The sequence below is a fragment of the Chloroflexus sp. MS-G genome (assembly GCF_000735195.1).
Classification (GTDB): Bacteria; Chloroflexota; Chloroflexia; order Chloroflexales; family Chloroflexaceae; genus Chloroflexus.
Genome location: NZ_JPIM01000001.1, coordinates 57,672 through 101,091, shown reverse-complemented (window position 1 = coordinate 101,091; position 43,420 = coordinate 57,672). Strand labels below are relative to the sequence as shown.

At 53.0% G+C, this 43,420-nt stretch carries 34 protein-coding genes and 1 pseudogene; 21 read left to right on the top strand and 14 right to left on the bottom strand.

Translation table 11 applies throughout. The features are described from left to right. The 8 genes and pseudogenes from JE47_RS0100435 to JE47_RS0100395 all read left to right on the top strand — a co-directional run. Positions 1-1,388 (top strand): annotated as a pseudogene (locus JE47_RS0100435) (hypothetical protein); the annotation flags it as partial. Further along, a complete protein-coding gene (locus JE47_RS0100430; protein WP_031457869.1) occupies positions 1,373-2,023 on the top strand; it encodes a hypothetical protein in 651 nt (216 codons plus the stop codon). The pseudogene JE47_RS0100435 and the gene JE47_RS0100430, both read left to right, overlap by 16 nt. Before the next feature lie 130 nt (positions 2,024-2,153). Then, positions 2,154-4,187: a glutamate mutase L gene (locus JE47_RS0100425; protein ID WP_031457868.1), complete on the top strand. Its 2,034-nt coding sequence runs from the start codon at positions 2,154-2,156 to the stop codon at positions 4,185-4,187. An 853-nt stretch (positions 4,188-5,040) separates the two neighbouring features. Continuing rightward, positions 5,041-5,739: a histidine phosphatase family protein gene (locus tag JE47_RS0100415; protein ID WP_031457866.1), complete on the top strand. Its 699-nt coding sequence runs from the start codon at positions 5,041-5,043 to the stop codon at positions 5,737-5,739. Between the two features lie 6 nt (positions 5,740-5,745). Continuing rightward, a complete protein-coding gene (gene argJ / locus JE47_RS0100410; RefSeq protein WP_031457865.1) occupies positions 5,746-6,963 on the top strand; it encodes a bifunctional glutamate N-acetyltransferase/amino-acid acetyltransferase ArgJ in 1,218 nt (405 codons plus the stop codon). A gap of 15 nt (positions 6,964-6,978) precedes the next feature. Then, entirely contained in the window at positions 6,979-7,722 is a 744-nt protein-coding gene (locus JE47_RS0100405; protein WP_031457864.1) for a hypothetical protein, read from the top strand. 21 nt (positions 7,723-7,743) lie between these two features. Next, positions 7,744-9,129, top strand: coding sequence for an argininosuccinate lyase (argH, locus tag JE47_RS0100400; RefSeq protein WP_031457863.1), 1,386 nt, complete (start codon positions 7,744-7,746; stop codon positions 9,127-9,129). A gap of 40 nt (positions 9,130-9,169) precedes the next feature. Then, on the top strand, positions 9,170-9,691 hold the full coding sequence (locus JE47_RS0100395; protein ID WP_031457862.1) for an N-acetyltransferase: 522 nt from the start codon (positions 9,170-9,172) through the stop codon (positions 9,689-9,691). 571 nt (positions 9,692-10,262) lie between these two features. Here the strand turns inward: JE47_RS0100395 and JE47_RS20895 are convergent. After that, the gene (locus tag JE47_RS20895; protein ID WP_051871035.1) at positions 10,263-11,888 is read right to left on the bottom strand and encodes a trypsin-like serine protease; all 1,626 of its coding nucleotides are present in this window, start codon (positions 11,886-11,888) and stop codon (positions 10,263-10,265) included. 313 nt (positions 11,889-12,201) lie between these two features. Between JE47_RS20895 and JE47_RS0100380 the strand changes: the two genes are divergently transcribed. The 3 genes from JE47_RS0100380 to JE47_RS0100370 all read left to right on the top strand — a co-directional run bounded on the left by JE47_RS0100380 (position 12,202) and on the right by JE47_RS0100370 (position 14,943). After that, a complete protein-coding gene (locus tag JE47_RS0100380) occupies positions 12,202-12,417 on the top strand; it encodes a Franean1_4349 family RiPP (protein WP_031457859.1) in 216 nt (71 codons plus the stop codon). A 914-nt stretch (positions 12,418-13,331) separates the two neighbouring features. Further along, positions 13,332-14,054, top strand: a complete 723-nt coding sequence (locus tag JE47_RS22050) for a PP2C family protein-serine/threonine phosphatase (protein WP_236631088.1) — start codon at positions 13,332-13,334, stop codon at positions 14,052-14,054. Beyond that, positions 14,032-14,943 carry a hypothetical protein gene (locus JE47_RS0100370; protein WP_031457857.1) on the top strand — a complete coding sequence of 304 codons (912 nt, stop codon included), beginning with the start codon at positions 14,032-14,034 and terminating at the stop codon, positions 14,941-14,943. The genes JE47_RS22050 and JE47_RS0100370 overlap by 23 nt, the downstream gene beginning before the upstream one ends. On the opposite strand, the gene JE47_RS0100365 is transcribed toward JE47_RS0100370, so the two are convergent. Together JE47_RS0100365 and JE47_RS0100360 are read right to left on the bottom strand one after the other, a co-directional pair. Continuing rightward, positions 14,926-15,888, bottom strand: a complete 963-nt coding sequence (locus tag JE47_RS0100365) for a CobW family GTP-binding protein (RefSeq protein ID WP_031457856.1) — start codon at positions 15,886-15,888, stop codon at positions 14,926-14,928. The two genes, JE47_RS0100370 and JE47_RS0100365, sit on opposite strands and share 18 nt — an antisense overlap. Further along, positions 15,872-16,999 (bottom strand): lipocalin-like domain-containing protein, encoded by a 1,128-nt coding sequence (locus JE47_RS0100360; protein ID WP_031457855.1) that lies wholly within the window; start codon positions 16,997-16,999, stop codon positions 15,872-15,874. The genes JE47_RS0100365 and JE47_RS0100360 overlap by 17 nt, the downstream gene beginning before the upstream one ends. Positions 17,000-17,609: 610 nt before the next feature. On the opposite strand from JE47_RS0100360, the gene JE47_RS0100350 reads away from it, so the two are divergent. Continuing rightward, a complete protein-coding gene (locus JE47_RS0100350) occupies positions 17,610-18,071 on the top strand; it encodes a hypothetical protein (protein ID WP_236631087.1) in 462 nt (153 codons plus the stop codon). Here the strand turns inward: JE47_RS0100350 and pyrC are convergent. Further along, complete coding sequence (gene pyrC, locus JE47_RS0100345; RefSeq protein WP_031457852.1) at positions 18,068-19,063, bottom strand: dihydroorotase; 996 nt, start codon at positions 19,061-19,063, stop codon at positions 18,068-18,070. The two genes, JE47_RS0100350 and pyrC, sit on opposite strands and share 4 nt — an antisense overlap. Then, entirely contained in the window at positions 19,060-19,992 is a 933-nt protein-coding gene (locus JE47_RS0100340) for a tellurite resistance TerB family protein (protein WP_031457851.1), read from the bottom strand. The genes pyrC and JE47_RS0100340 overlap by 4 nt, the downstream gene beginning before the upstream one ends. A 308-nt stretch (positions 19,993-20,300) precedes the next feature. On the opposite strand from JE47_RS0100340, the gene JE47_RS21180 reads away from it, so the two are divergent. After that, a complete protein-coding gene (locus tag JE47_RS21180) occupies positions 20,301-20,531 on the top strand; it encodes a hypothetical protein (RefSeq protein ID WP_081909971.1) in 231 nt (76 codons plus the stop codon). Here JE47_RS21180 and JE47_RS0100335 read toward each other — a convergent pair. Together JE47_RS0100335 and JE47_RS0100330 are read right to left on the bottom strand one after the other, a co-directional pair. Continuing rightward, the gene (locus JE47_RS0100335; protein ID WP_031457850.1) at positions 20,496-23,234 is read right to left on the bottom strand and encodes a TPM domain-containing protein; all 2,739 of its coding nucleotides are present in this window, start codon (positions 23,232-23,234) and stop codon (positions 20,496-20,498) included. The two genes, JE47_RS21180 and JE47_RS0100335, sit on opposite strands and share 36 nt — an antisense overlap. A 142-nt stretch (positions 23,235-23,376) precedes the next feature. After that, complete coding sequence (locus tag JE47_RS0100330; protein ID WP_236631086.1) at positions 23,377-24,357, bottom strand: hypothetical protein; 981 nt, start codon at positions 24,355-24,357, stop codon at positions 23,377-23,379. Positions 24,358-24,507: 150 nt separating this feature from the next. Here JE47_RS0100330 and JE47_RS0100325 point away from each other — a divergent pair, with 150 nt between their 5' ends. Continuing rightward, a complete protein-coding gene (locus JE47_RS0100325) occupies positions 24,508-24,699 on the top strand; it encodes a hypothetical protein (RefSeq protein WP_028457053.1) in 192 nt (63 codons plus the stop codon). Between the two features lie 132 nt (positions 24,700-24,831). Here JE47_RS0100325 and JE47_RS0100320 read toward each other — a convergent pair whose 3' ends face one another. Then, the gene (locus JE47_RS0100320; RefSeq protein ID WP_031457848.1) at positions 24,832-25,911 is read right to left on the bottom strand and encodes an STAS domain-containing protein; all 1,080 of its coding nucleotides are present in this window, start codon (positions 25,909-25,911) and stop codon (positions 24,832-24,834) included. Positions 25,912-25,996: 85 nt separating this feature from the next. Then, positions 25,997-26,740, bottom strand: a complete 744-nt coding sequence (locus JE47_RS0100315) for an SDR family NAD(P)-dependent oxidoreductase (RefSeq protein WP_031457847.1) — start codon at positions 26,738-26,740, stop codon at positions 25,997-25,999. A 262-nt stretch (positions 26,741-27,002) separates the two neighbouring features. Here JE47_RS0100315 and JE47_RS0100310 point away from each other — a divergent pair, with 262 nt between their 5' ends. The 7 genes from JE47_RS0100310 (at position 27,003) to JE47_RS20240 (ending at position 36,113) form a co-directional block, all read left to right on the top strand. Beyond that, on the top strand, positions 27,003-28,058 hold the full coding sequence (locus JE47_RS0100310) for a ParB/RepB/Spo0J family partition protein (protein ID WP_031457846.1): 1,056 nt from the start codon (positions 27,003-27,005) through the stop codon (positions 28,056-28,058). 643 nt (positions 28,059-28,701) lie between these two features. Then, positions 28,702-29,733, top strand: coding sequence for a LacI family DNA-binding transcriptional regulator (locus tag JE47_RS0100305; protein ID WP_035418743.1), 1,032 nt, complete (start codon positions 28,702-28,704; stop codon positions 29,731-29,733). A 118-nt stretch (positions 29,734-29,851) separates the two neighbouring features. Continuing rightward, the gene (locus JE47_RS0100300; RefSeq protein WP_031457844.1) at positions 29,852-31,177 is read left to right on the top strand and encodes an ABC transporter substrate-binding protein; all 1,326 of its coding nucleotides are present in this window, start codon (positions 29,852-29,854) and stop codon (positions 31,175-31,177) included. Between the two features lie 99 nt (positions 31,178-31,276). Beyond that, complete coding sequence (locus JE47_RS0100295) at positions 31,277-32,413, top strand: carbohydrate ABC transporter permease (protein ID WP_031457843.1); 1,137 nt, start codon at positions 31,277-31,279, stop codon at positions 32,411-32,413. Next, a complete protein-coding gene (locus tag JE47_RS0100290) occupies positions 32,410-33,330 on the top strand; it encodes a carbohydrate ABC transporter permease (protein WP_031457842.1) in 921 nt (306 codons plus the stop codon). The genes JE47_RS0100295 and JE47_RS0100290 overlap by 4 nt, the downstream gene beginning before the upstream one ends. A gap of 27 nt (positions 33,331-33,357) precedes the next feature. Continuing rightward, the gene (locus tag JE47_RS0100285; RefSeq protein WP_031457841.1) at positions 33,358-34,767 is read left to right on the top strand and encodes a glycoside hydrolase family 32 protein; all 1,410 of its coding nucleotides are present in this window, start codon (positions 33,358-33,360) and stop codon (positions 34,765-34,767) included. Between the two features lie 698 nt (positions 34,768-35,465). Further along, positions 35,466-36,113: a Uma2 family endonuclease gene (locus tag JE47_RS20240; RefSeq protein WP_051871034.1), complete on the top strand. Its 648-nt coding sequence runs from the start codon at positions 35,466-35,468 to the stop codon at positions 36,111-36,113. Between the two features lie 132 nt (positions 36,114-36,245). Here JE47_RS20240 and JE47_RS0100275 read toward each other — a convergent pair whose 3' ends face one another. The 5 genes from JE47_RS0100275 to rny form a co-directional block, all read right to left on the bottom strand. Beyond that, positions 36,246-38,087 carry an SLC13 family permease gene (locus JE47_RS0100275; RefSeq protein WP_031457840.1) on the bottom strand — a complete coding sequence of 614 codons (1,842 nt, stop codon included), beginning with the start codon at positions 38,085-38,087 and terminating at the stop codon, positions 36,246-36,248. Positions 38,088-38,216: 129 nt separating this feature from the next. Continuing rightward, positions 38,217-38,915, bottom strand: coding sequence for a 3'-5' exonuclease (locus JE47_RS0100270; protein WP_031457839.1), 699 nt, complete (start codon positions 38,913-38,915; stop codon positions 38,217-38,219). Positions 38,916-38,923: 8 nt separating this feature from the next. Then, positions 38,924-40,765, bottom strand: coding sequence for a DUF294 nucleotidyltransferase-like domain-containing protein (locus tag JE47_RS0100265; protein WP_031457838.1), 1,842 nt, complete (start codon positions 40,763-40,765; stop codon positions 38,924-38,926). Between the two features lie 336 nt (positions 40,766-41,101). Next, positions 41,102-41,434, bottom strand: coding sequence for a stage V sporulation protein S (locus tag JE47_RS21900; RefSeq protein ID WP_028457061.1), 333 nt, complete (start codon positions 41,432-41,434; stop codon positions 41,102-41,104). A 198-nt stretch (positions 41,435-41,632) separates the two neighbouring features. Then, a complete protein-coding gene (rny, locus tag JE47_RS0100255) occupies positions 41,633-43,165 on the bottom strand; it encodes a ribonuclease Y (RefSeq protein WP_031457837.1) in 1,533 nt (510 codons plus the stop codon). Positions 43,166-43,420: the final 255 nt, after the last annotated feature.

Below are 43,420 nucleotides of genomic sequence, written 5' to 3'. Positions count from 1 at the left end.
TCACTGACGTGCCTGCTTGGTTGCGAGCGGCTGAACCGCAAACCAGTGATGTGCCTGCCTGGTTGCAGGAACCGTCATCAAGTACGGTTGATACACCTGACTGGTTAGTAACCGATGCAGCGACAGAAGCGGTACCGTGGTTGGAAGCAGCGTCAGCTCAGTCTGGTTCCGTTACCGAGCCACCACCAACGACAAGCTCAACCAGTGATGAATTCTTGAGTGGAGCTGACTTACCACCCTGGTTGCGAGCTTCATCTGAACGAGTGGCTGAGCCGGCAGTTACACCTTCATTAAGCTGGTTACAACGTTTAGGAAGTCGTGAGGCCGATGAGGGTGAAGCGGTTTTGGCCGGGGCTGAAGTGACTGTTGTGAAACCGCCATTGCCAGCCCCTGCTCGGCGTACTTCTGATCAGATAGCGGCAGTTACATTACTCGAACACCTGCTTCAATCACCATTACCGGTAACGATGCCCACCGAGCAACCGGCTGTCGCCCGTCGTCGTTTACCGGTTCTTGAACAATGGCTTGCCCTAGTTTTATTGCTTGCCATCCTCATTGGTCTGTTGTTGCCAGGTCTGACCGGAACACTGACGAATCAGGTGCAACCATCTCCAGCAGCAGTTGCGCTCCATGATCAGCTCGCCAGCCTGGGGAGCGAAGATGTGGTCTTGATCGCATACGAGTGGAGTGCACAACGTGTTGCCGAATTGCGACCACTCGAATCCGCATTGCTTGCCGAATTGACTGACGAGCGAACGAAGCTCATTATCGTTAGTACCGACCTGCAAGGAACTCTGCTCTCGTTTGATCTGATTGGGCCATTGCGGGCCGCCGGTTACAACAACGAGAACGGTGTGACTTTCGGCGGACGTGATTATGTGCTGCTCGGTTATCGGCCAGGTGGTGAACTGGCTTTGCGCAGCCTGGCCCTCGATCTACGCGCTGAATTGCGCCGTGATTACACTGGTCAGGATGCAACCGCAGGCTTACTGGCGACCCGACCTGATGGCACACCTCGAATTGAGACGTTAAACGATCTGGCAATGATCGTGGTTCTCGCCGATCAGGTACAGGATGTACAGGCCTGGATGGAACAAATTCACAGTGCAGCCCCAACCGTGCCGATTGCATTCTTGCTCCCTCAAGAGGTCTATCCACAGGTCCTACCGTACCTGCGTTTACCTTATGTCTACGCGGTAGCCGGTCAGCGCGGTGCTATCGATTTACTGGCCGCAGGAAATGCTGACGAAAAAGCAACGTATGCCTATTCCTATCAGACATGGGCAACACTGGTGTTTATTGGTGTGCTGGTGCTGGGAATGCTGATCGTTGGGATTGGTCGTTTGTTCCATCTGGTAAGAGGTAAAGACCGATGGATATTGCAATAACCTTCATTCCAGTTGTTCTGACGCTGCTGGTGTTTAGCCGTGTGATCGGTGATACACCGGCTTTTCGGCTGGTGCAATATCTGTTTGTTGGCGTTGCACTCGGTTACGCTTTCGTTGTTGTTTATCACCAGGTGCTGCGACCGGCTGTTGTTGATCTGGTTGCGGCCAGTGGTCAACCAGCGCTGGTTACCTGGCAGTTGATACCATTTGTGTTGGCAGCTCTGTTGCTTACTCGTGTCAGCGGCCAACAGACCAGTTCCTGGCTGGCAAACATTCCGTTAGCGCTGGTCTTTGGTGTTGGCGCAGCACTGGTTGTCGGTGGTGCGATAGCCGGTACGATACTACCACAAGTACTTGATTTTACTCGCGCAGATTTCTCGTCGCCAGTAACCATTCTCGGCAGTATTGTGCTGGTCACTGGCTCAATTGTCACATTGCTCTCGTTTTCACTGACACGCTCGTCTGATCCGCAGCGACAACGCCAGATCGATCTGGCAGCTCGCGTAGGACGGTGGGTGTTGTTACTGGCATTTGGCTTCTTCCTGGCCGGTAGTGTGAGTTCCTATCTGACTGCGCTCAATGAACGACTGCTCTTCATCATTGACTGGGTACGCGCTGTTTCAGGAAGCAGTTGAACATTCCCTACGCACCATTCTCGCCATAAGGTGAGCAAACGTCTGTCGAAAACAGTCCAGTGCAGGGATGGCAAAGCATACTTACACAACCTCTTGTTGCAAATCAACCGCAGAGGACAAGGTGCATAGCATGGCAGACAATGTGCGGGCCATACTGGCAATCGAAATCGGTAGTCTGACGACCAGAGTTTCACTCATTGACCAGGTCGATGGCGAAAGTCGGCTGATCGGTCAAACCGAGACTCTGACCAGCCGTGAATTACCGTATCAGAATGTGTTCTTTGCGGTGCAGGAAGCAACTGCACAACTCGCCGAACTTACCGGTCGGCAGTTACTGCACGAAGGGCACTTGCTGATGCCACGAACCATTACTGGTGACGGTATTGATAAAGTGGTAGTGGTTACCTCAGCACTCGAACCGTTGCGCGTGGTTGTAGCAGCAATTGCAACTGATGTCTCGGCACGAAGTGCGTTGCACGCTATTCGTGGGGTGCCGAATGTCGTGTTAGAGGTGATCACTCTGGATGATGTCTCACATCACCCAACCAGTAGTGTCCAGTCATGGATTGAGCGTCAACTTGAAAAACTACTTCCACTCTTACCAGACGTGATCATCTTGACCGGTGGTATTGAGGGTAGCGCCATTGAGTCGATGAAGCGGCTGGCGCATCTGGTTAATCTCAAGCTCTCTTTCACCGAAGCCATCAAACAACCGTTGCCCACAGTTATTTATGCCGGTAATACAGCCGCAGCATCAACCGTTCACACGATCCTGAGCCGACACAGTTGTGAGTTGATCAGCGTAGCAAATGTACGACCAACGCTCGATCAAGAGAACGTCACCCCATTACGACAGGCATTACTGGCTCGCTATGCACGACAGCTTACCGATTTGCCTGGCGTACAGCAGTTGGCAGATTCTGAAAAGAGAACGCTACACACGATTATTGAAGCGCAATATGTGATGACGCGCTTCCTGGCCGAGCGACGACAACAGCCGGTCTTGTTTACAGATGTTGGTGCGACAACCACCACGCTGATCGCTGCCGCACCAGATCACGTAAGTGCTGCAATCCACGGGGTTTGTGGCACCGCATTCGGGGTCAGCAATTTGTTATGCGAAGTTGGCCCTGCCGCAATTGCCCGTTGGCTACCATTTGCGATTGAAGAGCAAGAACTGATCGAACGAGTATTGCAGCGAACGTTACGCCCACAAACAATGCCCGTAACCCGCGAGGATTGTTATCTTGATCTGGCGATTGTGCGCGAAGCATTAGCTTTGGGAATGGCTACGTTGCGCGAGGGACAGCCAGCTCTGACCTACAGCTATCTTGTTGTTAGTGGAGGTGCGCTGGTTCACGCCCCTCATCCTGGCATGACCCTGCTGGCGATCCTCGATGGTTTGCAGCCAGCGTATGAACTACCAGGCCTCCTGTTACCGATCCATCTCGACAGTCTGGGGCTGCTGGCGGTATGTGGTGGCATAGCAGCGCACAGCGCCGACGCGGCTGTATCGGTTTTTGATCACGATTTGCTGACGAATACGCCATTAGCAACCTGCATTGTGTTACAGGGTGGCAATCGGTTCGGCGATCCGATCGCTGAGATTGAACTGATCACTGTTGGTGGTGGTAGTGAACAAATCCAGGTCCGCAATGGCGATCTGCTCCGCCTGCCGTTACCGATTGGTCGTTATGCACAGGTAAAGGTGCGACCACGAGCCGGTGTGCGTGTCGGTAAGGGTGCCCCTGGCGAGGCGGTCGAGAGCGATCCGGCTGAAGTGCACGGCAGCCTGCTCGGCCTGGTCGTCGATGCACGAGGACGACCGCTTGCCTTACCAGAAGATGGTACGGAACGCCGACGGCTTCTCTGGTCATGGTTGCGGGCAGTCGGTGCTGAGCACAGCGATAGTCCGTACCCTGAACCTGTAACCACGTTACCGGAGATGCCGATACCGGAATCAGTGATAGCACCTGTACCAGTTGTCGCCAGGCAACGACGAAGCTGGTTTGGACGCCGGAAACAAGGGCAAACACCGTCGGAGATGACCTTATCACCGGCAGAGACATCACCGGCAAAAACACCCGCTGACGATCTCGATGAGCTGCGCCAGAAGGTCACAAAATCTGCGCGTCGGAGTTGGTTTGGTCGGCGCAAATCGTAATAGCGTTGTATATCAAGGCTTTTCTACGTTTCCGGCAGTGGTGTAGCAAAGAGAACAGAGGTAGCGGGATGAGTGGTTTTCACCCTCCCGCGAGTGAGGGTCTGAGGGAAGAGCAGAAACTCGTGGTTCTGATCAGGCACTCAGCAGGGGCGTCGGCTAAAGTGGCGAGAAACGACGCGCCTCATCAACAATTTGGGCTGTTGATGAGGCGCGATCTATGGCATTTCCAAGATGGTTCAGGGAACATTGGCGGGCAACTGGCGCCCTCACCATCCCCCCTGGTCCCTCTTCCACACGGAACGAGTAAGGAGGGGCAGAGTGTGGCTGGCGTGAAAGTATGTTGGCTCCCCTCACACAATGGTCGCACGAGTACGGGACGTGCCCAACGAGCAATCTGGGTTTTGATCAGGCTCTGAGAGCATGATGGTCGGCTAATGCGCCAACCGATGAGTTCCCACCATAGACCACACAGCATGGGACGGCGGCCAGCGCCTTGCGAGAAACTGGGTAGATCGGGAATCCCCGTCCGCACATGCATGAGTCCAGGGTTGAGAACATTGAAAAGCCCTTCTATCTGACACTGCACAGCACACACTATTGTGACCTGTGGTATACTACTTTCGTCAATTTTCGTCAGGCGAGAAGGCGGTGTTACGATGTCTGTGATTATCCAACTCTGCAATATGTACAGCGATTTAGCTCCTCGTCATAGTCATCGTCGCCGTCGTCGTAGTCAGCCAGTCACACGATCTGGCTAGCGGCGCCTGCATTCTTGTAAGGATTGTTCTCAGGCCAGCTTGCCAGCGCAGGCTGGCCTCTTTTATGTAGTGACCTGTAAGTAGCGAAGGAACATATGACCCACTTGTATTTGATCCGCCATGGCGAGTCGGTCGCCAATGTGAAACCAATCGTAGCCGGAATGAAAGGTGACGTCGGTCTTACCGAGCGCGGTATCGAGCAGGCTAAACGTCTGCGTGATCGTCTGGCCACCAGTGGAGAGATCAAAGCTGACGTACTGATTTCATCAACATTACCCCGTGCCCGCCAAACTGCCGAGATCATTCAACCGGCCCTGGGAATTCCGATCATCTTCGACGATGAAGTGCAGGAATTGAAAGTCGGTGAAGCCGATGGCATGACAAATCAGGAAGCCTGGGCCAGGTTTGGTGTTCCCGATTTTGACCGTTACCCGCTCCGACCACTTGCTCCCGGTGGCGAAAGTTGGGGCGACTTTACGCTGCGCGTCAGTCGTGCACTTACCCGCATTACCAGTGAATACGAAGGGAAGACGATTGTCATCGTTTGTCACGGCGGTGTCATTGATTGTTCGTTCATCCACTTTTTCCGGATGCCGAGCCTGGTGGTACCACCGATTGATTTTCATACCCGTAACACCAGTATTACCTGGTGGGAACGGGTAAATCGGCGTCATCAACAACTCTGGCGGCTCAACACGTACAACGATATTGCTCATCTACAAGGAATTGGTGCAGTTGAGTCGGTTCGCTGGGAAGACACCCATCCCGCTGCACCAATACCAACCGAGGAGTAGGAACGCATGATAACATTTCTTGCTGACGGACACGCTACCAGCCCACGAGGCTGGCGCGCCGCAGTAGCGGCATGCGGGATTAAATATGCCGATCGCGATGACCTGGCTCTGCTGGTTAGTAATTATCCGGCAACAGCAGCCGCGGTGTTTACCACTAACGCAGTGAAAGCCGCACCGGTACGCTACGATATGGCACTTATGGCACAAGGGACTGATCTGCGGGCAGTTGTGATTAACGCCGGTAACGCCAATGCCTGTACCGGCGCCGATGGCGATGCTGCGGCTGTTGCGATGGCGCAGGCTGTCGAGCAGGCGTTAGACTTGCCGCCGCGCAGTACATTTGTTATGTCAACTGGAACAATCGGTGTTCCTATGCCGATAGAGAAGATTGTGCGCGGGATTGCAGTGGCGGCCCGGCGACTGAGTCCTGAGTACGGACCGGCTGCGGCACGTGCCATCATGACCACCGATACCCGCCCCAAACATTGCGCTGTAACTGTAACGCTCTCTGGTGGTCAGGTTATTACGATCGGTGGCATGGCTAAAGGTGCCGGGATGATCCATCCCAATATGGCAACCATGCTGGCCGTTGTCACCACTGATGCGACCGTACCAGGGCCAGTCCTCGATCAGGCGATGCGGCAGGCGCTCGAAGTGAGTTTCAACAGCATTAGTATTGACGGCGATACCAGTACAAACGATACGTTGCTCGTTATGGCTAACGGGGCCAGTGCTGCGCCGCCCATTACCGATCTTGACACTCCTGACGGTGCTGCTTTTTGTGCCGGTCTGACAGCGGTTTGTCAACATCTTGCCCATGCCATTGTCCGTGACGGTGAAGGAGCAACCCGTTTTGTTACGATTACAGTGCGTGGGGCAGTCAACGATACCGAAGCTAAACTGGCAGCAATGACCATTGCCCGTTCACCATTGGTGAAAACGGCGTTGTTTGGCGCCGATCCCAATTGGGGGCGAGTGTTGTGCGCAATTGGTTATTCGGGGGCTACTGTTGATCCTGATCGAGTCGTGCTCTCGTTTGGTGGTATGCGGGTGTTGGAAAATGGGTTACCGTTACCGTTCGACGAGCAGGCTGCCCATCAGTTGCTCGATGTCGCCGAGATCACGATTGATGCCGATCTCGGCCTTGGCGAGGGCAAGGCAACAGTGTGGACGTGTGATTTGAGCTACGACTACGTGCGGATCAACGCCGCATACCGTACTTGATGCCGGGAAAAGATCATGGATCTCGCCGACTGCCAATCGATTGCGCGTGAACTGTGTCAGCGCCTTGCCACAGCAGCGGACGTTGCCATTGTGGTGGCAGGGATGATAACGCCCGCAGCACCGCTTACCGATTTTGATCCGATTGAGTTGTTGCTCATCACGGAGCAAGCACGGCAACGTCCACTGCACAGTTTCATGATGCGAGGTGTGCCGGTAACGATCCATCCTATCGCCGTCCCTGATCTGGAAGCGGTCTTGCAGGCACCCGATCTACGCTGGCCGCAATGGTTGAGCTGGCTGGCGCAGGTACAACCTGTGATCGGTACGGCTGAACAGGTACAGGACTGGTTATCACGAGCCAGGGCGTTACCAGAACGTGTCTTTTACCAGAGCATCATTCCGTATCTGCCGCAATTGGTATTCCAGCGTTACAGTGAATTACGGGCAGCTACCGTGCGGCGTCAGGCTTCGGTGGCAAGATTGCTGGTGTCTGAATTATTGATGGAAATGATCAGCGCACTCTGTTTGATCAACCGTTGTTGGACCACACAACAGCGATATGCTGGTCTGAACGAGAGTTTTTCTTTCCCGTTACAACCGCGTGATTGGCCGCAACTGGCTCCTGCACTGATCGCAGCGCAAGAGCTTGATGAGATCGGACGGCTGGCCGGCACGCTGATCGGGAATTACTGGCAACTCCTGGTACGTTGTAGCCTACAGATCGAAAACTACCAAACGATTGCCAGTGCACCATTGTGATACGAAAGAGGAGGATTGTCGATGGAACACCGGCTCTGGGGAGGACGGTTTAGTGAACCTACGGCGGCAGAGATGCGCCGCTTCAACGACTCATTCCATTTTGATGTGCGTCTGGCCGAGGTTGATATTGCCGGTAGTATTGCCTGGGCCGGTGCGCTGGCACAAGCTGGCCTGATCAACGAGACCGAACATGCCGATCTTATCCGTGGTTTGGAACAAGTGCGAGCTGAATTCGCAAACGGTACGTTCGTGGCCGTAGAAAGCGATGAAGACATTCACACCGCTGTCGAACGTCGGCTGCGTGAACTGATCGGCGATGCGGCGCTCAAGCTTCATACCGGACGTTCGCGTAACGATCAGGTCGCTACCGATATGCGTCTCTACACCATCGGGATTGCCCGTCAGCTTAACCTCCGTTTGCGTGATCTGCAACTAGCGCTCTTGTCGCAAGCCGAACAACATACTGCGACGGTTATGCCAGGCTATACCCATTTGCAGCGCGCCCAACCGATTACGTTTGGGCATTGGTGCTTAGCTTATGTTGAGATGTTTGCCCGTGATCGGAGCCGTCTTGAGGACGCGATTCGTCGCATGCGTGTGCTCCCACTCGGCGCAGGTGCGCTGGCCGGCAATTCGCTTGTGATCGAACGTGAGCGGCTTACCGAATTGCTCGATGAATTTGATGAATTAGCGGCGAACTCGCTTGATGCTGTCAGTGATCGGGATTTCGTTGCCGAAATCCTCTTCGATTGTGCTCTAATCGGTGTCCATCTCAGTCGGTTGGCCGAAGATATTATTCTCTATGCCAGCGCCGAATTTGGCTTTCTCGAACTGGCCGACGCCTACAGTACAGGCTCAAGTCTGATGCCACAAAAGAAAAATCCCGATAGTATGGAGTTGTTGCGCGGTAAGAGTGGTCGCCTGTTGGGAAACCTCGTAGCATTGCTTACGGTATTGAAGGGACTGCCGCTGACCTACAACAAAGACATGCAAGAAGACAAGGAACCACTCTTCGATAGCTTTGATACACTCGATCTTGGGCTACAAATAGCAGCAGCGGCCATTGCGACAATGAAGGTGAAACCCGAACGAATGGCAGCAGCCCTCGATGATGCGATGCTCGCTACCGATCTGGCCGATGAACTGGTACGCCGGGGCATTCCCTTTCGTCTGGCGCATAGCAAGGTAGGACGATTGGTGCAGCGGGCATTGGCGCTCGGCGTAAGCTTGCGCCACTTGCCACTCTCTGAATATCAGGCCATCGAACCTACCCTCGATGCGAGTATCTACGCAGTATTCGACATGGCGCGTAGTGTAGCCCAAAAATCGAGTTACGGCGGCACCGCGCCCCAGCGAGTACGTGAGCAATGCGCACGCTGGCGCGAATTGTTAATGCAGAACGACTGAGTCGTACCCCGATAACAGATGGAGGATTACAAAAACAGCCATGACTAGCCCATTGTACGCACCTCCGGTAAGTTTACCGGTCCTTCACATCCGACCCGACGCTGCGGTTACCATTCGCCGGGCGCGAGTCAGCGATGTCCCACGGCTATACGAAATTATCAACTACTACGCAGCACGTGGCGATATGCTTCCCAAGACGCTCGATCAGCTCTACAATCGGGTACGTAATTTTAACGTGGCCGAGGCCGATGGTGAAGTGATCGGTTGTGCTGCCTTGCACATTACCTGGGCCGATCTGGCCGAGGTGGTCAGCGTTGCAGTCCATCCGTCGTTCCAGGGGCGCGGGATCGGTCGAAAATTGGTCGAACCACTCTTCACCGAAGCGATGGAACTAGGCATTCCTACACTCTTCACGCTTACCTTGCAGGTTGGTTTTTTCAGTGCGCTGGGATTTCGCGAGATTCCCAAGTTACGGCTCCCGCACAAGATCTGGCAAGATTGCGCCACGTGCTTTAAGCAAGATCGTTGCGATGAAGTAGCGATGATTCGGCAGTTGCCGTAGGTGAGAGTCGTTATCTCAGCACCTAGTGACCAAACATACGCTGGGTTTGAGTGAAGCGACAAATTATCAAAGATACAGAAGTTGCACAATTCGGGAAAGCCCATTATACCAGGGGTATCAGTTATGCTATACCCGACAATCGTGCTGAAAAAAGAATGACTTCACTGCAAAAAGGTGATCTTCTCACCACAGAGACCGCGGAGATCGCAGAGACTAAAGATAATTTTATCTTTCATTGAACATAGGGTTGTGAAATTTTTCTTACATGCACCCAATGGCCAAAAATTATTCACAAATCTTAGACGCTCTGCGTGCTCTGTGTACTCCGTGGTGAGTTTTTGCAGTGGACTCAAAAATGAAATACGCGCAACATACCTGATCATTGTCAGCACGCGGGCCAGAGGCCCGCGCACCCAGGGAATGGGAACGAGAGGGGCGGATTTGGAACCTACCCCCAATGGCGTGCTGAGTGTTTCGATATTTCTACCCAATTCCATCAAGACGCGGGCCAGAGGCCCGCGCACCCAGGGAAAGGAAGCGCATTTCAGACACATCAGACACACTCCGCGAGCTACTTCTGAATGATCGGAAGATAACGTACTGCTGGCACAGAGACGGTTTGCGTCGCTCCACCGTAGACTAATCTCGTGCTATTCTCAAGCAGCTCTACATTCGTGATCCGTGCAACATTACCCACTGCACCAGCACGTAGCAGAATCGCTACCTGCACCTCATTGCTAGCAGGAAGATCGACAATATTCCAGCTTACCTGTCCGCCGCTTTGTGTGCCACCATCGCTGATTGCCACTACCTCAACACTATCAGGCAGATCCACGACTAACTCAAGATTAGTCAAATCGGCGCCTGCACCCTGACCAAAGTTAGAAACAGTAAACACAACTGGAAACGTCTCACCGACTTCAATAAATTGTGGCGCTTCAGAGCGTACAAATGGCAACGGCTGATCGATCCGCGTTACAGTAGCACCACGGGTATTGTTGCGGATAAGCGATCCACCATTGGCTTCGACCCGATACGTATCGGCAACAACATTCGCAGAAGCCTGAACCTGGTAGGTAAGAGCGATAACATCTCCTGGAGCGAGACTACCAACCGACCAGGTAACCTCACCAGTGCCGCTGTTGTAAATACCGCCATCACTGATGCTGCCCGTTACCAGCGTAGCACCCGTCGGAACAGTCGAGAACACCTCGACATCACTCAGCGTCGTTGGCCCACTATTAGCAACAAAGATCACGTACTCAAACGGTTCATCCGGTGCTGCCGCTGAGAGATACCATAGGTCAGGATCAAACATCTGTAACTTCCAAACATCAACATGAGGCTGGTTGTTGATCTGCGCAGTAATCCAATCGGCGAACGAGGCAGTTTTAGCGTACACACCGGGGAAGTTCGGCCAGGCACAACCGATTCCAAAACTAACGATACCGGCATGAAGCAAGCCACCAGAGCCATCGGGAACCATCAGTGGCCCACCGCTGTCACCCTGGCAGGTATCAATCCCGCCGGATGGATACTGACCAGCGCAAAGGTGCAACGATTCATTCAACCCACCACTGTAGCGCTCATTACACGTCGCTATGTCAACAATCAGAATGCTGGCCTTATGAGCCACGTCAGGAAAATCAAGCCCTGTCTGTGGTAAGCGATTACCCCAACCGGCAATTTGGGCGGTTGTACCTGCTACAAAGCGAGCTGCATCCGCCGGAGTAGCAATCTTGATTGGTGTGATGTCGATCACCGGATCGGCCAATTGTAACAAAGCGACATCGTTGGCGAGAGTCACTCCCGCAAGGTAGAGCGGATGAGTAATAATTGCTGCCACGATCTTCCGCTGAGCTGCGGTCGCCTGTGACAGGTCTTGCTGACCAACCAGCACCTCCACCTCCGTTGGTGCAGCTATAGAAGCTACACAGTGAGCTGCCGTGAGCACCCACTGCGTCGTTGTGAAATCACCGCCATCGTCAATCAGTGCACCACCGCAAAATGCAAACGCCTCATCGGTAATCGACGCATCGAGCAACGCCACCAGCCACGGATAATCACCCGGTTGCACCGGTTCACCGCCAACAATACTAAGTGTTGGCGGTGGGAGTGGTCGCGATGAGGCAACCGATGGCAGCAGCCACATCACGATCAGAGCGAACAGGATCCCCCTCCAGAATAGTTTTCGCATGGCATCTCCTTATCATTCCAAAATCATGTAACGTTATTGATTTTAATAATATCAAAAGCAACGTGACTTGTCAATGAAAGGAATGTCATATTGCGACCATTCCTGCATCCAGCAGTATCCAAAACGGTAGATCAGGCTGTTGCATCGATGAAGTAAAAAAGTGGTATATTAGACGTGAGCTTTTCCATGGTTAGCTCTAGCAGGAAAATTGGGCAGAAAGGCTTGTTTCACCACAATCTTACTAGCGCCACACGGGAGCAACCGAGAACCGGTACAACCCTGGAGATAAGCACGTAAAGCAAGGAGACCACGTATGAGTCCTGATTTTGAACGACTGATTGGTCGGGCAGTCCTTGATCCAGACTTTCGCAAGCGGCTGCTTGATGATCCTGATGCAGCAGCGAAGGAAGCCGGTCTGCAACCCGATCCAGATGAGATGGAGCGCCTGCGCAAAGCCCTAACCGATCCAGCTCAGCGGAAACAGCTTGAAGATATTGATCGGCAGATTGCTGCGCCGCGTTGGTATTAGGGCATGTCTGAAAATTCTGACCATTTAGTCCATGGTTGTATCTTTTCTTGTTCTCCTTCCCCCTCTTATGAGGAAGGAGGACATAAACAGGTACAATCGCAAGAAGAACAGCCTAGAAACAAACGCTTTATTGCGGATTCAAAGACAATGATACTGTCTATCTTAGCCTAATAGCACGTGCAGACACAGACAGTATCTCTGAACACTTGAGGACATTCCCTGATTGAGGCGCATTTCGACGAGCATCTGTAAGGAATATGAATTTGCATGACATCCAATCACTTAATGAACTGTTGAAACAGCTCGATACGGAAAGCGATCAAATACGCTTGCGTTCAACCTTACAAATACTTAACCGGATCGTACTAACCCTTACCCTGTTAGCACTTCTTATTATGCTTGTTCCACCGCTCTCAACTATAGATTCTTATATTATTGTTTTCCTTTCAATTGCGGTTAATATTCTGATTGAATGGTTAATCCAGAGAGAGCGCACGAACGTTGGTTCATATATTTTTGTAATTTGGACAAATTTTGGTATTATTATTTTTATGATTTCGAACGCCATTGCACGAGAAATGGTTAATATAATTCTGTTTGCAGAAACTATACCGTTGTTTATTATCTTGGGCAGTCTATTATTAGGTTGGAGATTTGCAGGTATTATTATGGCAATAAATCTAATAATAGTCTTTTCTGTTTTCTATTGGTTCTTCACTACAACGGGAACATCACGAGGTGTGTTTGAAGAAACGACTGGGCTATTTATACCAGTTTTAATCTATTCCGTTCTTGTTTGGGCGGCAATTTCATTTTACCAATATTATCTAACCGCTTCACGTCATAAATTGAATCAGGCGCGGACAAAACTCTTGCAAGACCAAATACTTCGCCACGATCTGGAAATCGCTCATATGCTTCAGCAACGCCTCTACCCATCGGCACCACCACCGATAGACCATATCCAGATCGTGGCATATTCGGAGCCGGCCCGTGAGACGAGCGGAGATTTCTACGATTTTGTGCGGATGCCCGATCAACGTTGGGCCATCGTTGTGGCCGATGTGACCGGTAAGAGTATTGCTGCCGCAATGGTGATGGTCATGGCACGCTCGATTCTCCGCGCCGCTATCATCAACCACCAGCGACCGGAAGCAATTCTGCGCGCTGCAAATAGTGCTCTTTGTGCCGATGGGATCGATAACCAGTATGTCACTGTTTTTCTGGGTATTCTCGATTCGCAAAACAATACGCTCCAGTTTGCGACTGCCGGTCACCCTTTTCCATTTCTCCGTCGGAACGGTCAAATCCAGGAGATCGGTTATGGTAGCCTGCCCCTGGGCACACGACTGAGTGTTGATTACCGTGAGACAACGTTGCAATTGCAAGCAGGTGATCAGATATTTCTCTTAACCGATGGCTTTTTTGAAGTACAAAATGCTCACCATGAAATCTTCGGTTTTGACCGTCTGATGAACCTTCTTGATCAGGTCGATCCGAACGATCCGCAGCGAGCAATGGAACAACTCCTGGCGACTATCAATCAGTTTTGTGGTCAAGTTGAACGAAGTGATGATATGACTGCACTGATCATTCAGGTGCTCCCACGAACGTATGCTGCAACTGCTACCGTCTGAAGAAGACTACTGGCAATCTGTGTCAGCGCAATTGATGACGTTGATTGAACCGCTCCCCCCAACACTCCGTCAGCCGCTTGTTCAAGTGCTCGACAACTCGATTCATCGTCTTCTCACTCTCTGGCCTGTCTGGTTGTCGTCTTTGATACCTCTTCCAACATCGAGCCGAGATCGGCTCGCTTTAGCAACCTTATGCGGTGGTTGGGCAGCAGCAATCCGTGATGCGTGTCTCGATGGCGAGCTAACCCACCTGGCTGCACCACTGAGTCGGGCATTGCGGCGCAGAGCATGGTACATGTTTGGGACGCTGGGCATCGATCTGCGATTACTGCTAGAGTTAGAACAGCGCATGGTTGCTGCATATCGAAAAGAACTTGCCGCCCGCACGGCTACCGGCTGCTGGCAACCAGCACAACTACGGCTGTTAACAGCACGTTGGGTTTGTGATCGAGCTGCGGGCTGGCACGCTGTGCAGCGTGCTCATCTGATGCTGGCCGGTGTGCTGCCAGATCACCCGCTGACCCTGACATTGACCAACGCACTTGATGCACTGATCCTGGCCCGTCAGCTCGGTGATGATGTTTCTGATCTGGCCGATGATGTTCGCGCAGGCCGAGCCGGTTGGCTTATCCGACTCATTGCCGAGGAAATCTGGCGGGCTGAGGGCAAAGCAACGCTAATCGAAGAGCAACGTATCGTCGGACGCTGGCTGCTTGATACAACGCTACGTCAGAAAGTGGTACGCTTCCATGCAACGTTATGTCAATATACAATGCAGGTATTACAACCCTACACCGGGTACATTCCCCGACTGATTGATCTGGTTAGCTCAGAGCGAGATGTCGGACCGATGATAGCAACCATGAACCTGTTAGTACTCCCACACTAGCCGCTCGCGCCATTGGTTAATCCGTTCGTCACTATCAATACACGCATCTAGCGCAATCCGTGCGTGGGTCAGGGCACTATCGCGGCCAATGAGAACTAACCGGCAAAGCGGAACCGGTCGCTCTTTGATTCGTAAGGCACTGCTATTCACACGCCCGGCAACCACATGCACTTCATCAGCCCACGGTGAATCGGTACAGTAAACAATACCTTTGGCACGAAACAGGCCTTGTTCGGTAAGCTGGCGTAAGGTTTGTTCCAACATCGAACGGCATAACGGCAGATCGGCGTACCAGTCGATAGCGGCAAATTCGCTGTGCTGGTGCGGTAACGAATCCGGGATCGAACCATCGTAGCGCGGACTGAAAATCAGTTCAGGTGCGACATCGCCATACACGGCTGAAACAATTGGCGCACGCCGATTAATTGAGCGCAGCCGTTCATCGAGATGTTGCCGGGCCTGAGGAGTCACCAGATCGGTATGCGTCACCAGGATCAGGTCGGCAAGTTGAAGCTGACGCATTGTTAGTGGTGAAACAGCCATAACACGGTCAAAATCGGCTGCTGAGACGAGGGTGACTAGTGTATCGAGCGGAACATCGGCGGCTCGCAACTGGCGGATCAGGGCACCCGGTTCAGCAAGGCCGCTGGTCTCGATAGCGATTGCCGCCAGCGGACCACTGTCGATCAACGTTTCAAGCGCAAGCAAGAGATCACTCCCTGCCACACAACACACGCAGCCACCCGTCAACTCGATCAACGGTACAGCACCACGCTGCGCCAACAACGTACCGTCAATTCCCAGCGCGCCAAATTCATTGACGATAACACCGATACGACGATCAGCGCGTTCTAACAAGCGGCGCAGCAGCGTTGTCTTGCCACTGCCGAGAAACCCGCTGATCAGCGTAACCGCCGGAGTTGTCCACTCACTTTGTATCGGCATAACCGGTCAATTCCACGTACCCTCGACCACGCATGCTGCCACTCACCTCAACTGCACCCTCCCAGTAGACGACAGACGTTGGTAGTTCCTGGTCGCGTAGCGCTGGCGTCACCTTAAGCTCGATCCCATAACGCGGAATGCGCATCTGCCAACCAGAGGGGTACACTGCCCCACTCCGTGGACTACGCCAGGTTTCAGTAACTTCCAGCTCTACATCGCCAGGGCCAAGAATAATTACGGTATTATCGGGGAGAAGGAGGCTACCGCCGACAAACGGTGATGGCTTACCATCTGCCGCTCGAAGCTGGTAATACATTAGATCGTGACCACTCTCAAGCTGTAAGGCAAACCAGTCCCAACCGACCACCCCCTCTTCGAGCGCGCTGGTGCCCCATTCGCGATCCATCCAGGTTAGACCATTCACGGTATATGTCACAGAGCCGATCCGAATGGTACCACTGCTCACCATGCGCGTCAGTGAATAGTAAGCCGATGCGTTGCCAACTTGCGAACCCTTCTGACTCACGCCGGCATTTCCCTGTAAGACCGGTGGCCGACTGTTGACCGCCACCAGATCGAGGGCCACATCATCTTGGGCAGCGCGGAGCCGCATCGTCATACCTTCAGGTCCACTGCCTTCTACCGACCAGTCATTCAGAAAGACGTGGAAGGGATTACCACTGGCACCCGCCAACCCTACTGCGGCCCGACTAAAACGCTCGAAGGCATAGAAGCGTCCCCCATTAATATCACTGATGGCAAAGTGAGCCATGTAGACTTCATTGGTCGCCCATGCCGAATCACGGGCCGGCAGGTACGGGCTGAGCGCTCGTCGGAAGAAGGTCAGTTGGAAACCAAAGCGCCGTCCGTTTTCGGCTGTCAGATTACCGGTATAGTACCACCACTCAGTTTGAAACGTTTGATGCGGGCCGTGATCGGCAGGAAAGATGAAAGGTCGTGGTTCAACAACACGCTCAAAGCCAGCGATGTCACCGGCATTCACGGCCTCAATTGCGCCAATGGTAGCCTGAACGACCGGTCGAGCTGGTGAGCTACAAGCGGTGAGGAATGTTACGGCGATGATCAAAATCCATTTTGCAAAAGAGTGCATAACTTTTCGCTCGTTGTAACGGTTATATAAATAGGAAGTCTCTTTAGTAGTGTACCACGGATTGATGCAGATACTCGGGATTGGTCGCGAAATGAGTGGGTAGCGGTACGCTCCGCTACCAACAGTGGCTTGCTGTCAATCGGGAGAGATAGGGGTTCTTAGAGCGTGATTAGAACCTGGGCTTTTGCTGAGGCTCGACCAATGGCATCTCCAGAATGGTTCGGGAAACGTTGGCGAGCAACGCATGCAGCTCTTCGAGGCCATGGAAACGGGTAGCAACGGTTTCAGCGCCGGTGCTGCAGAACACGCCTGGCGCCCCCCACCTTTCACCCTGCCCCCCTTTCTTTCCCACACAGGGCGAGGAAAGGGGGAACGTGGGGTGGCTGGAGCGAAAGAATGTTGATACCCTCACGAAATGGTCGCACGAGCACGGTACGTTCGCAATAAGAAATCCGGGTTTTTGTTCAGGCTCTCAGGTACGATCCGCAGCCAGATGCGGTGGAGCATAGCCAGACAACTCAGACAGCGTGCCACTCGCTCACATGCAGGTGCGGGCCAGAGGCCCGCATTCACAAGGAATGAGAGCATTATGTTTTCAAAGGAGTGTATAATGAACCCTGACGATGATGCCCGTGTCCTTGTAGTTATCGTGCCAAAACCGCACGACCTGGAACTAGTACGTACCGCAGGTTGGTACCGACTACCGCTGGCCCATACGCCACCGCAACTCGCCGCCGATTACCTGGCCTTTTATCAACCGGCCTCATTTGGTCAGGCGCGCTGGCAGATTCAGTACTATGCCGCTATTGTACGTTACCAGCTTGTACACCGCCGTGATCTTCTCCCAGCGGAGGCAACCCACCCACGAGCCGGAGATCGTTATTACCGCATTGACGTAGGGCCGCTACAAGAACTCGAACGACCGGTACCATCGGCACGTTTACGCTGCATCACCTTTATTGCGACTACCTTTGGCCGTTTACGGCAGGCAATCGATGTTACCGATCTGTTCACCCCAACACCACCGCCAGAGGTATGGGGTGGTGGTTTAGCCGGAAAAGTAATCACCTAGTCGGTCAGTACGCGCCAGCGTAATGTTTGACCGGCAGCGAACGGCACGACATCACCGTACCGTGGTGGTACCGTCCAGGGGTCTTCAACCAATCGCACCTCGCGCTGCGGTGGCTTCAACCCATGAATACGGCAAGCATTACCGCTCACAAAATCGGGCAAACGGTCGAGCGCATGATGACGCTCAAACAGTTCAACCAGCATCGGCAACAGCACCGGCGCCGAAAAGACACCGGCAGCACAAAACGCCGCCTCCTTGCGCTCAATCGGGTGCGGTGCCGAATCACTGCCAAACATCAATTTAGGATGACCAGACAGAGCTGCGGCCAAAAGTGCATCGCGGTCTGACGGTCGTTTGGCAATTGGTTTACAGAACAGATGAGGTTGTAGCAGACCACCAGCTACATCATCAAGGGTAATCAAGAGATGGTGGAGCGTTACTGTAGCAAACAGGTTCGGGTAGCGGTCAAGTAATTCGAGCGCCGCAGCCGTCGTGATATGTTCCATCACAATTCGTAGACGGGGGAAGGTCTGGGCCCAGCGCTCATACACCGGTAAGAATTCAGTTTCACGATCCAGCACAAAACCGTGGCTTTCACCGTGTACAAGCAGGGGAATCCCTAACTCTTCCATAACAGCCAACGTCGGCTCAATTGCCTGCAAATCACTGACCCCACCAGTACTATTCGTGGTCACGCCCTCAGGGTAGAGTTTGATCGCAAAGATTCGCCCACGTAATGCGTGCAAGGTAGCGGCATCGTAAGCGCGGAAAAAGAGGGTCATCAGTGGCATAAACGGATACGACGCCACTGCAGAGCGTATTTCGGCCTCGTATGCCGCAAGCCGATCAAGATTATCGACCGGTGGCACCAGATTCGGCATGATCACCGCACCGGTAAACTGAGCCGCAGAAAATGGCGCCACCAGGCGGAGCATCGCTCCTTCGCGTAGGTGTAGATGCATATCAAGGGGAGCAAACAGCGAAATGGTCATAGACGTTTTCCTGGCTGACGTGGCAGACGCAAGCGTGCTGCCACAAAGCGATCATGAGGAAGATTGATTGCAGCCGTGATCCGGCTAATTTCGGCGCTTTCAGCGCCAGAAAGTTCACCGTCGGCAAGCGCAACCGCAAAGAGTGCGTCGAGAAATCGTTCACGCTGCTCGACAGTTGTTGCGTCGGCAAACGCCTTGGTAAGACGAAAAAAATCGAGATTGGAAGCGCTCTCAGTCAAGGCTATTTCAGCGACCAACGTTGCCCGAGTATGATCCAGATGCCACCACTCTTTGAGGATGGTCACAATACGGTCGTGCTCTGCGGGAGTCACCTGATCGTCAACACGAGCAATCAGGGCAAGGAGACCACCGGCCAGCGTTAAGACGTGCAATTCATCGCGGTCTATCCCAAGTGCGTCGATGTCCTGCCCCAATCGCATATGTAAGGCATAGTAAATACGATTACGGAGAAATTCCGGCAACAGTTCCTCACGATTCGGACCAGGAGCACGAATTCCGAGTGCAACCCGAAAAGCCCGTCCAAGCTGATGCAGCAAACTCTGGCTACCACGCTCCAGGGCATACTGAATCGCTTGCACCACTTCACGTTCAACCGGCGTCACTACTCGATCCGCAGCCACCAGCCGCTGAATCGTGTGTAAAACCATCTGACGTTCTTCCGACGTCACAATCAGATCGCGCAGATCATCGACGAGGCGTGTGCGTTCAGCCGCTTCAACTGGTGAAGAGAGATACATTTCCAACTCGGCCCACTCATCGGCGGTCAAGGCGAATTGACCGCCGGTTTGACCAAGTTCGGCCAGCAACCGTTTGAGATCGTTGATTTCATCAAGCGAGAGTTCGCCATCGGCCCAGGCTGCTGCAATTATCACTTTCGCCAGGGCCATAACCAGTGGATGTTTTGCCATGACAGTTCCCGATGTTCCCCAAGAGCGATAATCATTGGATGTTTACGCTTGTGCGACGCGACCGCTGAGCGGATTTTGTCAGCACAGACCTCGAAAGAACAGGTTTGCCACGTTTTCGATACCTGTACTGCGAAGTTCCTCAATACAGAGGATGAAAGCTCCTGTATTTTGAAAGACAGTACTATACAGAAGACTAGAAATATTGTACAATAGCTAAGAAGAGATTATCTACCGGTAAAGAGGCCGGTCACAGCAATGTCGCTCGCCCGTTTGGGTAGAGCGACGTTTGACATTTAAGGAGTAACACCATGCAATCTCAACCTCGTTGCCCACGTTGCGATCAGCCGCTGGTACCAGAAGGTATGTACCTCCGTTGTACGACGCACGGTCTCTTCTTCCGCTACGGCCCCCGCCGGTTGTTAGCCGCACCGATGACAGTTGAACGACACGAGCCATTACTACCCTGGCAGACGTTGAGTGAAGAACCTGCCAGAAAATTATCGCTACCAACCTCCACCACCGCCGCGGCCACCAAATGAACCACCACCACCACCGCCGCCGAAAGAGCCACCGCCGCCGCCACGGCTACTCCATTCACTTGAATCCGACGATGAACTCCATGAGTAGCTATGCCCCCAACCACCGGTCATATTCCCCAGCCGTATTAGTGTTGAGACAATAGTATCAGTAGCCTGGGGTGAGATAACCGGTGGTTGTAGCGTGTTGAGCAAATCGGTTGCTGCAACATCAATGTCCTGCGCTTCACGCAAGGCAGCACGTAATGCTTCTTCACCATTGATAGGTAACCGAATTTGGTGAAACCGTTGCCGCAATGCCGTAATTTGCCCCACTACTGCAGATGACCCCCCCAGTGGCGATGTACGTTGTAGTTGAGTAATGCGGTTCAACTTTTCACGTACCCGCTGCAAAACCTGATTGAGTTCAGCACGTAACGTTTCTAAACGCTGTACTTCGGCATATGCCTGCTGGTACGTCGTGGTTGCAGCCTCGGCCAGAGACTGGTACTGTTCAATCGCTGCGGTCAATGCCTGCCGACGTGCCTCATCTTCGTGGATTTCAGCCTGCTGGAATAACGTGTATGCCTGTTGCAGCATTGTTCGTACCTGCTCAAGCTGTTGACGGACCGCTGGGGAAAGATCGGCATCGTGAACAGCCACGTAATGCACCAGTTTTTGCACTTCATTGGTTGCCAGTTGCTTTATCTGCTGTGCACGCTCACGTAAGCGAGTGGTCTGCTCAACTTCATCACGGGCGCCGGCCAGCGCTTCATCGGCCAGGCGATCAGCTTCTTGCGCGGCGCGAACCAGTTGTAGCCAATCGGGTTTTGCTTTGGCTGCTTCGGCCTTCGCCGTCGCCAGCAGAGCTGCCGCCTGCCTTAGTAGAGCATCAGCATGAGGACTGACATCAGGATTATGGGCCGCAACAAACGATGTTCCATCTGCAATCGACCGTTCTGCCTCGGCTAGAAGGTCACGGGCGATAGATCGGGCTTCTTCCAACGCACGAAGCCGATCGGTAATCGCCGTAATCAGCCGCACCGCGTGATCGAGTTCCTGCTCGGCAGCATCAAGATACGAGCGCGCAGCCAGAAATTCTTGTACTTCCATCGTATTCGCTGTTCGCGCCTGCTTCCAATGCTCAAAAGCACGTGCAACGGCTGCCTCTGCCTCACTACCGTTTCCACGAATATCAGCCCAGGTGCTCTCGGCAAATTCATCAACCAGATCAAATGCCTCGCGCCCAGCGGCAATCAATTTTGCTGTTTGCGGGCCACGTGCGGCCAGCGCTGCAATACGACGTTCGTTGTCAGCCCGAATGGTCGGAAGATCAAAGCCTTCTCGCTGCGCCCGTGCAAGCGCTGCTTCAGCTTCTGCGATTGCAGTGGTTGCCGCTGGTATTGTACCTTGCTGTAACGTATCTGCCAGTCGATCCAGCGCTGCTCGCGCTTCATCGAGGGCTGCGTGACATGCTTCCATCCGATAACCCTCAGCGGCCAGCGCCTCTGCGGTGCGGCGGCCTTGAGGAATAGCGGCTCGTACAGTTGCATACCGGTCGAGAATGTCAATCAGGGTCTGTCCGATTACCGACGCCTCTTGCGCTGTGTGGATTGCCTCAGGAGCCTCTAATCGCTCTAGGGCCGCTTCTGCCCGATGAAGAACAGACTGAATCGGCCTGAGCACGGCTGCATGATCGGTTAATTCCTTCCCAAACTGAGGCAAGCGCTCAGAGACGTCGGTCAGGACTTTTTTTGCGCGTGCAACATCCTCCTGCGCCTGACGCATCAATGCTTCATAATGAGCACGCCGTTGATCAAGCGCATCAAGGTAACTGGCAACCTCTGCGGCCTTTGCCTGTAGCTGTTCATAAGCGGTTGCTGCTCTCTCTAACCGCTGCACCGATGGCTTTGCTTCACGTTCCAGTTGCTCGCCAATCTCGTCAAAAGCGACTTTTAAGTCGGTAAACGCTTTACGCACGACCTCCTGCATCTGCTCTAACTCGGCTACCGCTGCTGGTGGATACGAAAGACGGTCAAACTTCGCCTTCTCGAGCGAACTGTTAAATCGTTGCCCAAGCTGCACGATCAGGGTGCCAATCCGTTCACGAGCATCACGCAATCGCCGCTCGGCAGCCTGACGAGTCTTTTGGCGACGGCGAAGCTGGTACACACCGACACCGGCAGCCGCTACGCCAGCCAGACCCAACCCGCCGATCACGACGGGGGTTAAATCGGTATTGATGGTAATCCCGCCACCCGGACGTGGCGGATTAACGATTGCAGCTTCAATGGCCGTTAATGCACTCGTTACACCGCGCGTAAAATCGCCATCTGATAGACCAGGGTTAAGTTTATCGGTACGGATCAGCTTGTAGTTGTCATTGACTGCCAGCGCGTCGCTCCATTCGTCACCGAACCAGATCGCACTATAGCGATCATTCACTGCGACGTAAATGGCAATCAGCGTCGAGCGCACAGCGCCATCACTACGAGCCAGGCCGTCGGCGATGAGCCGTCGTTCAAAATCAGCTTCACCACCGGAATCAACAACATACACTGCTACCTGTGCTCCACGGCGTAGCAGCGGGTCAGCAGCGGTCTGAACGGCAGGTTTATTCAGACGACCAGCGGGATCGAAGATCACCAGCTGCCCCTGCGCCCATACCTGCGTCAGGAATACTAGAGCAAGCACCACCCCGATCCACCAGCGCAATGCGATTCGCATGCCCAATCTCCTCTCTACAGCACCTTTCGGTCAACAGGTGTGAGCATTTAAAAGACGATGAAGCGGTGAGCAGACGATTTCACAGCACGCTTCATGCTCTCCTCCTTTTTTACGCTGAAATAGCGGCTGACGTTGCATAATTTCATGGGCGTGGAGAACCACTGCCTGGATTGGGTAGGTCACGGGCATCTGCGGGCGGTGTCAAACGAACAGGACGGTTAATATCACTCAACCGGACATCAAGGACAAACGAAAAAGGTTGAGCCTGCCCTTGCGGATCAGTTGCCGTACCATCGAACGTGATTGTCAACTGACGCAGATAGCCATCTGCACATACCAGTATGCGAGCAGAGGCTTCGGAAACGGTACTATCGGGCAACTGGGTAGGTAAGCCAACTGCACCTAGACTGGAAAAGAGAGCGGTCGTAGCGTCACGGTCGCCCAAGTATTCCTGACATTGCACACCATCTTGCTCGACGACTGCCCCAGCGGTGAAGCGGCTGAAATCGGCACCTGAACGGCTAACTGCGCTTAATGTCGTATCAACCTGCGTTGGCGGGGTAGCGATGGCACTCTGTTCTGGCGTTAGTCGGTACCAGACATCATCGGGCGCACCGAGGAAGGTAAGCGGCCCGCGCACATAACTGACACCACCAACCGTCATAGCCTGTAGGCCACGGGTCACATCGGCGCCGAGAAACGCTGCCAGAAAACCGCGCAGTGTGAATGAAACATCGGCGCCAGCAAACTGCCCATCGAGAGTCAAGAGATCGGTTAGATTATTCCCCAGATTAAAACCTCCAACCAGACCACTCCCACGCAATGACAGTTGCATCCGGTAGGTATCGATATTTGCCGTCTGCCGAATTGCCGCTGGAATTGCCGTGCCTGCCGGTTCTGCGACGGGTGTTGGGGTTAGGGTTGGCGTTGGTAGTGGGGTTGGAGTCGGTAACGGTGTTGGCGATGGCACCGGTGTCGGAATGGCTGTCGGCGATGGCGTCGGTGTAGCAGGTGCACCACATCCGATGAGCAGCACTGTAATCAGAACAAACACAAATAGACGCACAAAACCGTCCTTTCTGCTCAGACGCATTGCCAGGAAGGCACGCAGGGCAATGCGCATGCTGATTATAGCAGTGGCTAAGCAGAGATCGCAAAGGAGCGGGTAAAGAAGGAAAAGGTGAAGTACCCTGCTTCATTCGCGGTAGCAGTTGCGCTCAGCGCATAATCGCAGTATGATATGACAAACGTATGCGCAGACAGGAGGCGAGCGATGGATCTCTGGATTATGATCGGTATCGTCATCTTCGTCTTTATTGGTCAGGCCATTTTGTGGTCGTGGGTCATTATTCGGCGCAATCAAGTAGCTCCCGACGTTAAAATCTTTAACTGGCGTGAACTGTCACAGGCATTCGATCGCTGGCTTGAAGAACGGCAGCGGCGGCGGCAGCGACGTTCATTCTAGGCCTGAACGTGCGAGGAATGTCTGCATCATCCGGCAATCGTCGGTGCTCAGGCCTGATCAGCCCCTTTCTGCATCATAAAGAACAGAAAGGGGCAATGGTCATGTTCTTCGCTACCGTCTATGCTCCAGCTTTCAGGCGGCTACCCGATCCCACTTAAGGGCAGAGGCAAGATCGGCGGCAGTAGTTACCTCTGACAAATCAATACCAAGCGCAACAATTGTCTGAGCAACTTCTGGCCGGATACCAACCAGCGTAACGGTTGCTCCCAGCAAACGAGTAGCCTGTACTAGTTGCATCAACCCTGCAGCAACTGTCGTGTCAACAAAGGGCATTCCGGTAATATCAATCACCAGATGACGGGCGTTCGTCCGATCAATTGCCTGAAGCGCAGTAGCCTGAGCCAGAGCAACTCGTTCCGCGTCAAGCTCGCCGACCAACGGCATAATCAACGTCTCGTGGGTAACGGGCAGTACCGGCATACTCAAACCACGAATTAGCTCACGTTGACGTTCATTCTCACGTAACAACCGTGACTGCTCGGTCATTTGCCGTTCCACTTCAGCCAGGGCCTGCTGTAAATCAGCCGTTCGTTGCGCAATCCGTTCCTGCAATCCGTTACGCTCTTGCGCAAGTGCTTCGTTCATCTCACGCAGTTGAGCAATGACACCAAAGAGGCGTTCGTGGAAAACCCAGAGCTGAAGCAGCAAAATTGCACTGATACCTGCTACTCCGGTGAATTGAAACGGCAACACCAGCGGTTCCGGAATCGGTGGGAAGAACTGCACTTGCGAACCAACGACCATCGTGGCAATCACCGCAATCCACGCTACGATGAGTAAGCGCTTGAGGATTGCGCCACTTACAAAGGGAAGCATTGTGACAATCGCAATAATCGGGCCAAATGCCATTAATGGCGCCAAATCAGGCAAAACAATAGCACCCAGGAAACCATACAGGGTCAATGCAACAAAAGAAGTCGTTAGCGCGATACGGATCTGACCACTTTTCGCCTGCCCCCATGCCTGTAACAAACCAACCACCAGCACCCAGTCGAGTATCATCAGCGCGACCAGGGGGGTGGTTTGCCAGATCAGGGCAGATACCGTAGCAATGAGGGCTACTACCCCAACAACCCCTGCCATCCATAGCAGGAATTGGCGGAGCTGGCGACCCTGTTCAGGAGATAGATGAGCAATTGTTGTTTCATTCATGTCCGAATGCCCTCTATAACACTGCTACGCCTTCATATGCTACCATATTTTCACAAACGTATAACATTCAACGTTTCGTTTCGTCCTAATCCATCGTCAGCCCACCATCGACATCGAGCGTTTCGCCAGTAATAAACGCGGCTTCTGTTGAGGCCAGAAAAACGACTGCTGCAGCCACTTCAGACGGCGCTGCAAACCGACCCAGTGGAATGAGACGCTGTGCCCGATCTCGTAATTCCGGCGTCATCGCGGCAAGGAGTGGAGTTTCGACCGGACCAGGACAAACAGTATTGGCAGTAATCCCAAACGGAGCGAGTTCCCGAGCCAACGCTTTGGTCAATCCAATCGCACCTGCCTTCGCCGCACTGTAGGCTGCACTCCCAAGAATGCCACCACCACGTTTACCGGCAACCGAAGCAATCGTAATCAGGCGACCATAACCTGCTGTAATCATCGCCGGTACTGCGGCACGGCATGTATAGTAGATCGCCGTAAGGTTGACATTCAACACGCGGTGCCACTCTTCTGGCGTTAAATCGAGAAACGGTGCGGTGCTGAGCACTGCCGCATTGTTGACCAGAATATCGAGCCTACCCCACCTGGTAATCACATCCTCGATTGCCGCCGTCACCTCATGCACAGCAGCGACATCGACAACCACACTCTGCGCACGTGGACCGAGTTGAGCGGCCGTTTCAGCCACTGCCGCAGCATCACGGTCAAGCAACGCAACATACGCCCCATGTTCAATGAGAGCAGCGGCAACAGCACGACCAATCCCACGTCCGGCACCAGTCACAATGGCCATTCGGTGATGAAGATCAAACATAGGAGACCTCGTTTGCTAGAGCTGACACTGACAGGAACATGGTACGTCATCAGCCATCTATTTGGCACCGCGATAGCAATCGGAGCGATACGACGGAAGAGGATCTGCTGAAACCTACTGTGACAAGAGATCACTCAGCAGACGCGCTGAGAACAACAGTTGCCAGGAACGCACAATCCTGATATACTTGGTACAATTGTTCGGATACTAATCAATGACCGGTCGCGACCGGTCGTTGCCTTGTCAGAGGGAGAATGCCGAGATGCAGTTACTCTACCTCGATCCGCGTCAATTAGAGATTGACCCAACCGGTGTCCGTGAAGAACCGGGTGACATAGCCGGATTAGCAGCCACTATTGCCGAGTACGGCCTGCTTCAACCTATTGGCGTGACCCCAGTTGGCAATGGGCGCTATCGCGTCGTCTACGGCGGACGTCGGCGGGCTGCCGCCATTCAACTCGGATTAAGTAAAGTCCCGTGCATCGTGCTTGATAATGACGACCCCGATCTATTGTTACGTCAACTTATTGAAAACGTCCAACGCCAGGACCTCAACGACATCGAACAGGCGCGGGCATTCGCACGTTTGCGCGAACATATTATAGCCACCCGTGGCAAATTACCTGACAGCGAACTTGATGAAGCTGTTGGTCAGGCAGTTGGTCTCGGAGCACGCACGATTCGGCGCTACCTTGGCCTACTAGAGCTGCCTGAAGAGGTCCAGCAGATGATTCGCCGTGGCGAGCTAAATGTCACTCAGGCCCAACATCTGCGCCGCATCACTAACCCGAAAACGCAGATCGATCTGGCTCGATTCGCTGTTGAAGAGGGTATGTCAGCCGCCGAATTAAGTCGGCTGACCACCTACTTTGCGGCCAACCCCAACCTGACCCTCGAAGTGGCGTTGCAGGCGCTCGAGCAGGGTGAGGAACTACGCACCAAAGCAACACCCACGACTAGTAGTGGCGGCCCGTTACACCATACACCAGCGATCACGGTCGAACTTCCTGATCACGACGATAGCTGGCAAGATGAGACGGACACCGACGCCGGCGCATACCTGACGGTCGACGAAGAGACGATTGAGAACCAGCCGAAAAACAAGGCGCGTGTCTTCCGCATTCGCTCACTCGACCAGATGGTTGATGAAAGTGATCGATTGGCACGGGCCGTACACGACGGCGATCTCCTTAAGTGGATCGAACGTGATGAAGGGGCTGCCTTCAAAATACGATTGCTGTTACGTCAACTCGAACGTTTAACCCATACTTTACGCGAGATTGCTCAACAGTATAACGTACCGCTTGATGACGAGTGAGGCATCATCAGAAACCTCCATCGTTCGCGCTCGCCGTGCTGATCCGCAGCATCAGGTTGGCTCCGGTAACCATACGACAAACCGCTATCCGACGATGGTGTCGGTGCGGTTTGCGAACTGTGCCTCCGCAATAGTTTTCTGCACCCGAAACGAGCCTGATTTGAAATCTGGTTTTTTGATTGGACTCAGAGCATTCAGGGTGTGTCTGAAACATACTCCTGATCACCCGCGATGCATGCAACGCATGCTAGATAGCGGTTTGCAACGTCCTCAGTGACCGTTCTCCGGAACGTGACACTGCGGCCTCCCTTCTTTCCTTTGCTACAAAGAGTGAGGAAGAGGAGCTTGAGGCATGTTGGGAAGCCACCCCTGCTGATTCGGTAACAGGTATGAACGACGAGGCAACGAGGGTCTCCGTACACCGTCGTCGGAGTGAGAAGCTACACGCATCCGCACACGCTGCGGACAGATTGGAAAGCCCCTTTCGCGCTCACACATCTTTTCACGTTTGGCCATCGCCTCTACTGGACAGAGGAAGAACGTAGAAAAGCACCACCTCTCTTTTACATACCCTTGACAAACGCTTAAACTCATGCTACTGTTAAAACCAATTAGTAATTCCTTTTAGTTACAGATACGGTCAATGAGCGACCAACCTCATCCAAAACGTAATCGCCCGCCGTCAATGCACGACGTTGCGCGACTGGCTGGTGTTTCGCAAACAACAGTATCGTTTGTGGTCAATAATGTCACAAGCGTAGCAATCAGTCAGGAGACGCGCGACCGGGTCTGGGCGGCGATTCACGCGCTCGGCTGGCGACCCAACGCTATGGCCCGCAGTCTGCGCACCCGCCATTCGCAGACATTAGGGTTAATATCTGACGAAGTTGTTACCTCTCCATACGCTGTACGCATGATCCTAGGTGCGCAAGAAGCAGCATGGGCCAATCGACAGATGTTGTTGGTCGTTAACACCAGCGGCCGTAGTGACATTGAACAAACAGCCCTTCAATTTATGCTTGAACGACGGGTTGAGGGCTTGATTTACGCAACGATGTATCACCACGAAGTGACACCGCCAGCCGACCTGAAGCTCGTATCGACGGTATTGGTGAATTGTTTCGTTGCCGACCGCTCTTTACCGGCAATCATTCCCGACGAAGTGCAGGGAGGATACACCGCAACGGAAGCGTTGATCCGGCGCGGTCATCGCCGTATCGCCTTCATTAACGAAATCATTCCGATGCCAGCCCTTTTCGGTCGTCTAGAGGGGTATCGGCGTGCACTTGCCGACTATGGCTTGCCTGTCGATCCAACACTGGTGCGAAGCTGTCATTCTAATGTACGAGATGCCTTTACCGTTACCCGTGAGTTACTCGAATATACCGAACGCCCAACCGCGATCTTCTGTTTCAACGACAAAATGGCAATGGGCGCTTACGATGCCATTAAACGGATGGGATTACGTATTCCGCAAGACGTAGCCGTTGTTGGTTTCGACAATCTCGAGCTGATCGCGGCTCAGCTCTACCCACCGTTGACTACCGTCGCACTACCACACTACGAGATGGGACGACGGGCCGTCGAATTACTCCAATCTCTCCCGGCAGGCGAAAGCCTCCCGCCGATTCAGCATTACATCCCCTGCCCATTGATCGAACGGGCTTCGATATAACTGCGGTTTGTTGCCCGACATTTCTGGCAACTCCACGATGAAAGGAGGCACTTCTGCAACAATCACTTGTAAGACGATGGTCAAAGCCGACTACTATCTAATGGAAGGAGAAGACACCATGTCCCGTTCACGCTTGAGTCTTTTGATCGCTTTGATGGTTTTGGTTAGCCTTATCCTGACTGCTTGTGGTGGAGGCACAACCACACAGCCAACCGGCAGCGGTAGCACGAATCAGACTACTGGTAGTGAAAAAAAGCGCGTTACCATTCTCGGTGCATTCGGTGGTGGTGAAGCTGATGCCTTTGAAGAGGTTATCAAAGTCTTTGAGGCAGCAAACCCCGATATCGATGTGGTATATACCGGTGTCAATGACTTCGATACCCAAATTGTTGTGCGCGTACAGGCCGGCGATCCACCAGACATCGCCGGTTTCCCCCAACCTGGTGGTGCAGCCCGTCTGGCCGCCGAGGGCAACCTGGTTCCACTCTGGCCAGAGATAATCGCTCAGATTGATAAGAACTACGCACCATTCTGGAAGGAATTGGCAACCTTTGGTGGCACACCCTACGGCGTTTTCCATCGCGTGAATGCGAAAGGATTCATCTGGTACAACAAACCGGCTTTTGAAGCTGCCGGTTATACGGTACCAAAAACCTGGGATGAATTAAAAGCGTTGACCGAGAAGATGAAAGCGAACGGTCATACGCCATGGTGCGAAGGGATTGAGTCAGGTGCCGCAACCGGCTGGAAAGGTACCGACTGGATTGAAAATATTATGCTACGCACCCAGACCACCGCGGCCTACGATCGCTGGATTTCTGGTGAACTGCCCTTCAGCTCGCCGGAAGTCAAGCGTGCCTTTGAAATCCTGGGTGAAACCTGGTTCACCGATGGCAACGTCTATGGTGGTCGTCAATCGATTGTCCTGACCAATTTCGGTGATGCTGCGACTTTCCTCTTCACTGAACCACCGAACTGCTGGCTACATTTGCAAGGGAGCTTTGTGACCAACTTCTTCCAGGATTCGGTGAAGGCCGATCTTGACAACAAAGTCGGGTTATTCGTGATGCCACCGATTGACCCAAACGTCACTCCGGCGCTCGAAGTAGGTGGTGATGTCTTCGTTGTATTGAAGGGTCGTGACCGCCCAGAAGTTCGTAAATTCCTGGAGTTTATGGCTACCGGCGCTGCAGCAGACCCCTGGATCAAGCTCGGTGGTGGAGTCTTCCCTCACAAAGATCAGAATCTGAGCCTCTACCCAACCGCGATTGAGCGTCAGGTTGCGGAAGCAATTCTTGCTGCGCAGGCTGCCCGCTTCGATGCCTCAGATGCTATGCCTGCAGCAGTGAACGCTGCCTTCTGGAAAGGTGTGACTGATTGGGCCAGTGGCAACCGTGATCTCGACACGGTTTTAGCCGAGATTGATGCAGCACGCAACCAGTAGCCATCTTCCATTACACAATGGCGGGTAGCAATTACCCGCCATTTCCCTCCGGTATTGATGTGTAGCGCGGTGACATGACCACGCAAAGGAGGACTTTTCATGCGACCCAATCGCGAAATAGACCGGTTGCCAGAGATAGGCGGCATTGGCGTCTTTCTCTCAACCACGTTTGGTCGTCTGTTGGTTTCGCTCTTTGTACCAGCAGTTACATTCATTGTCTTGTACCAGGTCTTTATCTTCCTGCGCGACACCCAAATCCCCCAGTGGATGACAGCCATCATCGCTATTCTGTGGGGTGTTGGTGGCGTATTAGCGCTCTTCACCCTCTCGAACTACCTGATCGAACAACTTTCACCGGCCTGGCGCAGACGTCTAATCCCCTTTGTTTTTGTTGGGCCGGCACTGGCTATTCTGACCTGGTATCTAGTATTACCGACAATTCGGTCGTTTATCGCCAGCCTGTACGATGCACGTGGAATCAATTTTGTCGGGCTCGACAACTATATTTATGCCTTTACAAGCCAGGAGATGTTGCAATCGTATCGTAATAACTTCATCTTCTGGATGATCTTTGGCACCGGCATGAGTGTCGGCTTTGGCCTCCTGATAGCCGTCCTCGTTGATAGGACACATCCAGTCTTTGAGACGATCTGCAAAGCGCTGATCTTTATGCCGATGGTCATTTCCGGAGTTGGGGCATCGGTGATCTGGAAATTTATCTACGAATATCGTCCAACTGGATCGACCCAGATCGGATTACTCAATGGTATCATTACCGCATTAGGTTTTGAGTCACAAGGATGGCTGCTCTTACAGCCCTGGAACAACCTCTTTCTGGTCATCATTATGGTCTGGTTACAGACCGGCTATTCAATGGTTATTATCTCTGCTGCGATCAAAGGTATCCCTTCGGATTTGCTGGAAGCAGGACGGATCGATGGTGCAAACGAGTTCCAGATTTTTCGTAACATTATCTTGCCATCGATCCAGGGAACACTGATTACGGTGACGACAACGATTATTCTCTTCACCCTGAAGATCTTTGATATTGTGCAGTCGATGACCGGAGGCAATTTCGGCACTCAGGTCATTGCCAACGTGCAATTCGTACAACTGTTCCGTCAGGTCCATAATGGTCGTGCAGCAGCAATTGCAATCATTTTGCTGCTCGCAGTGTTGCCGGTGATGTATTACAACCTGCGGCAGTTTGGTAAGCAGACGGAGGCCTTCCGATGACGACCACGACTCTGGCAACACCACGTCGGCGACGACGGTTTCGGTTTGGCACTTTTATGGTATATGTTGTGATGATCATCATCACCCTCTTCTGGATCACGCCAACGGTTGGCTTGTTAGTAAGTTCGTTCCGCCCGGCCGATGATGTGAAGACGAGTGGCTGGTGGACAGTAGTCATCAATCCCGATAAGGCACGCTTTACCCTCGACAACTATCGCACTGTTTTAGGTTTACCAATTCCTGGACGATCGTCACCAACCGGAAGTAGCCGAGTCGGCATGGATGTAGCGCTCATCAATACGCTGACTGTAGCATTACCATCAACGATTATCCCTATCTTGATTGCAGCGTTTGCTGCCTATGGTTTTGCCTGGATCGATTTTCCTGGTCGGCGAGCGCTGTTTATTCTCGTTGTCGCCATGCTGGTTGTCCCCCTTCAGATCTCGCTCGTCCCCATCCTGCGCGATTACGTAGCCCTCCAACTCGGCGGTACGTATCTCGGTGTCTGGCTGGCCCACACCGGTTTCGGTCTGCCATTAGCTGTCTATCTCCTTTACAATTATATCAGCACCATTCCACGTGATCTTTTCGAGTCAGCATTTCTCGACGGCGCAACTCACTTTACCATCTTCACTCGCCTGATCCTTCCACTCTCTACACCTGCCCTGGCTAGCTTTGCCATTTTCCAGTTTCTCTGGACATGGAATGATCTTCTGGTGGCATTAGTCTTTCTTGGCGCCGAACCACGAGTACAGGTCGTTACTCAACGTCTGTTAGGCTTACTTGGTCAGTTCGGTCAGGAATGGCATTTACTCACTGCTGGGGCATTTATCTCAATGATCGTGCCGCTGATTGTCTTCTTCTCGCTTCAGCGTTTCTTTGTGCGCGGCCTGATGGCCGGATCGGTGAAGGGTTAGGCGTATCCATCGATGAGAGGAATCTCTATGACGGCAGATCCGCAACGTCCGCGCTACCATTTTCTCCCACCGGCAAACTGGATGAATGACCCAAACGGGTTAATCCAGTGGGGAGATACTTTTCATCTATTCTATCAATATAATCCTGCCGGAGCGTACCATCGCCAGATTCACTGGGGACACGCCACCAGTCACGATTTGGTGCATTGGCAGCACCAACCGCTTGCCCTTACACCAACACCGGGCGGAGCCGACGCGGATGGGTGCTGGTCGGGTTGTGCTGTTGATGATCATGGTACACCAACACTGATCTACACCGGATTTCGCCTTCCAGATGAGCAAAAACCCTGTTTAGCCGTCAGCTATGATGGGTTGCAGACCTGGCAAAAGTGGCCGACACCGATCATTTCCACACCACCGCCGAACCTGGATTTGCTCGGTTTTCGTGACCATACCGTCTGGTACGAACACGGCCTCTGGCACATGCTAATCGGTTCTGGAATTCGCAACCAGGGTGGCACTGTTCTCCTCTACCGTTCACCTGATTTACGCCATTGGGAGTATGGCGGACCCTTGCTCATTGGTGATGCAACTCAGTTTCACCCAATCTGGACGGGTTTGTTCTGGGAGTGTCCAGACTTTTTCACGCTTGGTCATCGGCAGGTGTTGGTCTGTTCTGTCTGGGATCAGCGACCTTACTACACCATCACAATGATTGGTGATTACCAGTATGGTCGATTCACGCCACATACTACTCACAAACTGGATTACGGCGATACCCACTTCTACGCTCCGCAAACGATGCTCATTCGCGACGGTCGGCGGATCATGTTTGGCTGGATGATGGAAGGACGTCGTGAGGCAGCAATACTAGAGGCAGGTTGGGCCGGTGTTATGACCCTACCACGCGAAGTACGGTTCACCGATGACGGTCAGGTGGTTACCTTACCTGCCAGTGAAATTCAGCAACTACGTCAACGTGAAGTGCATGTTCCTCCGCACCGGGTTATGCCAAATGAATTACATTGGATGCCGATTCGAGGGGCACAGCTTGAGATAGAGCTAACGCTGCATCCACCGCAACGCGGAACGTGTAGCATCTTGCTTCGGGCTAACCCTGATGGCAGTGAAGCAACCGTGTTGCGTTACGACTATCAGACCGCAACCCTGACGCTTGACCGACGTCGGTCAAGTCTGACCAGTGATGTTTGGCGTGACGATCATCACGCACCCCTTGCGCTGAAAAAAGATGAACCGCTGGCGTTACATATCTTTCTCGATGCCTCGGTTATTGAGGTCTTTGCGAACAATCGACGTTCAATTACGAGCCGTATCTACCCTGTTCACCCTGACAGCCTGGGTATTGCGATAGCGACAGAAACGGATCCGCTCGACGTACTTTCCTTCCGTGCCTGGCAAATGGCTGATATCTGGTAAAAACGATAGCCGGACGCGCAAGAGGCTTGCGAACCCACATGTCAATGTTGACAATAGAGGGTCGGGTTAAAACTCGCCTTATAGCCTGCTCATAGCTGACTACCGATTGGGTTTCAATTGGGCTTCTACTACGATTAACAGACACATTGCTACATTCACGTCGGGAGTGTAACTATGGTTCGCAATCACAATACTCGCCGCCGCCACGCGGTTTACAAGGCTTCGACTTATAAGAGCCTATCCCACTATATCACGACGGATGAACCTCGGCGATGGGTGCAATGCAATTCACGAGAAGGGGCAAGGCGACGCCTCGCCCCGGCAAGTATCCCCGACGATGGTAACGAAGCGCCTATCCGACCTCTCCTGTCGCAGCAGAAATCGTTGGAGCACTGCGCCCATACATTAGCATGAGACGGGGATTCGGATAGGCTCTAAGAGCGCATATCCACGTCCATCACGCTCAAATCTCACTCTTCTTCTCACACTCCGCTGTGCTACGATACCACTACACCCATCAACCTTACCAGGGAGGAAACCAGATGACTCAACCTCCTACCACGCCACCACCAGCCGACGACCTCTTCCACTACGGCTGGCGCTTCGTGCGCAACCAACACCCGACGACCTGAACGATCTCGAACAAGTCCCACTTACCCTCGAAGACGTGTTGCACCCGGAAGTGAGAGATTTTCATCGTGCATGGTGATCGCCACACAACTAACCGCCTGTACCTTACCGCCGTGTTGCGGGCACAGCTCGAACCAAACGGCCAGGCCATTATGCTGAGTAATGTGCGGGTGGTGTGGGACATCCCCGATCTGCGATCGCATGGATCAGACGTAATGGTCATTTCCGGTCTGCGTGAGCAACGCAATTGGAGCACCTTCGATGTGGCGGAGGAAGGTGTCCGACCGACTCTGTTCATCGAGATTGTTGAGCCGGAGACACGCGAGAACGATGTGGAACGGAAGGTGGAGCACTACACACGAGCAGGGGTGGCGCAGTACGTGATTGTAGATAATGTGGGTTGGCAGGGACAGCGGCAGTTACAATTGCTCAATTACCGGCTATTCAGCGGTAGGTACCAACTGCAACCTACCAATAACCGAGGCAGGGTATATCTGGAGGTTGCCAGGCTGTGGCCAGGGATCGAAGGTGACCATGTTTTTTGCTACGACGAGCATGTGGTAGCACTTGGTGAATACGTAACGGTCATGCAACAAATCACAGAGGCTTTAGCACGGGTCCGCCGTGAAGCCGCTGCCCGCGCCGAAATCGAAACCCGTCTGCGCGAATTGGAGGCGGAACTACGTCGGTTACGCAGCACACGATCAACATTCTGACTTTTAGGACTGGAAGCGTCTTGTACCTGCACAGTACGCAGGCAATGAACTGCAACCCAGGAGATGGAGACATCTGTATTCTCAAGAGCTGCTAAGCTCTTTTGATACGAGCGGGTCGGATGCCAGACGTGATCACCAGGGGAAGAGTATTGGCACAACAACCAGACATATCACCAGCACTAACACCTGTAAAAGGATCCCGGCGCGCATATAGTCGATAAACCGATACCCGCCAGGAGCCAACACTAACGTGTTGACCGGAGAAGCAACCGGTGTGGCAAATGCAGTAGAGGCAGCAATTGCGGCTGTGATCAATAATGGCTCTGGCGCTAGACCGAGTTGCTCGGAAACACCGAGTGCGATCGGCATGATGAGCACGGCTGTAGCAGTATTCGAGATAAACTGGCTTAGCAAACTGGTCACAATGAAGATACCAGCCAGTATAGCGAGTGGCGAGAAATTCCCTAATGCAGCGACCAACTGTTCAGCTATTAAAGTCGCACCACCAGTTTTCGTGAGTGCTGTTGCCATTGGCAGCATCGCTGCAATCAACACTAGACTCTCCCAGTTTAAACGTTGGTAGACATCTTTCAGCGAGACACATCCTCCGAGCACCATTGCCACCGCAGCAGTCAACGCAATCGTCACAATCGGGAACCAGCCGGTTGCCATTGTTATTAACATTACTCCCATGATCGCAATCGCCACCCAGGCACGCTGACTAAATGGTTGATCGCTTGCGACCATGTCACGTGGAAAGGCAACGATCGCAAGATCGCCAAAGGTTTGCTGACTACGGACAATTGCCTCCAACTGTGCTGGCGCACCTGCAACTAGCAGCGTATCGCCAAAACGTAGTGGTTCGTGTGCCAGGTCGCCACTGAAGGGCTGCCCTAAACGACGTACACCTAACACCGTCACGCCAAAAAGTTGGCGTAATTCGGCAGTTGCAATCGTCTGTCCTTCAAACCGAGATCGCGGAGTTAATGCAACTTCTATCACGTGGAGATCAGGGCCAAACGGCAACTGCGACGACAGTGACTGAATAACTGCGCGCTCTTGACGACAAAATAATTCCAGCGCTTCTCTCTCACCAATCACATCAAGGAGATCACCCGCCAGAATACGAGTTGCCGCAGTCACAGCTCTTGGCAAACCGGGTTCTGATCGCGATTCAGGCCAGCGTCGGATACCAACGACAGTAATCCCATAACGGCTGCGAAGCCGAGTTTCAGCCAATGTTCGCCCGGCCAGCGGTGAGTCAGCCAACACTCGTACCTGTGCAAGCCCTTTCGTCAGACGATATTCTGCTGCCAATTCAGCTAATGTTGGCGCCTTTTTCTCATCGGTAACAGTGATTGCTCGCACCGGCAAAAGCCAGTGTCGCAATACTACCAGCGTCAGAGTGACCGTTAACAACACGGTCAGACCAACTGGCGTAAAGCTAAAAAAACCGAGTGGCGGTCTGCCAGCAGCCGCCAGCGCCTCAGCAGCGATCAAATTCGGTGGTGTCCCGATCAATGTTAACATCCCACCAATGAGAGCGGCGTATGCAAGGGGTAACAGTAAGCGGGAAGGGCTGATCCCTGCCCGCTGCGCCAGACTGACAGCTACCGGCAGCATAATAGCTACGGTGCCAGTTGAGCTGATAAACGCTGAAAGTACGGCAACCGTAGTCATCAGTATCACGATAATCCGTGGCTCACTCTGTCCGGCAATCTGACCAAGTTTGTTCCCAATCCATGCTGCAACACCGGTTTGAAATAGTCCATCACCCACGATCATTAACGACGCTATTAACACAACAGTCGTGTCACCGAAGCCAGCCACTGCCTCGGATGGGGTCAGGATGCCGCCAAACATAAGTGCAAGTAAGCCAAGAATTGCAACCAAATCGATCCGAATCCGATCAATAACAAAGAGTACAATTAGACTCAATAAGACACAAAGGACAAAAACGATTTCACTTGTCATAGGCTCCTACTTTTATGGAACAAAGAGCTACAAAACCCTCATGAGCGCAGCATTTTCAGTGAACTCGCCTACCCATCTGTCAGAGCTATTACAAACCATTACCTCTGCCCAACCACCGGCCAGTATACGTCACACCCCACCCGCCCGGATCAAACCGGCCAGATTACTTCGGCCCTGATCGGCCAGTATTGTGGCCTGCGCAATAAAGAGCTGCGCCGTCGTCACTGCATCGTTAAGCGCATTGTGTTGTGCATACACCGGCAAACCGAGTGCTGTCGCTAGCGCACGCAGTTCAATCGCCGGATCAGGCATATCGTGCGGCTGTTCACCCGACCAACGTGCATTCAAGTGCAGGGTTAAAGCCAGCCGGGCTGTATCCAGAATTGGGCGGCGGAGCCGACCGCCGAATGGTTTTAAGGCGGCATTGATAAAGCGCACGTCAACCTGCGCTACGTGGACCACCAACACACGCCCGGCAATCCGCTGCAACAACTCGGCCAACACCTCTGCGGGCGGCGGCGCATGCTGTAGCTCTTCGGGAGTAAGATGATGGATACGAATACTCTCCACGCTTGGTTCACGATCAGCAGGGGGGCGGATCAGCGAATACCACGTCTGCTTCAATAACACACGACCATTCTCAACATTCACCGCACCGATCGCAATCAGTGCATCACGCCGGGGATCAAGTCCGGTTGTTTCTACATCGATCACCGTGTAAGGCACCTCACGCCACGGCAATTTTGGGTCAGGCTCAGGAAACGCCTGATATGCACGCACAAAATCGGCAGGCGGAATCCGCTGAAAAAAACGCGACCAAAATGCCATAGACACCTCTACGCCAGCCGATCAGTTTGAAACATGAGCGCAACTCCACGCTGCACTGAGGCAATCGCCTGTAACGACTCTTTCACTTCACGACGTTCACGTGGCCCTAATTGATGAAAGTTGATCAGATTATCAGGCGGCAAACCAAGAGCGATCTGTTTTTGCTGATGATGTAAGCGCAAACTGGAGAGTAATTCAAACGCACTGATCAAATTATCGGCGTCTTCATGGCTGAGAACACCAGCAGCCTTTGCTGCCCGCAAACGCGCAATCGTGTTTGTCTCATTACTATGCGCTTCGAGCGCAAAAAGACGCGCCAGATCAACAACCATTGCTGTTCCGCGAAGTTTGAGATCAAGCAGATCGCGCTGTTCACCGCGACGTTCGAGGGCGACCTGACGGAAGAAGGTCAGCGGTGCCGGTTGACGCAACGCCGCACGAGCCAATCGTGCTATGAAGATACGATGTTCAGCGGCGTGTTGGGTAATGGTGCGTAACACCAGCTCTGCGGGTAGCTGTCCGTACACCTGCCGGTAGTCAAAAAAGATTGCAATTCGCAACAGCGCCTCCTCATTAGGAATTTCGATCCAGCGCCGGAAGTAGTGTTGCCAAACCGATAACGGCTGTCGCCACTCAGGATTGGTCGCCATGATATTACCAGGACAGCGCGGAAAGCCACATTCAACCAGCCAGCCGACTACCAATTCGGCTAGTTTCTCGAAATAAGAGACATCTTCTGATGACGCCGAATCGTCATACACCAGGGCATTATCTTGATCGGTGCGGAGGGTCTGTTCATAACGTCCCTCTGAACCAAGTACCAGCCAGGCATATGGTACCGGTGGTGGACCAAGTTGAGCTTCGGCATCACGCAGCAGACGTTGTAACAAAGCGTCGTGGGCAACAGCGACCACACGACCAATATCACTGACCCGTGCTCCTGCCGCCATCAACGTGCCCACGGCCTCGGCTACCTGATCGGTATATCGACGGAGATCGGCCAGCGATGTCGCTCGTTGCAACAGTCGCGGTAGAAACAGTGGGCTATTGCTTTGTCGGCGTAAAATATCAGTGTGAGTAATCACACCTACGATCTGATCACCATCGACCAGCGGCAAATGGTGAATCCCGCGTTCGAGCATGAGCAGCAAGCCCTCGAAGGCTAATGCATCCGCCGAGATAGTAGTTGCCGGCGCACTCATCACCTGTCGTACCGGTGTTGTATCCGGCAACCCTTCAGCTAACACCCGATTGCGCAAATCACGATCAGTGATAATTCCAGGTGGAACCTGATCAACAATTAATGAGGAAATACGTTCAGCACGCATCAGTCGGGCAGCATCACCCACAGTAGCATCAGCGCTGATCGATACCGGTGGCCGTGCAACCAGATCACGGAGCCGGGTTTGAAACAGCGCCGGATTAGATTCCGCCTGCCGTGACTGAAGGGCATAACCGAGTCGCTCAATCACGGAAGCAGCAAAAAAAGCGGCAAACTGAGGATATTCAGCACGGAGACGGTGAAAAATTGCACCGGGCAACAAATAGAGCAGCGTATCGGTGTGCGCACGCACGGTTACCAGCGGCGGCTGACCACGAATCAATGAGGGATGACCAAAGGCTTCGCCAGGGCCAAGTGTATCAACAATCTGATCTTCGCCACGCAGTAAATCAACCGATCCTTTACACACAATGTACAAAAACTCGGAAGGCTTTCCACCTCGGGTCAAGATGGTCTGCCCGGACCGGACAAACTCAATCTGCAATTCACCGGCAATCTGTGAGACCACTTGATCAGGAAGGCGGTCAAAGGGTGGGTAAGAGCGTAAGAAGCGTGCAATTTCTTCCATTGGGAAAACCTGCAATCAGCATTACATCCAACATCTGCGAACCTGGCATCCGCTGCCGGAGCACTCGAACTATCTACGAGATAGTATCACATCGTTGTGAGCACCATTGTACCGCAGGATTGGTGCGCTAAAATCTGATCGGATAACGGCCGATCAGGGACACAACACCGCAGCGTTCAATACGAGAGATAGGCGAGGCCGGCTGTACTCACACCTTTGCTGGCAATTCTATGCGAAGAACGTCATACCGGCCTTCGGACAGCCCGTACCTGAAAACAGTAAAGGCATCTCCTGTGGGGAGATGCCTTACGAGCAACGACGGAGCCACACAGGAGACTACCGGCGTTCAATGAGGAGACGAATAGCAGTGCGCTCTTCGTCATCAATTGACACATCGATAAATGACGGAATACAGACGATATCGATCCCCTCCTCACTCAGATATGCGCGAGCGATAGCAACAGCTTTAATTGCCTGATTCGTCGCGCCAGCGCCGATCGACTGCACTTCGGCCGAACCATTCTCGCGCATAACACCGGCAATCGCGCCGGCAACGGCACTCGGCCGCGAGCGGGTCGAGACCTTCAAGACCTCGGCACTACGCTGCTGACGAGCGGGGGCGGCGCTACCTTCGCCGACAGCCCGCTCTAGCGGCTGGGCGTTGCTCATAGCTTCCTCCTGTTGGTGACGTATAGATAAACGACGACTCGTATCATCGGGCGGAGTTGCCAGGTTCATACCGGCGCAGCCTCCTTGTGTACAAGAACCTTATAGCCGATGACCGAAAGCGTGCCCTTATTGTACCACACGCTATCGTGATTTGCAGACCAAATGATCACCAATTTGAAGATCATCTGGCCTGATATACTACCGTGCGTAATCAACGGCACGGGTTTCGCGAATGATCGTGACCTTGATTTGACCAGGATACTGCAAGCTCTCTTCGATCTTCCTGGCAACGTTGCGAGCCAGATGAATACTGGCCAGATCATCTATCTGATCTGGTTGTACCATCACACGCACTTCGCGACCAGCCTGGACCGCGAATGCACGTTGAACACCAGGGAACGACGTTGCGACGGTTTCAAGAGCTTCTAAGCGCTTGATATAGAGGTCGAGTGTCTCACGACGAGCGCCCGGACGGGCACCAGAGATTGCGTCCGCAGCGATGACCAGAAATGCTTCAACCGTCTGCGGTTCCTCATCGTAATGATGTGCCGCAATAGCGTGAACGATAGCCGCCGAGCGACCGAGTCGACGAGCAATTTCTGCGCCGATCAAGGCATGTGGTCCTTGTACTTCGTGATCAACCGCCTTGCCAATATCGTGGAGCAAGGCAGCCGTTTTGGCAACATTGATATTGGCGCCTAGTTCGGCAGCCATATGTGCCGCGAGCAAGGCACATTCAAGCGAATGTTGCAAGACATTCTGCCCATAACTGGTACGATATTTCAAACGACCGAGCAGCTTAATGAGATCGGGGTGTAAACCCTGCACATTCGCTTCGTAGGCCACACGCTCACCCTCTTCGCGCATAATTTGCTCGATCTCGAGTTGTGTCTTGTGTACCACCTCCTCAATTCGTGATGGATGGATACGACCATCCTTTAATAACTTCAACAGTGCCACTCGGGCCACTTCCCGACGTACCGGATCGTGACACGACAGCGTCACTGCTTCAGGGGTATCATCAACAATAATATCAACACCGGTGATCTGCTCAAAAGCACGAATATTGCGCCCTTCGCGGCCAATGATGCGCCCTTTCAGTTCTTCACTCGGCAGATTCACCGTTGAGACGGTCATTTCTGCAACGTAATCACTCGCACAGCGTTGAATTGCCAGTCCGATGATTTTTCGGGCAATCTTATCGGCCTCTTCTTTTGTTTGCTGTTCGAGTTCACGGATGCGCCGAGCAGCATCTTCGCGTGTTTCGCGTTCAACTTCGGCCAGGATGATCGAACGAGCTTCCTCACGCGATAGTTGTGAGATTCGTTCCAGTTCCTGCGCTTGCTGACGCCGTAGCCGTTCAGCTTCCTGCGTCAACTGTTCAATTTGCCGCTCACGCTGCTGGATTAACCGCTCACGTCGCTCTATTCCTTCCAATTTCCGATCGATATTTTCCTCTTTACGTTGCAGACGTTCTTCCTGTTTTTGCAAGCTCTGTCGCGATTCACGCAATTCAGCTTCAGCTTCATTTCTGATGCGTAATGCTTCATCTTTGGCTTGCAAGAGAATTTCTTTTTGCTGCGAGCGTGCCTCTTCAATCAGCAGGCGAGCTTCTGCAGCTTTACGTTGGACCAGTGAGCTTACCCCATTGTTCGCCCACCAGATGCCTATGCCTGCACCGCCGACCAGCCCTACCAGTAGGGCGATGACGGCCCAGAGTAACTCTGTCACGGTAGCCTCCTATGTAGTTGTTAATGTGCACGACGTCGGAGTTTATATGTGACCGACGATATGCAGATAGATGTTGTAATAATGGACAATTGTTTATCCATTCAGGTAATCATCATCATACTGATCGATGTACCACATGTCAAGCCTCTTGCCAATAGTGAATAAGATCACATAAGGGAAACATTTTTCCTCTCTCACCTTCCGCGAACTTCTTCTAATTCCAAACGGTAAAAGGAAGGAGGAGACCGGACAGCC

What these genes read in the sequence shown, in the direction of transcription:
- JE47_RS0100430 (WP_031457869.1), top strand. Translation starts at nt 1,373, where the DNA reads ATGGATATTGCAATAACCTTCATTCCAGTTGTTCTGACGCTGCTGGTG.
- JE47_RS0100425 (WP_031457868.1), top strand. Translation starts at nt 2,154, where the DNA reads ATGGCAGACAATGTGCGGGCCATACTGGCAATCGAAATCGGTAGTCTG.
- JE47_RS0100415 (WP_031457866.1), top strand. Translation starts at nt 5,041, where the DNA reads ATGACCCACTTGTATTTGATCCGCCATGGCGAGTCGGTCGCCAATGTG.
- argJ (WP_031457865.1), top strand. Translation starts at nt 5,746, where the DNA reads ATGATAACATTTCTTGCTGACGGACACGCTACCAGCCCACGAGGCTGG.
- JE47_RS0100405 (WP_031457864.1), top strand. Translation starts at nt 6,979, where the DNA reads ATGGATCTCGCCGACTGCCAATCGATTGCGCGTGAACTGTGTCAGCGC.
- argH (WP_031457863.1), top strand. Translation starts at nt 7,744, where the DNA reads ATGGAACACCGGCTCTGGGGAGGACGGTTTAGTGAACCTACGGCGGCA.
- JE47_RS0100395 (WP_031457862.1), top strand. Translation starts at nt 9,170, where the DNA reads ATGACTAGCCCATTGTACGCACCTCCGGTAAGTTTACCGGTCCTTCAC.
- JE47_RS20895 (WP_051871035.1), bottom strand. Translation starts at nt 11,888, where the DNA reads ATGCGAAAACTATTCTGGAGGGGGATCCTGTTCGCTCTGATCGTGATG.
- JE47_RS0100380 (WP_031457859.1), top strand. Translation starts at nt 12,202, where the DNA reads ATGAGTCCTGATTTTGAACGACTGATTGGTCGGGCAGTCCTTGATCCA.
- JE47_RS22050 (WP_236631088.1), top strand. Translation starts at nt 13,332, where the DNA reads ATGCTTCAGCAACGCCTCTACCCATCGGCACCACCACCGATAGACCAT.
- JE47_RS0100370 (WP_031457857.1), top strand. Translation starts at nt 14,032, where the DNA reads ATGCTGCAACTGCTACCGTCTGAAGAAGACTACTGGCAATCTGTGTCA.
- JE47_RS0100365 (WP_031457856.1), bottom strand. Translation starts at nt 15,888, where the DNA reads ATGCCGATACAAAGTGAGTGGACAACTCCGGCGGTTACGCTGATCAGC.
- JE47_RS0100360 (WP_031457855.1), bottom strand. Translation starts at nt 16,999, where the DNA reads ATGCACTCTTTTGCAAAATGGATTTTGATCATCGCCGTAACATTCCTC.
- JE47_RS0100350 (WP_236631087.1), top strand. Translation starts at nt 17,610, where the DNA reads ATGAACCCTGACGATGATGCCCGTGTCCTTGTAGTTATCGTGCCAAAA.
- pyrC (WP_031457852.1), bottom strand. Translation starts at nt 19,063, where the DNA reads ATGACCATTTCGCTGTTTGCTCCCCTTGATATGCATCTACACCTACGC.
- JE47_RS0100340 (WP_031457851.1), bottom strand. Translation starts at nt 19,992, where the DNA reads ATGGCAAAACATCCACTGGTTATGGCCCTGGCGAAAGTGATAATTGCA.
- JE47_RS21180 (WP_081909971.1), top strand. Translation starts at nt 20,301, where the DNA reads ATGCAATCTCAACCTCGTTGCCCACGTTGCGATCAGCCGCTGGTACCA.
- JE47_RS0100335 (WP_031457850.1), bottom strand. Translation starts at nt 23,234, where the DNA reads ATGCGAATCGCATTGCGCTGGTGGATCGGGGTGGTGCTTGCTCTAGTA.
- JE47_RS0100330 (WP_236631086.1), bottom strand. Translation starts at nt 24,357, where the DNA reads ATGCGCATTGCCCTGCGTGCCTTCCTGGCAATGCGTCTGAGCAGAAAG.
- JE47_RS0100325 (WP_028457053.1), top strand. Translation starts at nt 24,508, where the DNA reads ATGGATCTCTGGATTATGATCGGTATCGTCATCTTCGTCTTTATTGGT.
- JE47_RS0100320 (WP_031457848.1), bottom strand. Translation starts at nt 25,911, where the DNA reads ATGAATGAAACAACAATTGCTCATCTATCTCCTGAACAGGGTCGCCAG.
- JE47_RS0100315 (WP_031457847.1), bottom strand. Translation starts at nt 26,740, where the DNA reads ATGTTTGATCTTCATCACCGAATGGCCATTGTGACTGGTGCCGGACGT.
- JE47_RS0100310 (WP_031457846.1), top strand. Translation starts at nt 27,003, where the DNA reads ATGCAGTTACTCTACCTCGATCCGCGTCAATTAGAGATTGACCCAACC.
- JE47_RS0100305 (WP_035418743.1), top strand. Translation starts at nt 28,702, where the DNA reads ATGAGCGACCAACCTCATCCAAAACGTAATCGCCCGCCGTCAATGCAC.
- JE47_RS0100300 (WP_031457844.1), top strand. Translation starts at nt 29,852, where the DNA reads ATGTCCCGTTCACGCTTGAGTCTTTTGATCGCTTTGATGGTTTTGGTT.
- JE47_RS0100295 (WP_031457843.1), top strand. Translation starts at nt 31,277, where the DNA reads ATGCGACCCAATCGCGAAATAGACCGGTTGCCAGAGATAGGCGGCATT.
- JE47_RS0100290 (WP_031457842.1), top strand. Translation starts at nt 32,410, where the DNA reads ATGACGACCACGACTCTGGCAACACCACGTCGGCGACGACGGTTTCGG.
- JE47_RS0100285 (WP_031457841.1), top strand. Translation starts at nt 33,358, where the DNA reads ATGACGGCAGATCCGCAACGTCCGCGCTACCATTTTCTCCCACCGGCA.
- JE47_RS0100275 (WP_031457840.1), bottom strand. Translation starts at nt 38,087, where the DNA reads ATGACAAGTGAAATCGTTTTTGTCCTTTGTGTCTTATTGAGTCTAATT.
- JE47_RS0100270 (WP_031457839.1), bottom strand. Translation starts at nt 38,915, where the DNA reads ATGGCATTTTGGTCGCGTTTTTTTCAGCGGATTCCGCCTGCCGATTTT.
- JE47_RS0100265 (WP_031457838.1), bottom strand. Translation starts at nt 40,765, where the DNA reads ATGGAAGAAATTGCACGCTTCTTACGCTCTTACCCACCCTTTGACCGC.
- JE47_RS21900 (WP_028457061.1), bottom strand. Translation starts at nt 41,434, where the DNA reads ATGAGCAACGCCCAGCCGCTAGAGCGGGCTGTCGGCGAAGGTAGCGCC.